This window comes from Geodermatophilus africanus (genome assembly GCF_900107105.1).
Lineage (GTDB): Bacteria > Actinomycetota > Actinomycetes > Mycobacteriales > Geodermatophilaceae > Geodermatophilus > Geodermatophilus africanus.
The window spans coordinates 171984-228830 of the sequence record NZ_FNOT01000001.1; the positions used below are offsets into that span (position 1 = coordinate 171984).

At 75.7% G+C, this 56847-nt stretch carries 51 protein-coding genes, 1 pseudogene and 2 riboswitches (2 of these 54 running past the window's edge); of the genes and pseudogenes, 25 read left to right on the forward strand and 27 right to left on the reverse strand.

What is annotated here, in order from left to right; genetic code table 11:
* On the reverse strand, positions 1-3492 hold the 5' portion of the coding sequence (locus BLW63_RS00740) for an ATP-binding protein (protein WP_091150445.1). Its footprint begins 2004 nt before the window's first position; only the first 3492 of its 5496 coding nucleotides appear in the window; the start codon lies at positions 3490-3492; the stop codon falls past the left edge of the window.
* A gap of 42 nt (positions 3493-3534) precedes the next feature.
* Positions 3535-4350, reverse strand: a complete 816-nt coding sequence (locus BLW63_RS00745) for a 3-oxoacyl-ACP reductase family protein (RefSeq protein ID WP_091150447.1) — start codon at positions 4348-4350, stop codon at positions 3535-3537.
* 289 nt (positions 4351-4639) lie between these two features.
* Here BLW63_RS00745 and BLW63_RS00750 point away from each other — a divergent pair, with 289 nt between their 5' ends.
* The gene (locus BLW63_RS00750) at positions 4640-5698 is read left to right on the forward strand and encodes an App1 family protein phosphatidate phosphatase (protein ID WP_091150449.1); all 1059 of its coding nucleotides are present in this window, start codon (positions 4640-4642) and stop codon (positions 5696-5698) included.
* Positions 5699-5708: 10 nt separating this feature from the next.
* Here the strand turns inward: BLW63_RS00750 and BLW63_RS00755 are convergent, their stop codons facing one another.
* Both BLW63_RS00755 and BLW63_RS00760 read right to left on the reverse strand, forming a co-directional pair.
* The gene (locus tag BLW63_RS00755) at positions 5709-6896 is read right to left on the reverse strand and encodes a cytochrome P450 (RefSeq protein ID WP_091150451.1); all 1188 of its coding nucleotides are present in this window, start codon (positions 6894-6896) and stop codon (positions 5709-5711) included.
* A complete protein-coding gene (locus BLW63_RS00760) occupies positions 6868-7416 on the reverse strand; it encodes a hypothetical protein (protein ID WP_091150453.1) in 549 nt (182 codons plus the stop codon). Before BLW63_RS00760 ends, BLW63_RS00755 begins: the two co-directional genes overlap by 29 nt.
* A 287-nt stretch (positions 7417-7703) precedes the next feature.
* On the opposite strand from BLW63_RS00760, the gene BLW63_RS00765 reads away from it, so the two are divergent.
* Positions 7704-8054 carry a WhiB family transcriptional regulator gene (locus BLW63_RS00765; protein ID WP_091150455.1) on the forward strand — a complete coding sequence of 117 codons (351 nt, stop codon included), beginning with the start codon at positions 7704-7706 and terminating at the stop codon, positions 8052-8054.
* Between the two features lie 63 nt (positions 8055-8117).
* On the opposite strand, the gene BLW63_RS00770 is transcribed toward BLW63_RS00765, so the two are convergent.
* From BLW63_RS00770 to BLW63_RS27685, 3 genes are all read right to left on the reverse strand, one after another.
* A complete protein-coding gene (locus BLW63_RS00770) occupies positions 8118-8405 on the reverse strand; it encodes an FAD-binding oxidoreductase (protein ID WP_244522265.1) in 288 nt (95 codons plus the stop codon).
* Between the two features lie 211 nt (positions 8406-8616).
* Complete coding sequence (locus tag BLW63_RS00775; RefSeq protein ID WP_091150459.1) at positions 8617-9165, reverse strand: acyl-CoA thioesterase; 549 nt, start codon at positions 9163-9165, stop codon at positions 8617-8619.
* 475 nt (positions 9166-9640) lie between these two features.
* A complete protein-coding gene (locus BLW63_RS27685; protein WP_244522266.1) occupies positions 9641-10111 on the reverse strand; it encodes an AEC family transporter in 471 nt (156 codons plus the stop codon).
* Positions 10112-10123: 12 nt separating this feature from the next.
* On the opposite strand from BLW63_RS27685, the gene BLW63_RS00785 reads away from it, so the two are divergent.
* The 5 genes from BLW63_RS00785 to BLW63_RS00805 all read left to right on the forward strand — a co-directional run bounded on the left by BLW63_RS00785 (position 10124) and on the right by BLW63_RS00805 (position 14514).
* Positions 10124-10570: a tripartite tricarboxylate transporter permease gene (locus BLW63_RS00785; protein WP_244522267.1), complete on the forward strand. Its 447-nt coding sequence runs from the start codon at positions 10124-10126 to the stop codon at positions 10568-10570.
* The gene (locus BLW63_RS00790; RefSeq protein ID WP_091150462.1) at positions 10567-10956 is read left to right on the forward strand and encodes a universal stress protein; all 390 of its coding nucleotides are present in this window, start codon (positions 10567-10569) and stop codon (positions 10954-10956) included. The genes BLW63_RS00785 and BLW63_RS00790 overlap by 4 nt, the downstream gene beginning before the upstream one ends.
* 104 nt (positions 10957-11060) lie before the next feature.
* Positions 11061-12302 (forward strand): FAD-dependent oxidoreductase, encoded by a 1242-nt coding sequence (locus BLW63_RS00795; protein WP_091150464.1) that lies wholly within the window; start codon positions 11061-11063, stop codon positions 12300-12302.
* A gap of 227 nt (positions 12303-12529) precedes the next feature.
* The gene (locus BLW63_RS00800; RefSeq protein ID WP_091150466.1) at positions 12530-13744 is read left to right on the forward strand and encodes a cytochrome P450 family protein; all 1215 of its coding nucleotides are present in this window, start codon (positions 12530-12532) and stop codon (positions 13742-13744) included.
* A 125-nt stretch (positions 13745-13869) separates the two neighbouring features.
* A complete protein-coding gene (locus BLW63_RS00805) occupies positions 13870-14514 on the forward strand; it encodes a dihydrofolate reductase family protein (RefSeq protein ID WP_091150468.1) in 645 nt (214 codons plus the stop codon).
* A 197-nt stretch (positions 14515-14711) separates the two neighbouring features.
* Here the strand turns inward: BLW63_RS00805 and BLW63_RS00810 are convergent, their stop codons facing one another.
* A complete protein-coding gene (locus tag BLW63_RS00810) occupies positions 14712-15290 on the reverse strand; it encodes a GNAT family N-acetyltransferase (RefSeq protein WP_170856574.1) in 579 nt (192 codons plus the stop codon).
* Between the two features lie 132 nt (positions 15291-15422).
* Here BLW63_RS00810 and BLW63_RS00815 point away from each other — a divergent pair, with 132 nt between their 5' ends.
* Complete coding sequence (locus BLW63_RS00815) at positions 15423-16418, forward strand: GNAT family N-acetyltransferase (RefSeq protein ID WP_091150470.1); 996 nt, start codon at positions 15423-15425, stop codon at positions 16416-16418.
* On the opposite strand, the gene BLW63_RS00820 is transcribed toward BLW63_RS00815, so the two are convergent.
* The 6 genes from BLW63_RS00820 to BLW63_RS00845 form a co-directional block, all read right to left on the reverse strand.
* Positions 16357-17238 carry an alpha/beta fold hydrolase gene (locus tag BLW63_RS00820; protein ID WP_091150472.1) on the reverse strand — a complete coding sequence of 294 codons (882 nt, stop codon included), beginning with the start codon at positions 17236-17238 and terminating at the stop codon, positions 16357-16359. The two genes, BLW63_RS00815 and BLW63_RS00820, sit on opposite strands and share 62 nt — an antisense overlap.
* Positions 17235-18473 (reverse strand): acyl-CoA dehydrogenase family protein, encoded by a 1239-nt coding sequence (locus BLW63_RS00825; protein WP_244522268.1) that lies wholly within the window; start codon positions 18471-18473, stop codon positions 17235-17237. Before BLW63_RS00825 ends, BLW63_RS00820 begins: the two co-directional genes overlap by 4 nt.
* A gap of 36 nt (positions 18474-18509) precedes the next feature.
* Entirely contained in the window at positions 18510-20204 is a 1695-nt protein-coding gene (locus BLW63_RS00830; protein WP_091150475.1) for a PHA/PHB synthase family protein, read from the reverse strand.
* 212 nt (positions 20205-20416) lie between these two features.
* Entirely contained in the window at positions 20417-23044 is a 2628-nt protein-coding gene (locus tag BLW63_RS00835) for a PEP/pyruvate-binding domain-containing protein (RefSeq protein ID WP_091150477.1), read from the reverse strand.
* 95 nt (positions 23045-23139) lie between these two features.
* Positions 23140-24279 (reverse strand): acyl-CoA dehydrogenase family protein, encoded by a 1140-nt coding sequence (locus BLW63_RS00840; RefSeq protein ID WP_091150479.1) that lies wholly within the window; start codon positions 24277-24279, stop codon positions 23140-23142.
* Positions 24280-24302: 23 nt separating this feature from the next.
* On the reverse strand, positions 24303-26006 hold the full coding sequence (locus tag BLW63_RS00845) for an AMP-binding protein (protein WP_091151139.1): 1704 nt from the start codon (positions 26004-26006) through the stop codon (positions 24303-24305).
* A gap of 163 nt (positions 26007-26169) precedes the next feature.
* Here BLW63_RS00845 and BLW63_RS00850 point away from each other — a divergent pair, with 163 nt between their 5' ends.
* The 3 genes from BLW63_RS00850 (at position 26170) to phaZ (ending at position 30082) form a co-directional block, all read left to right on the forward strand.
* Complete coding sequence (locus BLW63_RS00850) at positions 26170-27093, forward strand: alpha/beta fold hydrolase (RefSeq protein ID WP_170856575.1); 924 nt, start codon at positions 26170-26172, stop codon at positions 27091-27093.
* Positions 27094-27147: 54 nt separating this feature from the next.
* On the forward strand, positions 27148-28740 hold the full coding sequence (locus BLW63_RS00855; protein ID WP_091150483.1) for an acyl-CoA synthetase: 1593 nt from the start codon (positions 27148-27150) through the stop codon (positions 28738-28740).
* 100 nt (positions 28741-28840) lie between these two features.
* A complete protein-coding gene (gene phaZ / locus BLW63_RS00860; protein ID WP_091150485.1) occupies positions 28841-30082 on the forward strand; it encodes a polyhydroxyalkanoate depolymerase in 1242 nt (413 codons plus the stop codon).
* 28 nt (positions 30083-30110) lie between these two features.
* On the opposite strand, the gene BLW63_RS00865 is transcribed toward phaZ, so the two are convergent.
* From BLW63_RS00865 to BLW63_RS00890, 6 genes and pseudogenes are all read right to left on the reverse strand, one after another.
* Positions 30111-30488: a hypothetical protein gene (locus tag BLW63_RS00865; protein ID WP_091150487.1), complete on the reverse strand. Its 378-nt coding sequence runs from the start codon at positions 30486-30488 to the stop codon at positions 30111-30113.
* A 6-nt stretch (positions 30489-30494) separates the two neighbouring features.
* Positions 30495-31031 carry a hypothetical protein gene (locus tag BLW63_RS00870; protein ID WP_139263448.1) on the reverse strand — a complete coding sequence of 179 codons (537 nt, stop codon included), beginning with the start codon at positions 31029-31031 and terminating at the stop codon, positions 30495-30497.
* Positions 31032-31066: 35 nt separating this feature from the next.
* Positions 31067-31699 carry a class I SAM-dependent methyltransferase gene (locus BLW63_RS00875; RefSeq protein ID WP_091150491.1) on the reverse strand — a complete coding sequence of 211 codons (633 nt, stop codon included), beginning with the start codon at positions 31697-31699 and terminating at the stop codon, positions 31067-31069.
* A 40-nt stretch (positions 31700-31739) separates the two neighbouring features.
* Positions 31740-32651: a VldE C-terminal domain-containing protein gene (locus BLW63_RS00880; RefSeq protein WP_091150493.1), complete on the reverse strand. Its 912-nt coding sequence runs from the start codon at positions 32649-32651 to the stop codon at positions 31740-31742.
* Between the two features lie 276 nt (positions 32652-32927).
* Positions 32928-33078, reverse strand: a riboswitch (cyclic di-AMP (ydaO/yuaA leader).
* 140 nt (positions 33079-33218) lie between these two features.
* On the reverse strand, positions 33219-34373 hold the full coding sequence (locus BLW63_RS00885) for an MFS transporter (protein WP_091150496.1): 1155 nt from the start codon (positions 34371-34373) through the stop codon (positions 33219-33221).
* Positions 34374-34428: 55 nt separating this feature from the next.
* Positions 34429-34881, reverse strand: a pseudogene (locus BLW63_RS00890) (acetamidase/formamidase family protein); the annotation flags it as partial.
* A gap of 14 nt (positions 34882-34895) precedes the next feature.
* Between BLW63_RS00890 and BLW63_RS00895 the strand changes: the two are divergent.
* Together BLW63_RS00895 and BLW63_RS26550 are read left to right on the forward strand one after the other, a co-directional pair.
* Positions 34896-35684, forward strand: a complete 789-nt coding sequence (locus BLW63_RS00895) for an alpha/beta hydrolase family protein (RefSeq protein WP_244522304.1) — start codon at positions 34896-34898, stop codon at positions 35682-35684.
* Positions 35685-35913: 229 nt separating this feature from the next.
* Positions 35914-36066, forward strand: a complete 153-nt coding sequence (locus BLW63_RS26550; protein WP_170856576.1) for a hypothetical protein — start codon at positions 35914-35916, stop codon at positions 36064-36066.
* Between the two features lie 122 nt (positions 36067-36188).
* Here the strand turns inward: BLW63_RS26550 and BLW63_RS27690 are convergent, their stop codons facing one another.
* Positions 36189-37307 (reverse strand): LysM peptidoglycan-binding domain-containing protein, encoded by a 1119-nt coding sequence (locus BLW63_RS27690; protein WP_280140473.1) that lies wholly within the window; start codon positions 37305-37307, stop codon positions 36189-36191.
* A gap of 1 nt (position 37308) precedes the next feature.
* A riboswitch (cyclic di-AMP (ydaO/yuaA leader) is annotated at positions 37309-37436 on the reverse strand.
* Positions 37437-37674: 238 nt separating this feature from the next.
* Complete coding sequence (locus BLW63_RS00910; RefSeq protein ID WP_091150498.1) at positions 37675-38535, reverse strand: alpha/beta hydrolase; 861 nt, start codon at positions 38533-38535, stop codon at positions 37675-37677.
* Between the two features lie 90 nt (positions 38536-38625).
* Between BLW63_RS00910 and BLW63_RS00915 the strand changes: the two genes are divergently transcribed.
* The 3 genes from BLW63_RS00915 to BLW63_RS00920 all read left to right on the forward strand — a co-directional run bounded on the left by BLW63_RS00915 (position 38626) and on the right by BLW63_RS00920 (position 40392).
* Complete coding sequence (locus tag BLW63_RS00915) at positions 38626-39147, forward strand: DNA-directed RNA polymerase subunit alpha C-terminal domain-containing protein (RefSeq protein WP_091150500.1); 522 nt, start codon at positions 38626-38628, stop codon at positions 39145-39147.
* 32 nt (positions 39148-39179) lie between these two features.
* The gene (locus BLW63_RS26555) at positions 39180-39347 is read left to right on the forward strand and encodes a hypothetical protein (RefSeq protein ID WP_170856577.1); all 168 of its coding nucleotides are present in this window, start codon (positions 39180-39182) and stop codon (positions 39345-39347) included.
* Between the two features lie 79 nt (positions 39348-39426).
* Positions 39427-40392, forward strand: a complete 966-nt coding sequence (locus BLW63_RS00920) for an NADPH:quinone oxidoreductase family protein (protein ID WP_091150502.1) — start codon at positions 39427-39429, stop codon at positions 40390-40392.
* 111 nt (positions 40393-40503) lie between these two features.
* Here the strand turns inward: BLW63_RS00920 and BLW63_RS00925 are convergent, their stop codons facing one another.
* A complete protein-coding gene (locus BLW63_RS00925) occupies positions 40504-41673 on the reverse strand; it encodes a PucR family transcriptional regulator (RefSeq protein ID WP_244522269.1) in 1170 nt (389 codons plus the stop codon).
* Positions 41674-41815: 142 nt separating this feature from the next.
* Here BLW63_RS00925 and BLW63_RS00930 point away from each other — a divergent pair, with 142 nt between their 5' ends.
* The 3 genes from BLW63_RS00930 to BLW63_RS00940 are packed head-to-tail and all read left to right on the forward strand — an operon-like array spanning position 41816 to position 45071.
* The gene (locus BLW63_RS00930; RefSeq protein WP_091150505.1) at positions 41816-43312 is read left to right on the forward strand and encodes a flavin-containing monooxygenase; all 1497 of its coding nucleotides are present in this window, start codon (positions 41816-41818) and stop codon (positions 43310-43312) included.
* On the forward strand, positions 43309-44226 hold the full coding sequence (locus BLW63_RS00935; RefSeq protein ID WP_091150507.1) for an alpha/beta fold hydrolase: 918 nt from the start codon (positions 43309-43311) through the stop codon (positions 44224-44226). The genes BLW63_RS00930 and BLW63_RS00935 overlap by 4 nt, the downstream gene beginning before the upstream one ends.
* The gene (locus tag BLW63_RS00940; RefSeq protein WP_091150509.1) at positions 44223-45071 is read left to right on the forward strand and encodes an SDR family NAD(P)-dependent oxidoreductase; all 849 of its coding nucleotides are present in this window, start codon (positions 44223-44225) and stop codon (positions 45069-45071) included. Before BLW63_RS00935 ends, BLW63_RS00940 begins: the two co-directional genes overlap by 4 nt.
* A gap of 31 nt (positions 45072-45102) precedes the next feature.
* Here the strand turns inward: BLW63_RS00940 and BLW63_RS00945 are convergent, their stop codons facing one another.
* Entirely contained in the window at positions 45103-46293 is a 1191-nt protein-coding gene (locus BLW63_RS00945) for a site-2 protease family protein (RefSeq protein WP_091150511.1), read from the reverse strand.
* A gap of 131 nt (positions 46294-46424) precedes the next feature.
* On the opposite strand from BLW63_RS00945, the gene BLW63_RS00950 reads away from it, so the two are divergent.
* From BLW63_RS00950 to dhaM, 5 genes are all read left to right on the forward strand, one after another.
* Positions 46425-47204 (forward strand): sporulation protein, encoded by a 780-nt coding sequence (locus BLW63_RS00950; RefSeq protein WP_091150513.1) that lies wholly within the window; start codon positions 46425-46427, stop codon positions 47202-47204.
* Positions 47205-47478: 274 nt separating this feature from the next.
* Positions 47479-48096, forward strand: a complete 618-nt coding sequence (locus BLW63_RS00955; protein WP_091150516.1) for a copper chaperone PCu(A)C domain-containing protein — start codon at positions 47479-47481, stop codon at positions 48094-48096.
* Positions 48097-48254: 158 nt separating this feature from the next.
* Positions 48255-49256, forward strand: a complete 1002-nt coding sequence (dhaK, locus tag BLW63_RS00960) for a dihydroxyacetone kinase subunit DhaK (RefSeq protein ID WP_091150518.1) — start codon at positions 48255-48257, stop codon at positions 49254-49256.
* Positions 49253-49885 carry a dihydroxyacetone kinase subunit DhaL gene (gene dhaL, locus BLW63_RS00965; protein WP_091151141.1) on the forward strand — a complete coding sequence of 211 codons (633 nt, stop codon included), beginning with the start codon at positions 49253-49255 and terminating at the stop codon, positions 49883-49885. Before dhaK ends, dhaL begins: the two co-directional genes overlap by 4 nt.
* Positions 49886-49888: 3 nt before the next feature.
* Positions 49889-50299 (forward strand): dihydroxyacetone kinase phosphoryl donor subunit DhaM, encoded by a 411-nt coding sequence (gene dhaM, locus BLW63_RS00970; RefSeq protein WP_091150520.1) that lies wholly within the window; start codon positions 49889-49891, stop codon positions 50297-50299.
* 71 nt (positions 50300-50370) lie between these two features.
* On the opposite strand, the gene betT is transcribed toward dhaM, so the two are convergent.
* Complete coding sequence (betT, locus tag BLW63_RS00975; protein WP_091150522.1) at positions 50371-52452, reverse strand: choline BCCT transporter BetT; 2082 nt, start codon at positions 52450-52452, stop codon at positions 50371-50373.
* A 271-nt stretch (positions 52453-52723) separates the two neighbouring features.
* Between betT and BLW63_RS00980 the strand changes: the two genes are divergently transcribed.
* Complete coding sequence (locus tag BLW63_RS00980) at positions 52724-54256, forward strand: ATP-dependent DNA ligase (protein ID WP_091150524.1); 1533 nt, start codon at positions 52724-52726, stop codon at positions 54254-54256.
* Positions 54257-54266: 10 nt separating this feature from the next.
* Here the strand turns inward: BLW63_RS00980 and BLW63_RS00985 are convergent, their stop codons facing one another.
* Both BLW63_RS00985 and BLW63_RS00990 read right to left on the reverse strand, forming a co-directional pair.
* Positions 54267-55445: an FAD-dependent oxidoreductase gene (locus BLW63_RS00985; RefSeq protein ID WP_091150526.1), complete on the reverse strand. Its 1179-nt coding sequence runs from the start codon at positions 55443-55445 to the stop codon at positions 54267-54269.
* Between the two features lie 196 nt (positions 55446-55641).
* On the reverse strand, positions 55642-56847 hold the 3' portion of the coding sequence (locus BLW63_RS00990; RefSeq protein WP_091150528.1) for an MFS transporter. Its footprint extends 27 nt past the window's final position; only the last 1206 of its 1233 coding nucleotides appear in the window; the start codon falls outside the window, past its right edge; the stop codon is at positions 55642-55644.

Consider the following 56847-nt stretch of genomic DNA (forward strand, 5'->3'; position numbering starts at 1 on the left):
GTCCAGGCAGGATGTGAGCTGCCGCTCGATCGTCGGGAAGCCGACGACCTCGCCGTGCTCGTCGCGCACCGGGGTCAGGTCGCGGACCTCGGCCATGGCGATGAACCGCTCGTCGTTCGGGTTCTCCTTCGCCGTGATGTGCAGCAGGTAGGTGTCCTCGGGCGACGGCACGCGCTCGCCGTCGAACTCCTTGAGCCGCCAGATGTCGAGGCGCTGCGCGGTGAGCGGGTGCAGGCCGCGGATGACGCGCTCCTCCGCCAGGGCCGCCCGGTCCGGGGTCGGCCGGAAGGTGACCGTTTCGACCTCCCCCTCCGGCGTGCACACCGTGACGGTGACCCGGCGGCCCGTGCGCAGCGCCGGGATGCCCTCGAGCAGCCCGCGCAGCCGCTCGGAGACCTCGTCGTCGTCCGCGGGGCGGTCGGGCCAGTTCACGTAGAGGTCGACGACGACCTGCGTCGGGTCGGCGACGTCGGCCAGCGCGCCGGCCACCGAGGTCACCGCGTCCGACAGCCGCGCCTCGTCGGTCATCAGCGCCAGCAGGTGCAGCCGGTGGCCGTGCAGGTCGAACTCCGCCCTGACGCAGGTGTCCCCGTCGAGCAGCGTCGAGCGGACGTCCTCCAGGTCACGGCTGCGGTAGTAGCGGCGGGTGAGGACCTCGAGCACCGGGTCCGGGACGGCGGTCGGCCGGCCGGACCGCTGCGCCAGCAGCCGCACCAGCGGCTCGGGGCTGGCGACCAGCGCCTCCATGCGGCCCATGCTCTCCGCGGTGTCGCCGCGCGCACCGGCCTCGTCGAGCTCGTCGAGCAGCCGCGACGCCCGGTCGAGGACCTCCTGCCGGGCCGCGAGGAGCACTGGCTCCTCGAAGTGCCGGTACCGGACGGCGCGGGCCAGGTCGCCGACCGCGGGGTGGCGCAACTGGGTGGCGACGACCAGGTGGTCGAGGACCTCCCCCACCTCGGCCCGCGCCGGTCCGTCGGGCAGCCGGTCGGCCACCAGCCAGCGGTCCAGCAGGGCGGAGACGGCGGGCAACTGCTCGCCGACGCGCTGCTGGGCGAGGAAGACCCGGTGCACCGCCTCGGTCAGTGCGGCGCTCGGCTCGAGGTCCTCGACGCCGTAGTGGGCCAGCGCCCGCCGCAGCCGGGCGCGGAATGCCTCCGGCAGCGCCTCCCGCTCCACGTCGAGCGAGTGCAGGTAGGCGTGGAAGTACTCCCGCGGGCTGTGGACCTGGGTGTCCGCCTCCTCCTCCGCACTGGCCGGCCGGTTGCGGGAGAGGTCGGAGATGTCGGCGAAGGTGACCAGGACGTCGAGCTCGGCCCTCAGCAGTTCCGCGTCGTCGACGGGCAGCTCGTCGCGGGCCGCGGCGTACTCGGCGACCAGCTGCTTGGCGTGCGCGCCGCTGACGTCGTAGCCGGTGACCAGCGCCCGCAGCGAGGCCAGCCGGGCCAGTGCCCGGGCCCGCGGGTCGCCGTCCGACACCTCGTCCGCGCCCGGCAGGGCCACCCGCTCGCCCTGGGCCTCCTCGACGTCGCCGCCGACGCGGTCGAGGGCGAGCAGCGGGGCACCCGCGTCGACCTGGCTGTTGACCGCGGCCCGCACCTCGCGGACCCGGCCGGCGAACGGCGCCCGGACCGCCGTCTCCATCTTCATGCTCTCGAGGACGGCGACCGGCTGGCCGGCCTCGACCTCGTCGCCCGGCGCGACGCGGACGGCGACGACGACGGCCGGCGCGGGCGCGCGGACCACCCCGCCCACGTCCCGGCCCACCCGGTGCGTCTCGCCGTCCACCTCGACGAGGGAGGACCCGGGCGCCTCGGCGGCGACCACGGAGTACCGCCGTCCGCCGACGGTGAGGTGGCTCTCCAGGGGGCCGAGCCGGTCGACCTCGACGTCGACGACCCGGCCGTCGAGCCCGACGCGGTGCCGGTCGTGGTCCACGGTGGCGACCGTCAGCCGGTACACCTGCCCGCGCATGCCGAGCTCGATGGTGCGGCCGACCTCGTGCGGCGCGCGCGGCCGGCCGCCGCGGGCGGACGCCAGGAACGCCAGCCGCTCCTGCTCCACCTCGGCCTCGGCCAGGTCGAGCGCCACCTGCACCAGCGCCACCCACGCGTTGCCGGCCGGGCGGGCCGGGACCGTCTCGGCGCGGTCGAGCCACCCGGTGTCGGCCGTGCCTCCGACGACCTCCGGGCGGTCGAGGAGGTCGAGCAGGAAGGACTTGGTCGTCGTCCCGCCGGCGAGCACGACGGTGGTCTCCCGGAGGGCGCAGCGCAGCCGGGCGAGCGCCTCCGGCCGGTCCCGGCCCCAGGCGATGACCTTGGCGATCATCGAGTCGTACTGCGGGGGGACGGCGTCGCCGACGCTCAGCCCGGTGTCCACGCGGATGCCGGGGCCGCTCGCCATCCGCAGCAGCTCGACCCGGCCGGGCGCGGGCGCGAAGCCCTGCTCGGCGTCCTCGGCGGTGAGCCGCGCCTCGACGGCGTGCCCGGTGGCCGGGGGCGGGTCGCCCTCGAGCCGGCCGCCGGCGGCCACGTGGAGCTGCAGCTTCACCAGGTCCAGGCCGGTGGTCGCCTCGGTCACCGGGTGCTCGACCTGCAGCCGGGTGTTGACCTCGAGGAACGTGGTGAGCTGCTCCTCGGGCTGGTACAGGAACTCGACGGTGCCCGCGCCGACGTAGCCCGCCGCGCGGACCAGCGCGATGGCGGACTCGCGCAGCGCGGCGTCCTGCTCCGGGCTGAGCGCCGGCGAGCTGGACTCCTCGACGACCTTCTGGTTGCGGCGCTGCACCGAGCAGTCGCGCACCCCGGGGGCCCAGACGGTGCCGTGCTGGTCGGCGATGACCTGCACCTCGACGTGCCGGCCGCCCTCGACCAGCCGCTCCATGAACACGACCGGGTCGCCGAAGGTCCGCTGCGCCTCGGTCCGCGTGCGGTCCAGCGCCTCGTCGAGCTCGTCGGGCGAGCGGACGACGCGGATCCCGCGACCGCCGCCGCCGCTGCGGGCCTTGACGATCAGCGGGTAGCCGATGGTCTCGGCGTGCCGCCGGCCGTCGTCCGGCCCGTCGACCGGGCCGTGGCTCCACGGCGCGACCGGGACGCCGACCTTCTCGGCCAGCACCTTGGCCTCGATCTTCGCGCCGAGCAGCCGCATCGCCTCCGGCGACGGCCCGACGAAGGTCACCCCGAGGTCGGCGCACAGCTCGGCGAAGGCGGGGTCCTCGGCGACGAAGCCCCAGCCCACCCACGCCGCGTCTGCGCGGCTGGCCCGCAGGGCCCGGCCCAGCTCGGCGTGGTCGAGGTAAGGCGTGCCGGCGCCGGTGTCGGCCAGCAGCACCGCCTCGTCGGCGGCGCGCACGAAGGTCGCCCGCCGCTCGGCCTCGGTGTGCAGGGCGATGACGCGGGTGCGGGTGCCGTGCTCGGCGTCCAGCTCCCGCACCGCACGGATGAGCCGCATCGCGGGCTCTCCACGGTTGACGACGGCGATGCGGTCGAACACCCGGTTCCCCTCCTCGTTGAGTGACTGGCGCAGCGGCTGCGGCTACATGTCCATGCCGCCGTTGACCCCCCAGACCTGCCCGGTGATGTAGCCGGAGGCGTCGGCGGCGAGGAAGTGCACGACGCGGGCGACTTCCTCCGGCTCGCCGAGCCGGCCGATCGGGATCTTCGCCTTGAGGCCCTCGAGGACCTTGTCCGGCACCGTCCCGAGCATCTCGGTGGCGGTGTAGCCGGGGGTGACGGCGTTGACCGTGATGCCCAGGCCGTCGGTCTTGCCGGAGCGCTGCACCTGCATCGCGGCCTCGCGGGCCAGCGTCTTGGTCAGGCCCAGCAGCCCGGCCTTGGCCGAGGCGTAGTTGGACTGCCCGATGCCGCCCATCTCGCCGATGACGGACGAGATCATCACGATCCGGCCGCTGCCGCGCTCGAGCATGTGCTTGAGCGCGGCCTGCGACAGGTAGAAGGCCCCGGACAGGTTGACGTCGATGACCCGGCGCCAGTCGTCGTCGGTCATCTTCAGCACGGTGCGGTCGACGGTGATGCCCGCGTTGTTGACCAGGACGTCGAGCCGGCCGTGCTTCTCGATGACCTCGGCGATGGTGCGCCGGCAGTCGTCGGCGTTCGCGATGTCGCCCTTGTGCACGGAGAAGCCCTGGTCGGGGAAGTCGCCGCAGAACTGCTTGCGGAAGCGCTCGGCGGCCTCGTCGTTGCCGCTGTAGCCGGCGGCGACGTCGGCGCCCTGGGCGGCCATGCTGCGGCAGATGGCCGCGCCGATCCCCCGGGTCCCGCCGGTGACGAAGGCCACCCTGCCGGAGAGCTTGTCGCCGGTCCTGCTGGTCCGTTCCTGGGTCACTGTCACCGGCTCCTCCTGGGGTCGGGCGCGTGCGCCTCGTGTGCTGGGGCCGGGGTCGACGCCCCTGGTGAGGCGGTCGGCTCCGGCGGCGGTGTACCGGCAGCATGGTGCCGCGCGGGCGACACGGCAAGGGAGGGCACGACTCCTGCTGGCGACGGCGCGGCGCGCGGTCGCGGATGGGGTTGGGCGCGTCCGTCACGCTCCGTCACCGACGCGCGGGGGCGTCCCCGCGGCGCCGGACTGCGGCCCGGCGGCCGGGTCAGTACGGTCGGCGCAGGCCCGATCGGAGGTGTCCGTGCCCGACCCGTCCGCCGCTCCCGCGAGCTGGTCGCTGCGGGTGCTCGCGCTCGCCTACCGCACGAAGACCCGTCTCCTCCGGGTGCTCTCGGAGCGCGCCCGGGCCCGCGGCTGGACGACCGCCGCGCTGGGCTACCCCGGCTACGCCGCGGGGAGCCGGGCGCGGGTGCGCGGGCGGTTGCTGCTGGCGCCGGCCGGCACCGACCCCGGCGCCCGGTCGGACGTCCCCGGCTTCCGGCGGCTGCTGACCCTGGAGCAGCCGCACGGCGAGATCGACGTGACCGTCGGCGGCGTCCGGGTGCGGGCGCGGGCCGACGAGGCCGGCCTGGTCGACGTCGTCGTCCCCGCGCTGCTGCCGCCCGGGCGGACGGTGGCGCTGCTGCACCCGGAGGGCCGCCCGCCGACGCCCGCACCGCTGCACGTGGCCGCCCCCGACGCGACCGCCGGGGTGGTCTGCGACATCGACGACACCGTGTGGATCACCGGCATCCGGCACCCGCTCCGCGCCGCCTGGCGCACCTTCGCGGGCAACGGCTCGACCCGCCGTCCGGTGGCCGGCATGGCCGCGCTGCTGACCCGGCTTGCCGAGGAGCGGCCGCACGCGCCGGTCGTCTACGTGAGCAACGGGCCGTGGAACCTCGCCGGCCCGATCACGCACTTCCTCGAGCGGCACGGCTTCCCCGCCGGCGCCCTGCTGCTCACCGACTGGGGCATCAGCCCGCGCGCCTGGTTCCGCAGCGGCCGGGCGCACAAGCGGGGGGCGCTGGAGCGGCTGGCCGCCGACCTGCCCGGCGTGCGGTGGGTCCTGGTCGGGGACGACGGGGAGCACGACCCGGCGATCTACCGCGACTTCGCCCGGTCGCACCCGGACCGGGTCGCCGCGATCGCGCTGCGCACCGTCGCCCCGCTCGGCACGCAGCCGCCGGAGGCCGAGGAGCGGGTCGGCGCCGTCCCCGTCGTCCGGGCCGGCGACGGCCGGGCGCTCGCCGGGCTGCTCGGCCGCGCCGGCGTGCTCGCCGCCCGGCGGGCTCCGGCCGGCAGCGCGGCCCGCGCCTGACCGGGCCGCGTCAGGCGGGGCGGACCACCAGCGGCAGCCGCGAGGCGGCGACCATGGTCCACGGGTCGCGGTACTCGACCGGCTCGTCGGCGGCGACCGCGATGTCGCGGTACCGCTCGAGGAGGGTGCGCAGCGCGACCCGCGCCTCCAGCCGCGCCAGCGGCGCCCCGAGGCAGAAGTGCACGCCGTGCCCGAAGCCCAGGTGCGGGTTGGGGCGGCGGTGCAGGTCGAACCGGTGCGGCTCGGCGAACACCCGGCCGTCCCGGTTGGCCGCCGCCAGCCAGGGCAGCACGACCTGCCCGGCCGGGATGCGCACGCCGGCCACCGCGGCGTCGGCCGTGGTGATCCGGGCCAGCCGCGGGAACGGCGTCCGCAGTCGCAGCACCTCCTCGACCGCGGCCGGGAGCAGGTCGGGGTCGGCGCGGACGGCGGCCGTGGCGTCGGGTGCGTCGTCGAGGGCCAGGACGGCGTTGCCCAGGGTCGCGGTGGTCGTGACGTGGCCGGCCATCAACAGCAGCCCGACGAAGCCGACGATCTCCTCGTAGGCCAGCCGCTCGCCGTCCACCTCGGCCCGGACCAGCCGGCTGGTCAGGTCGTCGCCGGGGTGGCGGCTGCGAGACCGGATGTGGGCGAGCAGGTACTCGTTCATGACCCGGACGACGGGCGCGACGGCGTCGACCGCCCGCTCGCCGGCCGCCCGCAGGGTCTCGTCGGGGTCGACGTCCTGGCCGAGGAGGACGTCGGCCCAGCGCCGGAACAGCGGCCGGTCGACCGCCGGGACGCCGACCAGGTCGGCGATCACGATGACCGGCAGCGGGTGCGCCAGCGCGTCGACCAGGTCGAACCGCTCCCCCACCCCGTCCAGCAGTCCGGTGGTGAGCTCGGCGATCCGCGGCTCGAGGTCGGCCACGACGCGCGGCGTGAAGGCCTGGGCGACCAGCGAGCGCAGCGTCCGGTGCCGCGGCGGGTCCATCCGGAGGATGTTGCCGCGCTGGAACAGCGCGAGGTCGTCCTGGTCGGGCTGCAGCGCGCTGAGGTCGGAGGAGAACACGACCGGATCGGAGAGGACCGCGCTCGCCTCCGGGTGGCCGAGCACGTGCCAGCACTGCTGGTGCTCGTCGAAGTGGACCTGCCCCTGCTGCCGGTCGGCCTCCAGCCACGCGATGAGGTCATCGAACGTCGGTCGGGTGGTCGTCATGCGTGCTCACCCCCCTCGGGCTCGGCGGCCGCGCCCCCGGTCCGGCCGTCGTGGGGTCCTGGGTCCCGGCGACGGACCCGGCCGTCCCGGGTGCGGGGCGGGCGCCGCCGTCGGCCGGCAGCCGGAACGCCAGCACGGTCAGCAGGACCGCGGCGACCGACACCAGGCTGAGCGTCAGCGTCTGCAGGACCTCGTCGGCGGTCGACTCGAGCAGGTGCAGGGTCAGCTGGTGGTAGAGCTGGTGCGGGAGGGAGGCCACGAGGGCGGCCAGCCCGGTCGCGCGGGCGAGCCAGACCCCGCCGGTCAGCAGCGCGACCAGCGCCATCACCCCGAGGGCGAGGTTGCCCTGCCCCACGTCCCGGAGCAGGTGCTCGTTGTACGGGCCGTCGACGCTCACCCAGTGCCGGCCCGCTCCCGGGAAGTCCGCGTAGAAGGACGCCGGTGCCAGCGCCTGCCACCCGCCGACGCCCAGGCCGAAGAGCACGAACCAGCCGAGCAGGCCGGAGACCGCGCGTCGCACGGGAGCCTCCCTCCCGGGGTGCCGCCCGCGGCGACGGTCGTCCCGCAGGGGCCCGAGGACGCGATGGTCCTGCCGCCGCCGGGCGGCCACAAGGGACGACCGGCACTGGTGCGGGGGGACGACGCGCCGGGCGGCGAGGGCACCGACAGATGCCGCCAGAACCGGCGGCCGGTTTCGGCTGACTTCTGCCAGTGCGCCTGGAGGCCCGGTTCCGTAACGTCACAGAAAGCAACGAGGCCGTACCGGTCCGTCACCCGACCGCCTCCCCCTTCCCCGAGGAGCCCTCCGTGTCCACGCACTCTCGCCCGCACCTGTCGCTCGTCCCCGGCTGGGGCGACGTCCCGGCCCCCGTCCCGGCCCCCGTCCCGGTCCCCTCCCCGTGGACGGACCTGTCTCCCGCGGGCGACGCGTCGTGGCGGCTCGAGGCGCTGTGCGCCGAGACCGACCCGGAGGCGTTCTTCCCCGAAAAGGGCGGCTCGACCCGCGACGCCAAGCGGGTGTGCAGCGGCTGCACCGTGCGGGCCGAGTGCCTGGAGTTCGCGCTGGCCAACGACGAGCGCTTCGGCATCTGGGGCGGCCTGTCCGAGCGCGAGCGGCGCCGGCTGCGCCTGCAGCAGCGCACCCACCTCAGCGCCTGAGTAAGGACCTCCCTGCCCCCCACCACTCGCGAGCTCGCGGCGGGCCCCTGCAGGGAGGCCGCGTCAACCGGGGAGCACCTTGCCGGGGTTCATCAGCCCGGCCGGGTCGAGCAACTGCTTGACCCCGCGCATCAGCTCCAGCTCCAGCGGGCTCTTGTAGTCGGCGATGACGTCGCGCTGGGACCGCCCGCGCCCGTGCTCGGCGCTGATGCTGCCGTCGAAGGCGGCCGCGGAGTCGTGCACGACCCGGCTCAGCGCGGCGGCCCGCGCGCGGAAGGCCCCGTCGTCCCTCGGCTCGGGCTCGCTCAGGTTGTCGTGCAGGTTGCCGTCGCCGACGTGGCCGTAGGCCACGAACCTCCGCGGTGCTGCCGGGGCGGACGACGGCCGCCGCCGTCCCCGAGTACGCGCCGCGCCAGTCGGTGAGGAAGCCCGCCGGGTCGTCGACCAGCCCGGCGGGGCCGACAACGGCGCGGAGCCGGGCGGCGAGGTCCGCGGTCACCGGGTCACCTCCCGGGCCCGCACGCCGCCGCCCACGAGGACGGCGTCCCCTCCGCGGCCGCGGTCACTGCGCCGGACTCCCGTCGGGCGGGGTCTGCCGGATCTCCGTGGTGGCGCGGTCGATCTCCCGCCGCAGCCGGCTGCGGCGCTCGGCGGCGGCGTGCCGGCGTCGCTGCTCGGCCGTCCGCGGGTGCCAGGGCGGGACCGGCACCGGTCGGCCGTCGGCGCCGATGGCCACCATCGTGAAGTAGCTGCTGTTGGTGTGCCGGACCGTCTGGGAGACGAGGTCCTGCGTGGTGACCCGCACGCCGACCTCCATCGACGTGCGGCCGGTGCGGTTGACGCTCGCGTCGAAGGTCACCAGCTCGCCGACGTGGATCGGCTCGCGGAAGACGACCTGGTCCACCGAGAGGGTGACCGCGTAGCTGCGGGCCCAGCGGGTGGCGCAGGTGTAGGCGACCTGGTCGAGGTACTTGAGCAGGATGCCGCCGTGCACGTTGCCGGCGAAGTTGGACATGTCCGGCGTCATCAGGATCGTCATCGACAGCCGGTGCCGCTCGGCGTCGGCTGCTGCGGTCGCGGACGGTTGTCCCGTCCCGGTCGGCTCGGTCATCGGCTCCTCCTCAACGTCCCCTGGTCCCTCACCCGAGCACCACCGCCACCGCGACGAGCACCGGGACCGACAGCACGGTGCTCAGCAGGATGACGTCCCGGGCGAGCAGCGTGCCGCGGTCGTGGGTGGCGGCGTAGCCGAACACGTTCTGCGCGGTCGGCAGCGCGGAGGTGACCGCGCCCGCCAGCAGCGCCCCCGTCGAGGCCGGCGACCCAGCGGCCCAGGGCGTAGGCCAGCGCCGGTTGCCCCACCGTCTTGAGCGCCACAGCCAGCCACACCGGCCCGGCGCCCTCGCCGGACGCCGGCCGCGGCGCGCCGTGCAGGCTCATCCCGTAGGCGAGCAGGGCCGCGGGCACGGCCAGCCCGGCGGTGAGCTCGACCGGCTGCAGCACCAGCGCCGGCAGCTCCACCCCGGTCGCGGCGACCAGGACCCCCAGAGCACACCCGACGACGACGGGCGTGGCCAGCGGCCGGGTCAGCACCCGCCAGCGAGACCGTCCCTGCGCCTGCGACCCGGACAGCACCGCCCGCCCGACCGGGGCCATGACCAGCACCTGGAACAGCAGCACGGTGCGACGAACGAGGCGTCGTCCAGCACGTACACCGAGATCGGGACACCGAGGTTGCCCGCGTTGACGTACGAGGACGCCAGCCCACCGGCGGTCAGCTCGGTGGGGCGCAGCCGCCAGCGCCACCGCGCCAGCCCGGCGAAGAGCAGCGCGGCCAGCACCGCGCTGCCGGCGGTGGCCACCAGCGCGGGCGACAGCAGCACGCCGGGGTCGGCGTCGGCGAGGGTGAGCAGCAGCAGCGCCGGGGTCGCCACGACGTAGGACAGCCGCGACAGCACCGCCGCGGCGTCCCGACCCCAGGTGCCGGTGCGGGCGACCAGCCAGCCGACGGCGATGACCGCGGTGAGGGCGGCGAGGCCCCCCACCACCCCGTTCACGCGGCGATCGGCGTGGTCAACTCCATGCACATCGGCAACATCCTGTTGCTGATCATGAGCATCCCGCTGGTCGGGTTGTTCGTGAAGACCCTGCGGGTGCGGGCCACGATCCTCGCGCCCATCACCGTGCTCATCTCGCTGATCGGCGTCCACACGGTCAACTACGACGTCTCCGACATCGGGCTGGTCGTCGTCTTTGGGGCGGTGGGCTACCTGATGAAGAAGCTGGGCTTCGACCCGGGCCCGCTGGTGCTCGCCTTCGTCCCGGGCTCGCTGCTCGAGGACTCGCTGCGCCGCTCGCTGCTGCTGTTCGACGGCGACCCGACCGGCTTCCTCACCCGTCCCATCTCCGGGACGCTGCTCGTCCTGTTCCTCGTCGTGGTGCTGCTCCCGGTGATCCGGGCCGCCCTCGCCCGCCGGTGGAGCACCGACCGGCGCAACACCAAGGAGCTCGTGTGACCGTCCTCGTCGCCTACGTCCCGACCCCCGAGGGGGACGCCGCGTTCGTCGCGGCCGTCGAGGAGGCCGGCCGCCGCGGCGGGCGGCTGGTGCTGCTCAACACCCCGCGCGAGGGCGCCCCGGTCAGCGCGGCCATGGCCGACGAGGACGCGGTGCGCGCGCTGGTGGCCCGGGCGTCGGCCGCCGGTGTCGACGTCGAGGTGCACCAGGAGGCGCACGCCGGCGACGTGGCCGACGAGGTGGTGCGGGTCGCCGGCGCGGTCGACGCCTCGGTCATCGTGATCGGGCTGCGCAAGCGCTCCCCCGTCGGCAAGCTGCTCATGGGCAGCACCGCCCAGCGGATCCTGCTCGACGCCGACCGCCCGGTGCTCGCCGTCAAGCCCTGACCCACCCGCGGCACCACGGGTCGGCGCGCGCCGACCCGTGGTGCCGCGGCCGTCGCCGCGGGAGACTGGCGCCGGCACGGGGGCACCTGCGAGGGAGGCCGGCGATGGGCGAGCGCACGACGTGCCTGGTGGTGGGCGGGGGTCCCGCCGGCATGGTGCTGGGTCTGCTGCTGGCCCGGGCCGGCGTCGAGGTCACCGTGCTGGAGAAGCACCCCGACTTCCTGCGTGACTTCCGCGGCGACACCGTGCACCCCTCGACGCTGCAGCTGCTCGACGAGCTGGGCCTCGCCGAGGACTTCGCCCGGCTGCCGCACACGAAGGTCGAGCGGGTCGTCATCCCCACGGCCGACGGGGACACCGTGACCCTCGGGGACTTCCGCCGGCTGCGGGTCCCCTACCCCTACATCGCGATGACGCCGCAGTGGGACCTGCTGGACCTGCTCGCCGATGCCGGCCGCCGGGAGCCGACCTTCACGCTGCGGATGTCGACCGAGATGACCGACCTCCTGCGCGAGGGCGACCGGGTCGTCGGCGTGCGCTACCGGACGGCGGACGGCGCCACCGGCGAGATCCGCGCCGACCTGACCGTGGCCTGCGACGGCCGGCAGTCGCTCGCGCGGCGGCAGGCGGGGCTGCGGCCGCGCGAGTTCCCCGTCCCCATCGACGCCTGGTGGTTCCGGGTCCCCCGGCTGCCCAGCGACCACCCGGCCGCCCTGGCCCCGCACGCGGCCCCCGGCCGGTTCGCCGTGGTCATCCCGCGGGAGACGTTCCTCCAGGTCGCCTACATCGGCCGCAAGGGCACCGACCCGCAGCTGCGGGCCCGCGGCATCGAGGCGTTCCGCGCGGACGTCGCCGAACTCATCCCGGAGTTCCGCGACCGGGTGGACGCGCTGCGCTCGATGGACGACGTCAAGCACCTCGACGTGCGGGTCGACCGGCTGGTGCGGTGGCACGTCGACGGGCTGCTGTGCATCGGGGACGCCGCGCACGCGATGTCGCCGGTCGGCGGCGTCGGCATCAACCTCGCCGTCCAGGACGCCGTGGCCGCCGCGACGCTGCTCGCCGAGCCGCTGCGGAACGGGACCGTGGGCCCCGCCGACCTGGCCGCCGTGCGGGCCCGCCGGATCCTGCCGACCGTGGCCGTGCAGACCCTGCAGCGGGCACTGCACCGCGGCTTCGTCGGCCCGCTCGTCGAGGGACGGCGGGCCGGCCCGCCGAAGCCGCTGCTCGCGCTGGTGCGCCGGGTCCCGCAGCTCTCCGTCGTCCCGGCGTACCTGATCGGCCTGGGGCTGCGACCCGAGCACGCACCGGTGTTCGCCCGGCGCGCCGCGGCGCACGCGGGCTGACCTCGGGGATCCCCTCGAGGGTGCCCGTTGGTCAGGGCCACGCTGCCGCCGCGCGGGCGCCTGCTCGTGGCACGCCACGGGTGGGGCCGGCCGGGCACGGTCGGCATGCGGGGCACCGGTGGTGGTCGGGGACCGTGGTGGGGGGCCGACGCGGGCGTCGAGGGTCGTCGCGCGACCCAGGACCTAGGTACCTGGTGCCTGCCCGGCGGCGTCGGAAGCCTCGGGCCGTGGACCTCGCTGCCCCCGTCGTCCCGCTCGACGCGGCCTTCTTCGCCGACCCGCACGCCCTCTACGCCCGGCTCCGCGTCGAGGAGCCGGTCGCCCGGGCGGTGACCCCGCTCGGCATGCCGGTCTGGCTGGTCACCCGGTACGACGACGTCCGGGAGGCGCTGGCCGACCCGCGGCTGGCCAAGGACTCCGAGGGCTTCGCCCGGGTGCTGGCGAGCAAGCCGCTGCCGCCGGAGGCCCAGTCGGTGTTCGCCCAGGAGCTCAACCGGCACCTGCTGAGCACCGACCCGCCCGACCACACCCGGCTGCGCAAGCTGGTCAGCCGGGCCTTCACGGTGCGGGCCATCGCCGCCCTGCGGCCCCGCATCGAGGCGATCGCCGGCCGGCTCGCCGACCGGATGGCCGCCGGTCCCGCGGAGGTGGACCTGATCGACGCCTTTGCCTTCCCGCTGCCGATGGGCGTGATCTGCGAGCTGCTCGGCGTGCCCGACGCCGAGCGGACGTCGTTCCGCCGCTGGTCGAACACGCTGCTGTCCTCCGAGGGCGCGGTCGACGAGCGCACCGCCGCCGGCATGTCGATGGCCGTGTACCTGACCGACCTGGTGGCGCAGAAGCGGGCGCACCCGGCGGACGACGTGCTGTCGGGGATCGTCGCCGCCTCCGAGGACGCCGACCGGCTGTCGGCCGACGAGACCGTGTCGATGGCCTTCCTGCTGCTGGTCGCCGGGCACGAGACGACGGTGAACCTCATCGGTAACGGGGTGCTGGCGCTGCTGCGCCGTCCCGACCGGCTGGCCGAGCTGCGCGCCGACCCCGGCCTGGTGCCGGCCGCGGTCGAGGAGTTCCTGCGCTTCGACGGCCCGGTCAACCTGGCCACGTACCGGCACACCACCGCGCCGGTCGAGATCGGCGGCGCTCCCATCCCCGCCGGTGAGGTGGTGCTCGTGTCGCTGGCGTCGGCGAACCGCGACCCCGCGCAATTCGCGGACCCCGACGAGCTGGACCTGCACCGCGAGGCCGGCCACCTCGCCTTCGGGCACGGCATCCACCACTGCCTCGGCGCGCCCCTGGCCCGCCTGGAGGGCGAGGTCGCGTTCCGCACCCTGCTCGGTCGCTTCCCCGACCTGGCCCTCGCCGTCGACCCCGCCGAGCTGACCTGGCGGCAGAGCATCCTGATGCGTGGCCTGACCCGCCTGCCCGTGCGTCTCCGCTGAACCGACACCTGCTGCCACCGGGCGCCTCAGGTCCCAGGAGAGCTGGGTGCCGTCGCAGCGATGAGCCCGCCGGCGCTCCCAGGTCTACCTCCCGAACGGGACCACCGACCCATCGGGAGCAGGGCATGGGCCTCATCCACATCGAGCTGTTCGCGACCCTCGACCTCGTCGGGCAGGCGCCCGGCGGCCCCGACGAGGACCCGGAGGGGTTCCCGTTCGGCGGCTGGCAGGCCCCTCTGCTGGACGAGGTGGCCGGGGCGCAGGTCGCGGCCGCGTACGAGGGCACGGACGCCCTCCTGCTCGGCCGGCGGACGTACGACATCTTCGCCGCCTACTGGCCGTACCAGGAGGGTGGCGAGGACGACGAGATCGCCACGCTGTTCAACCGCGTCCCGAAGTACGTGGCCTCCCGCGGCAGGCCGGACCTCTCGTGGGCCGGGTCCACGCAGCTCGGCCCGGACCTGGCCGGCGCGGTGCGCGAGATCCGGGACCGGCACGAGCACGTGAAGGTCGTCGGGAGCCTGGACCTGGTGCAGACCCTCCTGCGCGAGAAGATCTTCGACCGTCTCGACCTCTGGGTGCACCCGGTCGTGCTCGGCGTCGGGAAGAAGGTGTTCGACGGTGGCGCGGTGCCCACGAACGTCACACTCCTCGAACCGCCGGTGGCCGGTCCGAAGGGCACCGTGTACCTGCGCTACGGCCTGGCCGAAGGCACGCCCCGGACGGGGGACATGACCGCACCTGACCGCGGTGTCGGGCGCGACGACTGACCGACCGGCCTCACGGGGGCTCCTTCCGGAGCAGCCCGAGCCCTCCGATCCAGTCGACGACGCCTCGTCCTGCACCCTGCGAGTCTGTCGAGCCGTGCGGGACCGAGGCGAGCCCCCAGTACGCGAACCCGTGTCCCTGACGGGACGCTCGGGGCCACGGTTCAGCTCCCCGTCGAGTGGGCCGACGGACGACGGGCTCAGGGGAGGGCGCGGCGCATCAGGACCCGAGGGAACCCGCCTGCGACGGCGTCGGTGTCCGCGGCCTTGGTGAACCCGGCCTGCTCGAACAGGTGGCGCGTGCCGACGAAGGCCATGGTCGGGTCGACCCGCTGGCCCGCATTGTCGGCCGGGTACCCCTCGACGGCGGGGGCACCGTTGGCTGCGGCGTAGTCCACCGCCCCGCGGAGGAGCGCGTGCGCGATCCCCCTGCCGCGATGACCCGGGCGCACGCGGATGCACCACACGGACCACACGGGCAGGTCGTCGACGTGCGGAATCTTCCTGGAGCGCTCGAAGGGCAACTGCGCCCGCGGCGCGACCGCGGCCCAGCCGACCACCTCGCCTCCGTCGTACGCGAGCACTCCCGGGGCGATGGGGCGGCCGGTCAGTTCGCGGACGTACTCGCGGCGTGCCGGTCCGACGAGTTCCCGGTTGGTCCTCGAGTCGAGCCGGTGGCTGAGGCACCAGCAGACGCTGGAGGTCGGGTTTCTGGGACCGAGCATCACCGCGACGTCGTCGAACCGGGCCCTCGTGGCCGCCTCGATCTCGATGCCCACCCGGGCACGCTAGCGCCGCGGCGGCACCGGGGTCGTCGGGTTCATCGCGACGTTCCCGCGGGAACGTCGCGGCGACGTCCGGCCCGGCCGGGACGACCGGAATCGCGTTGCGCCCCCCGGTAGGACGGGGAGGTGCAGATCGTGCAGACCGGCCCGGACGACGCCCGCTTCCCCGCCTGGTGCGAGGTGTGGGCGGCGACCCAGCGCGCCGACCGCCCGGACGAGGCCCCGCGGCCGGCGCGCGACCACGTCGCCCTCGGACGCCGGCTGGCCACGCCGGGCGGCTCGGTGACCGGCACCCACCGGGCCGCGGTCGCCGACGGCGGGGTCGTGGGCGCACTCCGGCTGCTGCTGCCCGTGCGCGACAACACGACCGTCGCGTACGTCGACCTCGCGGTGCACCCGGCCGCCCGCCGTCAGGGGGTCGGCAGCGCCCTGCTGGCGGAGGCCGGCCGGCTCGCCGCGGCGGCCGGCCGGACGGCGATGGTCGCGGACGTCGACGAGCCGGTGCCGCAGACCCCCGGCCGTGCGTTCGCCCTGCACCACGGCTGGACCTGCGACCTGCGGGAGAGCCGCCGCGACCTGGTCCTCCCGGTGGACGAGGCTCGGCTGGCGGTCCTCGAGGAGGAGGCCCGCGCCGCCGGCCCGGACTACGCGGTGCTCACCTGGCGGGACCGGACGCCGGACGACCTGGTCGAGGACCGCGCCCTGCTCGGCCGCCGGATGTCGACCGACGCCCCCAGCGGCGACGTGCCGGTCGAGGAGGAGCACTGGGACGCCGCCCGGGTGCGCGAGGAGGAGGCCGCGCACGTCGCCCGGGGCCGGACGGTGCTCACCGGCGGCGCGGTGCGGGAGGGCCGCCTGGTCGCCCACACCGAGCTGCACGTACCGCTGGAGCAGCCCGAGCGGGCGCAGCAGGGCGCCATGCTGGTGCTGCGCGAGCACCGCGGGCACCGCCTCGGCGCCCGCGTGAAGGTCGCGGTGCTGCGGGAGCTGGCCGCGACGCTGCCGCAGGTGCGGCGGATCAGCACCTACAACGCGGAGTCCAACCGGCCGATGGTCGCGGTCAACGAGGCACTGGGGTTCCGCCGCGCGGGCGGTCTGTCGGCCTGGACGCGCCGGCTCTGACGGCCGTCGGGACCGGCTCGCCGTCGAGGAACCCGGTGATCAGGCCGGCGATCTCCGCCGGGCGCTCGAGGATGAACAGGTGTCCCCCGCCGCGGACGACGTGCAGCCTCGCGTCGGGGATGCGCCAGGCCAGGATCCGACCGTTGACCAGCGGGATGATCGGGTCGTCGTCCCCGGCCAGGACCAGCGTCGGCTGCCGCAGGGCGTGCAGCCACGGCAGGCTGGTCCACCCGGTGATCGCGTAGAGCTGGCCGGCGTACCCGGCCAGCGACGGGGGCCGCACCCGGCCGATGACCGTGTGCAGCAGCCGGCGCGGGTCGGTGCGCGCCATGCCGCCGTAGATCCGCCCGGCGATCTGCAGGTAGTGCTCGGGGTCGCGGTAGCGGCGCGGGGTCGTCAGCGCCAGCAGCGCGGACGGCGCCCCGGGCATGCCGCCCAGCCCGGGGGCGGTGGCCGCGAGCACCAGGCAGCGCACCCGGTCCGGTGCCTGGCGGGCCAGCTGCTGGGCGACCACGCCGCCGAGCGAGATGCCGAAGACGTCGACCTGGTCGAGGCCGAGCGCGTCGAGCAGGCCGGTCACCGTGCGCACCACGCCGGGCATGCGGCGCGGGCTGCGGTAGGGCGTCGAGCCGCCGATGCCGGGCGCGTCGAAGCTGATGACCTGCCGGCCGCGGGCGGCCAGCTCCTGCTCGAACGGCTCGGCCAGCTCCAGGCTGGCCCCCAGGCCGGTGATGAGCAGCAGCGGCCGCCCGGTGCCGCGGACCGACGTCCGCAGCCGGACCTCCCCCACCTGGATGGTGCGGACCTGCGCCGGCGTCACACGAACGCCGAGGCGCCGGTGATGTCCCGGCCGACGATGAGCGTCTGGATGGTCTCGGTGCCCTCGAAGGTGTGGATGGACTCGATGTCGGCCATGTGCCGGATGACGTGGAAGTCCAGCAGGATCCCGTTGCCGCCGAGCAGGTCGCGGGCCTCGGCGAGCACCGCGCGGGCGGTGCTGGTGTTGTGCGCCTTGGCCAGCCCGGCCAGCGTCGGCTCGACCCGGCCGGCCAGGGCCAGGTCGGCCAGCCGCCGGCAGTACAGCTGCATCGAGGTGACCTTGGCGAGCATCCCGACCAGCCGCTCCTGGATGAGCTGGAACTCCACCAGCGGCTTGCCGAACTGCTTGCGGCGCCCGGCGTAGGTCAGCGCCGCCTCGTACCCGGCGACGGCGTGCCCGAGGGCCATCCAGGCGCAGGAGCCGCGGGTGGTGGCCAGCACCGCGCCGGTGTCCTTGAAGCTCCGGGAGCCGGGCAGGTGGTTCTCGGCCGGGACGCGCACGTCCTCGAGGTCGATCTCGGCCTGCCACACCGCACGCAGCGACCCCTTGCCCTCGATCCGCCGCGCCCGGTAGCCCGGCGTCCCCTTCTCGACGAGGAAGCCCTTGACCTGCCCGTCGTCGGTGTCACGGGCCCACACCACGACGACGTCGGCGATGGTGCCGTTGCCGATCCACTTCTTCGACCCGTCGAGCACATAGGAGTCGCCGTCCTTCCGGGCGGTCGTCTCCAGCGCGATGGAGTCCGACCCGTGGTCGGGCTCGGTGAGCGCGAAGGCGCCCAGCTCCTCGCAGCGCGCCATCGGCGGCAGCCACCGCTGCTTCTGCTCCTCCGAGCCGAGCATGGCGATCGACTTCATCGCCAGCCCCGCCTGGACACCGAGGAAGGTGCCCAGGCTGCCGTCGCCGCGGTTGAGCTCCATGTGCACCAGGCCGGCGGAGAGCGCGTCCATCGGCGGGCAGCCGTAGCCCTCGATGCCGTCGCCCACCAGGCCGGCCGCACCGAGCTTCCCGGCCAGCTCCCGGGGGAACTCGGCGCGCTCCCAGTAGCCGTTGATCACCGGCAGCACCTCGTCCTCGACGAAGGCGCGGGTGCGCAGCAGGTGGTCCATCTGCTCGGGCGAGAGCTCCTCGCGCAGCTGGAAGTAGTCGGTGGAGAGCGCCCTGCCGATGCCCTCTGCGAGTGGGTTACCGATGCCCTCTGCGAGTGGGTTGCCGATGCCCTCTGCCAACGTCACGTCAGTCGCCTCCCGTCGGGTGTGCCGGTCCGCGGGTCACTTGTCCCGCACGTAGCTGCCCGGGGCGTCCTCGCGGACCCGGAACCGGGCGCTGCCCAGCTGCTCGGGGGCCGGCTTGTCCGGCCCGGAGCGCTCCCCGAGCCACGCGGAGTAGTCCGGCCACCAGGAACCCTTCTCGGTGCGGGCGGTGTCGCTCCACTCCTCGACCGCGGCCGAGTTGTCGTCGGTGACCCGGTAGCTGGACTTCGGGTTGCCCGGCGGGTTGACCAGCGCCGCGATGTGCCCGTTGGTGGAGAGCACGAAGCGCATCTTGCCGCCGAGCAGCTGGCTGCTGCGGTAGCACGACTGCCACGGGCAGATGTGGTCGGCGGACCCGGCCAGCACGTAGGAGTCGACGGTGACCTGGCTGAGGTCCACCTCGGTGCCGAGCACGGTCACGCTGCCGGGCCGGGTCAGCTTGTTGCCCACGGCCATGTCGACGAAGTCGGCGTGCAGCCGGGCGGTCATCCGGGTGGTGTCGGAGTTCCAGGACAGGATGTCGAACTTCGGCGGCCGCTTGCCCTGCAGGTAGTTGTTGACCCAGTAGTTCCAGATCAGGTCGTTGGGCCGCAGCCAGGCGAACACCTCGGCGAGCTTGCGGCCGTCGAGGTAGCCGGCGCGCCGCGAGGCCTCGACGGCCTGCGCGGCGGTGTCCGGGTCCATCGTCGCGCCGAGCAGGCCGGCCCGCGTCTGGTCCAGCACGGTGACCAGCAGGCTCAGGCTGGCCAGCCGGTCCTGCCGCCCCTTCGCGGCCAGGACGGCGGCGGTCATGCTGGCCAGGATGCCGCCCGAGCACGTGCCCATCAGGTGGGTGGCGTCCTGACCGCTGATCTCCTCGACCGCGTCGAGCGCGTCGAGGATGGCCGTGGCGTACGTGTCGAAGCCCCAGTCGCGGTGGCGGGCGTCGGGGTTGCGCCAGGACACCATGAAGACCTGCTGACCCTGGCCGACGAGGTGCTCGACCAGACTGCGTCCGGGCGCGAGGTCGAGCACGTAGAACTTGTTGATCGTCGGCGGCACGATCAGCACCGGTACCGACCGGACCGTCTCCGTCGTCGGCCGGTACTGGATCAGCTCGAAGACCGGCGTGCGCAGCACCACCGAGCCGGGCGTGACGGCGAGGTCCGAGCCCACCTCGTAGGCGTCCGGGTCGACCATCGTCGGCACCCGCGGCGAGCTGGCCAGGTCGCGCACCAGGTTCCGCGGCCCCCGCACGAGGTTGGCGCCGGCGGTGTCGATGAGGGCCTTCCACGCCACCGGGCTGATCAGCGGGTTGTTGCTGGGTGCGAGCGCGTCGACGAGGTTGGTGCCGGCGAAGCGCACCCGCTCGGCGTCCTTCCACTCCAGCGGCACGTCGTGCAGCAGGCCCAGCGCGGTCTCGCCGGTGACCAGGTAGGCCTGGACCAGCCGCCGCAGCAGCGGGTTCTCCGTCCACGCCGGGTCCGCGAAGCGCCGGTCCCGCTTGGACGGGGCCACGTCGCAGGTGCCGATAGCGATCTGCGCCAGCTGACCGGCCAGCGAGCGGGCGCGGCCGGCCACCTTGTCCGGGCGGCGGGCCAGCCCGCCGATGAACTTCAGCCCGGGCCTCCCCGGGGACAGCCGCCGCAGCGTCCCCTGCGCGGCCTGGGTCAGCAGCAGGTCGAGCGGCCCGGCCGCCCCCGCCACCTCGCGCGTGTCGTCCTGCGATGCCATCTCGGCTCCCCTCCTGCGGCGACTCTGCCCCCCGACACTGCCACCGGTCAGCCGAGGTCACAAAGCGGGACCCCACCCGGGGTGGGGATCACACCAGCCCGAGGGCGTGCACCGCCTCGGCGACCTCGAGGAAGCCCGCCACGTTGGCCCCCTGCACGAGGTCGCCCGGCGAGCCGGACCGGTGTCCCCCAGGTACCCGGGTCCGCCCGACGTCAGTCGGGCGCCGCCCCGGCGGTGACCACGCCGCGCGTCCCGTCCACGGTGACCTCCTGGCCGGTCGCCAAGCGGCTGGTCGCACCGGGGACGCCGACCACCGCCGGGATGCCGTACTCGCGGGCGACGACGGCCCCGTGGGAGTTGGCCCCGCCCATCTCCATGACCAGCCCGCCCGCGGTGAGGAACAGCGGCGTCCACCCGGGGTCGGTGGACGGCGCGACGAGCACCTCGCCGGGCTCCAGGTGCGCGCCGGTCGGCTCCAGCACCACGCGCGCCCGGCCGGTCATCGTCCCCGCCGACGCCGCGGTGCCCACGAGGGCACCCTCCGCCACCGCCGGGCCGGCCGACACCGCCTCCGGCTCGGTGCCGTCGCTCAGCAGGACCCGCGGCACGTGCCGCCGCGCCATCTCCCGCTCGTGGGACCTCCGCCGCTCGGTGACCACGTCGCGCAGCGGCCGGCCGTCGTCCAGCGCGTCCCGCACCTCGGCGAGCGACAGGAAGAACACGTCGTCCGCCCGGGCGAGCACCCCGTCCGAGGCGAGGTCCGCACCGATCGACGTCAGCAGCGTGCGCACCCGGTCCAGCACCAGCACCAGGTCGTACTTCGGCAGCTCGCGCAGGCCGGCCAGCTGCCGGGTCCGGTCGAGGGCCAACCCGACGACCGCGCCGCGCGCCCGCCCCCGCAGCCGGGCACGGGCGGTCAGCGTCGCCACCACGTCCTCGGCCTCCGCCACAGACCGGGCGAACACCACGTCCGGCGCGCGGTCGGGGTCGTCGAGCCGCAGGTAGTTGCCGAGCACGCCGAGCAGGTGGGCCGGGTCCTCCGCCCAGCGGGGCACGCCGACGTCGATCTCGGCCACGGCCCGGATCCCGTAGCGGGCCAGGAAGACCCGCAGCCCCCGCTGCAGGACGGCGGGCAGCGCGCCCGACCGGTATCGCTCGGCGAGATCCGCCGGCGTCCCGCCGCGCACGGCCGCCGCGCTCGGCTCGTCCGCGCGCACCGCGGTCGCCAGCCGCCACAGCCCGAGGTCCATCTCCGTCGTGACGTTGTGCGGCAGCCCGCGCAGCACCGTCCCGAGCTCCCCGGGCCGCGCGGCGTCCCCCAACAGCTTCCCGGCCAGTCCCCACGCCGCGAACCCGGCGGCGGCCGGCGGCAGCACCCGGGGCGCGACCGCGGGCATCGCATCCCCGAGCAGGCCGAGGACGGCGTCGTACCGCTCGGCCGCGGGTGCCTCGTCCCCCGGCAGGCGCCGGGCCCGCAGCCGCGCGCCGACACGGTCCACCCGGCGGCGGGCGGCCGCCGGCCGGACCAGCGCCTGCACCACCTGCAGCGGGACGCCGTACCGCGCCGCCACCCGGGCCAGCCGCCGCACCACCGGCAGCCACGACCGGTGCACGAGCGAGAGCCGCGGGTCGTCGAACAGCTCCCGCAGGACCACGGCCGACCGCGCCTCCATGACGTCGAGCAGCCGCGGGAAGATCGCCCGCCCGGCCGTGCTGCGCACGATGGTCGTGACGTCGAAGAACAGCCGCCCCGCGGCGGCGCGCACGCGTGGTGAGCCCGCCACCGGATCGGCCGGCGGGAGACCGGCGAGCCGCTGGACCGACCCCCCGACCACCTGGAACACCGAGATCCCCATCGGGGTCAGCGGCCGGGTCAGGCCTTGGGCGAGGCTGGCGCAGAACCAGACCCGCAGGCCGCCGTCCCCCGCGCCGCCCTGCGGGACCGGGAACAGCGTCGTCACTGGGCGGGCCTGGGTGAGCCACAGCGTGCCCGCCGCGTCGATCGCCCACTCGGTGTCCTGCGGCCGCCCGTAGTGCTCCTGCACCCGCGCGCCGAGCCGGACCAGCTCCCGCAGCTGCCCGTCGGTCAGGCACGCCTCCCGGCCCCCGCCCGGCCGCCGCTCCAGCACGGCGCCGGTGGTGCTGTCCAGCACGACGTGGTCCGGGTCGACCGAGCCGCTGACCACCGCCTCGCCGAGGCCGGGCGCGGCGTCGACGACCGTCTCGGTCCGCCGTCCGGTCACCGGGTTGGCCGTGAACATGACGCCGGCCACCGCGGCGTCGACCATCCGCTGCACCACGACGGCCAGCCGGGTCGTCGCGGAGTCGACGCCGTTGCGCGCCCGGTACACGACGGCGCGGTCGGTCCACAGCGAGGCCCAGCACCGGTGCACCGCGTCGAGGACGGCGTCGGTCCCGACGACGTCCAGGTAGGTGTCCTGCTGTCCGGCGAAGCTGGCGAAGGGCAGGTCCTCGGCCGTGGCCGAGGACCGGACGGCCACCGGTACCGACTCCCCCAGCTCCGCGTACGCCGCCGCGACCGCCTCGGCCACGCTCGCGGGCACGGGGGCGGCCAGGATCCGCTCCCGTGCCGTCCGGGCGAGGTCGGCCGCGGGGTCGTCGAGCAGGTCGGCGAGCCCGGCGGCCTCCGCCAGTTCGGCGTAGGCGTCCGTGGTCACGCAGAAGCCGTCGGGGACCGGGAAGCCGGCGCCGATCAGCTCGCCGAGGTTTGCGGCCTTGCCGCCGGCCAGGGCCAGGTCGCCCGCGTCGAGGTCCCCGAGCGGGACGACGACCGGGTGCCGGCCGGTGCGCGGCCGCGTCGACTGCGGTGCGGTGTCCATGGCGAGGGCCTCCCTGCGGGGTCAGCCGCGGACCTCCACCGTCGACCTCCGTGCCGCCGGTGTCCACGCCCTCGGGAGCGCGGCTGCCCGAGCGGTCAGCGGGCGAGCTGGCGGCTGATCACCAGGCGCTGGATCTGGTTGGTCCCCTCGAAGATCTGCATGACCTTGGCCTCACGCATGTACCGCTCGACCGGGAAGTCGCGGGTGTAGCCGTACCCGCCGAGGACCTGCACGGCGTCGGTGGTGACCCGCATCGCCGCGTCGGTGGCGACCAACTTGGCCACGGACGCCTGCCGGCTGTAGGGGCGGCCGGCGTCACGGCGCCGGGCGGCGTCGAGGTAGGTGGCCCGGGCGGTGTCGACGGCGGCGGCCATGTCGGCGAGCAGGAAGCCCAGCCCCTGGTGGTCGATGATCTTCCGGCCGAAGGTGCTGCGCTCGTGCGCGTAGTCGACCGCCGTGTCCAGCGCCGCCTGCGCCAGCCCGGTGGCGACCGCCGCGATCCCGAGCCGCCCGGAGTCCAGCGCGGAGAACGCGATCGGCAGCCCCTGCCCCTCGGCGCCGATGAGCCGGTCGCCCTCGAGCAGCGCGCCGTCCCAGTTGGCCATCGTGGTCGGGATCGCGTGCAGGCCCATCTTCTCCTCGGGCCGGCCGAAGGAGAGCCCCTCGACCTCACCCGGCGCCAGGAAGCAGGAGATGCCGCGGGCGCCCTCGCCGGTGCGGGCGAACAGCGCGTAGAAGTCGGCCTTCCCGCCGTGGGTGATCCAGGCCTTGGTGCCGGTCACCCGGTAGCCGCCCTCGGTGCGCTCCGCCCGGCAGGCCAGTGCCGCGGCATCGGAGCCGGCCTGCGGCTCGGACAGCGAGTAGCCGCCGATCAGCTCCCCGGCCAGCATCGCCGGCAGCCAGCGTGCCCGCTGCTCGTCGGTGCCGAACGTGGCCAGCGGGTGGCAGGACAGTCCGTGCACCGACACCGCCACGGCCACCGCCGCCCAGCGCGCGCCGAACTCCTCCAGCACCTGCAGGTACACCTCGTAGGGCTGCCCTCCCCCGCCGAGCTCCTCCGGGTAGGGCAGGCCGAGCAGCCCCAGCTCGCCGAGGGTCGCGAACAGCCCCTCGGGGTAGCTCTCGGCCCGCTCGTGCTCGTCCACCCGGGGAGCCAGCTCCTTGTCCGCCACCTCGCGGACCAGGGCGAGAAGGTCCTCGGCCTCCTCGCTCGGCAGCAGGCGGTCCACGGTCACAGCAGGTCCCTCCCGGGGTCGGTTCAGCTCCTGAGCTCGGGGAACTGGTCGTCCCGCCACTCCACACCCGAGTGTGCACCGGCGGCGGCGAGCTCCTCCTCGCGGGCGCGCAGCTCCACCCGCCGGATCTTGCCCGAGATGGTCTTGGGCAGCTCCGCGAACTCGACCCGCCGCACCCGCTGGTAGGGGTTGAGCCGCTCGCGGGCGTACCGCAGCACCGACAGCGCCGTCTCCTCGGTCGGCTCGTGCCCGGGCGCCAGCGCGATGTAGGCCTTGGGCACGGCCAGCCGCACGGCGTCGGGCGCGGGGACGACGGCGGCCTCGGCGACCGCGGGGTGCTCGATGAGCACCGACTCCAGCTCGAACGGGCTGATCTTGTAGTCGCTGGCCTTGAAGACGTCGTCGGTGCGCCCGACGTAGGTGATGTAGTCGTCGGCGTCGACCGTGGCGACGTCCCCGGTGTGGTAGTAGCCGCCGGCCTTGGCCTCGGCGTCACGCTCCGGGTCGCCCTGGTAGCCGGTCATCAGGGTGAGCGGGTGCTCCGACAGGTCCAGGCAGATCTCCCCCTCCCCCGGGCCCTCGACCCGGCGGCCGGTCACAGGGTCGACCAGCACCACCGGCACCCCGGGCAGCGGGCGGCCCATCGAACCCGGCCTGACCTCCGACCCGGGGGTGTTGCCGACCTGCGCGGTCGTCTCGGTCTGGCCGTAGCCGTCGCGGACGGTCAGGCCCCAGGCGCGGCGGACCTGCTCGATCACCTCGGGGTTGAGCGGCTCACCGGCCGCGATGACCTCCCGCAGCGCGCCGGGCCCGCCGGAGAGGTCGGCGTTGACGAGCATCCGCCAGACCGTCGGCGGCGCGCAGAAGGTGGTGACGCCGTGCTCGCGGACGAGCCCCAGCAGGACGGCAGGGTCGAAGCGCCGGTAGTCGTGCACCAGCACGGTGGCCTCGGCGATCCACGGCGCGAAGAAGCACGACCAGGCGTGCTTGGCCCAGCCGGGCGAGGAGATGTTGAGGTGCACGTCGCCGGGCTGCAGGCCCAGCCAGTACACCGTCGACAGGTGCCCGACCGGGTAGGAGACCTGCGTGTGCTCCACCAGCTTGGGCCGCGACGTCGTCCCCGAGGTGAAGTACAGCAGCAGCGGGTCGCCGGGCGCGGTCCCCGGGTGCTCGACCGGCGCGGACTCGACCCCGGCGGCCGCCCGCAGGTCGGCCCAGCCCTCGGCCGGCCCGACGCTGGTCCGCGTGTAGTCGCCGGGGACCTCGTCGAACTTCCCGACGTCGGCGGCGTTGCAGACGACGTGGCGCGCCCCGCCGCGGGTGATCCGGTCGATCAGGTCGGCGGGGCCGACCGCCGTGGTGGTCGGCATGACCACCGCCCCCAGCTTCAGCACCGCCAGCATCGACTCCCACAGCTCGACCTGGTTGCCGAGCATGAGCAGCACCGGGTCGCCCCTGCGCACGCCGCGGCCGGCGAGCCAGCCGGCCAGCTGGTCGGAGCGCCGGGCCATCTCGTCGAAGCTGCGCCGCGTCGTCGTCCCGTCCGCGGCGACCAGGACGAGGGCGGGCCGGTCGTTGCCCCGGGCGATGGCGTCGAACCAGTCGACCGCCCAGTTGAACCGCTCCCCCAGCTCCGGCCAGCCGAACTCCGCGACGGCCACCTCGTGCCGGCCGCGCAGCGCCAGCAACCGGTCGCGGGCGGCCCGGTAGGCCTCAGTGACGTCCATCGGCGTGTCCTCCCTGTGCGTGGTAAAGCGCCGGTCGGCGTCGTCCATGGTGGCGCAGGTCACCACCGGCGACCGGAGGGGTCGGTGCCCGGGGGCGCTCGCCCGGGTCCGGCCGGACGGTCGCGGGGGATGCCGGCCGGAGCTGCTGCGTATCGTCCCCCGGGTGTCCCCGGACGGCGAAGGCGCAGCGTGCACCGCCTGGCCCCCCGTGTACTCGACGGTGCAGGCGGGGCCGGCGACGGTGCGGGTCGCGGTCGCCGGTGGGGGTCCGCCGCTGCTGCTGCTCAGCGGCATCGGCGCCAACATCGAGATGTGGGAGCCCGCCGCCCGCCACCTGACCGGGCGGCGGCTGGTGATGCTCGACGTCCCGGGCACGGGGTGCTCCCCGGCGCTGCGGGTGGGGCTGCGGATGCGCGGCTACGCCCAGCTGGTCACGCGGGTGCTCGACGCGCTGGGGCTCGACCGGGTCGACGTCCTGGGCTACTCGTGGGGCGGCGCGCTGGCCCAGCAGCTGGCCCACCAGGCGCCGGACCGGGTCCGGGCGCTGGTGCTCGCCGCGACCACGCCCGGCGTGGGCGGCCAGCCGCCGTCGCCGTGGGTGGTCGCGCTCATGAGCTCGCCGGCGCGCTACTACTCGCGCACCTACCTCCGGCTGACCGCGCCGGTGCTGTTCGGCAGCAGCCCCGGCGCGGCCGCCGACTCGCCGCACGACGAGGCGCGGCTGCACCGGCCGCCCGGCCTGGTGGGCTACACGCAGCAGCTCTACGCGGTCTCGGGCTGGTCGAGCCGGCGGTGGCTGCGCCAGGTCGACGCCCCGACCCTCGTCATCGGCGCGCGGCGGGACCCGCTCGCGCCGCCGCGCAACGCGCACATCATGGCGGCCGCCCTGCCGCACGCCCGGCTGGAGATGGTCGACGGCGGCCACCTCTTCCTCCTCGAGGACCCCGCGCCGAGCTGCACGCTGGTCGAGGACTTCCTGCGCGAGCAGGACGCCGGGACGGCGCCGGTGCCCGCCGGGCCGCAGCTCGGCGGATCCGGTCGCCCCGCTGACCCGCGTGCCTTCCCCGCTGATCGGACGCCGCACTAGCTTGTGGCCCGGCCCACCAGCCCTCCCCCGACCAGCGCCGCTCCCGGAGGTCCCGTGTTCGACGACGCCCTGACCACGACGATCGCCCGGGCCCGCCGGCACGCCCTCGGCGACCTGCTGCGCCGCTCCGCGGGGCGGGTGCCGGGCAGGACGGCCCTGCGCCACCACGACCGGTCCTACACCTACGCCGAGCTCGACGCGGTCGTGGACCGCACCGCGAACGCCCTGACCGCGCGCGGCGTGGCCCATGGCGACCGGGTCGCGCTGCTCTCCCACAACGACGACGGCTACGTGGTGCTGACCTTCGCCCTGGCGCGGCTCGGCGCGATCGCGGTGCCGGTGAACTTCATGCTGCAGGCCGGGGAGGTCGCCTACATCCTCGAGCACTCCGGGGCGGCCGGCGTCGTCGCCGAGGCCGCGCTGCTGCCGGTGGCGCAGGAGGCGATCGAGCAGGCCGGGCGCGCCGGCGCGGTCCGGGTCCGCGGCGTCCTCGGCGGCGGGGGCGGCCCCCTGCCAGCGGGCTGGGAGGCGGTCGAGACCTGGACGGCGCACGACGACGCCTCCGCACCGCAGGTGGACGTCGCCGACGACGACGTCCTCCAGCTGATGTACACCAGCGGCACCGAGTCGCGGCCCAAGGGCACGATGATGACCAGCCGCAGCCTCGTCACCCAGTACGTCAGCTGCATCGTCGACGGCCGCTACTCCCCGGACGACGTCGCGCTGCACGCGCTGCCGCTGTTCCACGTCGCGGCGCAGCACGTCTTCCTGATGCCGGCCCTCTACCTCGGCGGCACCAACGTCGTGCTGGACGGCCCGGACCCGGCCACCGTGCTGGAGACGATCGAGCGGGAGCGGATCACCAGCCTGTTCTGCCCACCGACGGTGTGGATCGGCCTGCTGCGCTCCCCCGACTTCGACCGGCGCGACCTGTCCTCGCTGACCAAGGGCTACTACGGCGCGTCGATCATGCCGGTCGCCACGGTCGAGGAGCTCAGCCGGCGGCTGCCGGGGATGGCGCTGTTCAACTTCTACGGGCAGACCGAGATGTCCGCCCTCGCCCTGGTGCTCGCCCCGGAGGACCAGCTGCGCAAGCCCGGCTCGGCCGGCACCCCGGCGCTCAACAGCGAGACCCGCCTGGTCGACGACCTCGGCCGGCCGGTGGGGCCCGGCGTCGAGGGGGAGATCGTGCACCGCAGCCCGCACGCCACCGTCGGCTACTGGAACGACCCGGAGAAGACCGCCGAGGCGTTCCGCGACGGCTGGTTCCACAGCGGCGACCTCGGCGTCATGGACGAGGACGGTTACATCACGGTCGTCGACCGCAAGAAGGACGTCATCAAGACCGGCGGCGAGAACGTGGCCAGCCGCGAGGTCGAGGAGGTCCTCTACCAGCACCCCGCCGTCGCCGAGGTCGCCGTCTTCGGCATCCCCCACCCGCGGTGGATCGAGGCCGTCGCCGCCGTCGTCGTCCCCCGGGAGGGCCAGCCGGTCGACCCGGAGGCGCTCGTCGCCTTCTGCCGGGAGCGGCTGGCCGGCTACAAGACCCCCCGATACGTGACCGTCGCCGAGGCCCTGCCCAAGAACGCCAGCGGGAAGATTCTCAAGCGCGAGCTGCGGACGACCTACGCGGACCTGGCGGGCTGATCGGGCCCGCGCGTCCAGGCGGGTCCGCTCGGGGGCGGTGGGCTAGCGTCGTCGCGGTGTGGCAGGGGCCACACGCGAACGGCCCGGGAGGCGGACACCTGTGCTCTACACCGCGTACGAGTGGCAGCGGCGGCTGACCGCGCCCGCCCAGCGGACGTCGGCGCTCACCGCGCGGGCGCTGGAGGCGCTGCCGGCACCGCTGGCCGGGCTGCCCGGCCCCCGCCGGCTGCGGGCGGCCTGCCGGCTCGTCGCCGACGCCCGCCCCACGCACGTCCGGCCCGACTGGGACATCGACGCGGTGGACGTCGACGGGCGGCGCGCCGAGGTGGTCGCGGAGCCGGTGCTGTCGACGCCGTTCGCCGACGTCGTGCACTTCACCAAGCCCGACATCGCCGGCCAGCCGCAGGTGCTGGTCGTGGGCCCGATCTCCGGCCACTTCGCCACCCTGCTGCGGCCGACGGTCCGCACCCTGCTGGCCGACCACGACGTCTTCGTCGTCGACTGGCACAACGCCCGCGACGTGCCGGTGGCGGCCGGCCGGTTCGGGCTCGACGAGTACGTCGACCACGTCCTGCAGGCAGTGCGGCACCTGGGCCGGGACACGCACGTCCTGGCCGTGTGCCAGCCGGCCCCGCTGGTGCTCGCGGCCGTCGCGCTGATGGCCGCCGACGGCGACCCCGCCCAGCCGCGCAGCCTCACGCTGATCGCCGGCCCGATCGACACCCGGGTCAACCCCAACCGGGTCAACGCCGGCGCCGGTCGCGTCCCGCTGTCGCGGTACGAGCGGCTGCTGACCACGACCGTCCCGGCCCGGTACCCCGGCGCCGGACGGCGGGTCTACCCGGGCGTCGCCCAGCTCGCGGCGTTCGTGTCGATGAACCCGCGGCGGCACCTGGGCGCGCACCTGGGCATGTACCGGGCGATGGTCGCCGGCGACGAGGCGACCGCGGCCGCCACCCGCGCCTTCTACGACGAGTACAACGCGGTGATGGACGTGCCCGCGGAGTTCTACCTGGAGACGCTGCAGCGCGTCTTCGTGGACCACGACCTGCCCCGCGGCGTCCTGACCTGGCGGGACCGGCGGGTGGACCCCTCGCTCATCGAGGAGACCGCCCTGCTCACCGTCGAGGGCGCCCAGGACGACCTGTGCTCACCCGGGCAGACGGAGGCCGCGCACGCGCTGTGCACCGGGCTCCCGCCCGAGCGGCGGCGCTCCCACCTGCAGCAGGGGGTGGGCCACTACGGCGTCTTCGCCGGCTCCCGCTGGGAGGCCGAGATCTACCCGGTGGTCCGCGCGTTCATCGCCGAGCACGACGACGCGCGGACGGTGGCGCCCTTCTGAGGACCCGCGGGGCGGCAGCCCGGGCGGCTCAGCGGCGATGCCAGCGGACGGCCCCGGCCGCGGCCGTGCCCAGCACCGCGAGCGAGGTCACGGCGCTGCGCCGCGCCACGTCCCCGCCGCGCCGGGCCACCAGCACGGCGGCCGCGTCGAGCGCCGTCAGCAGCAGCGTCACCTCGGTGGTGCGCCGGGGCTGCGGCACGGGGACGACCAGCAGGGCCGCGCCCATCGCGATGTTGCGCGCCGCGGCCAGCCGCACCAGCAGCGGGAGCAGCACGTCCTCGCGCGTCCCGGTCTCCGACGCGCCGAGCAGCCGCGGCAGGGCGCGCGGGGCGAACAGCGCTGCGGTCCCGATCCAGATCGACAGCGTCCCGACGGTCGTGCGGGTGACGTCCCACTCCCTGGCCATGGCGGGCTACTGCCCCCGCGACGCGGACGTCAACCGGCGACCGGCCGCGAGCACCAGCACGACGGCGAGGAACGGCAGCGTGACGACGCTGGCCACCAGGTCGCTCACGGTGGCCACGGTGAAGGCCCCGGCGCCCGGCGAGCCGAGCGGCCCGAGCACGCCGTCGGGGCCGAGGGCGGCCACCGACGCCGGCACCGTGAGCAGGGCGGACACCGCGCCCCCGAGCACCACGCCGAGGGCGACCGCACCGGGCGACGTCCGGACGGCCCGCCAGGCCAGGCCGGCCCCGCGCCGCAGCGCCCCGGCCGGGGTGAGCCCGCCGCCTGCGGGGAGGGCGGCGACCGCGCCCGTGACCCACAGCTGGGCGAGCAGTCCGGTCGCGAACCCGACGACGTCGACCAGCACGGCGGTGGAGACGTCCGGGTCGTCCCGGACGAGGAGCTGCCGGACGACGTCGGGCACCGTGTTGACCAGCGTGGCGGCGAGCGCGGCCAGGTAGGCGGGGCGCCAGTGCCGGCGCAGCACCGCCAGGGCCGCCCGCACCGTGCCCACGGTTGCGGACGGCGCGGGCCGCGAGCTCACGGCCGGGTCGCGACGAGCGCCGTCCAGCAGCCGGCGAGCCGGGTGTCCTGCGCGGTCACGGTCAGCCCCGCCGCCCGGCACGCGGCGGCGAGGCCCTCCGGTGTGGGGCGGTCGCCGTCGGCCGGGTGGCGGGAGACGGCCCGCAGCGGGTGGCTGTCGACGATGCGGGCGGTCATCTCGCAGGAGTAGAGGCGCCCGCCGGGCCGCAGCACCCGCGCCGACTCCCGGACGACGTCGCGCCAGGAGTCGGCGTGGTGCAGGACGTGGTAGCCGAAGACCGCGTCGTACGAGCCGTCCGGCGCGGTCAGCGCGGTCGCGTCGCCGCGCTGGACGTCGGCCCGGGCGCCCAGGTCGCGCACCGCCTCCCGGCACGCCGCGACGCTGGCGTCGTACTGCTCGACGCCGTCGGCGTGCGCGGCGCCGAAGACCTCGAGCGCCAGGCGCAGGCCGGTGCCGCGGCGGCCGGTGCCCAGCTCGAGCACGCGCCCGCCGGGCACCGGCCCGCCCAGCCGGAGCAGGACCGGCGCCTCGACGCGACGCTGGACCAGCGCCCGGACACGCGAGTCGACCCAGAGCCGGTTGGCGTCGACGAGGGTCGGCGGGACGGGACGGGAGGAGTCGTTCCCCATCGTGCCGTCCTGCCCCGTCGGCCCGGCGGGCAACCGCAGGTCAGCCGCGGTAGTTCACGTGCGGGTGGTCCATGTGGTTCGCCGTCGCGCTGCCGCGGTCGGCCATCGCCTTCCACGCGCCGTTCGGCGAGGACAGCATCCGCTGCTGCCAGATGACGTAGTCGACGCCGAGCTCGTCCCAGTGGGTGATGTGGTACTCGACGATCGCGTCGCCCAGGGCGGCGTCGGAGCCGACCATGTAGTCCAGCGCGAGGCCCGACGGGTGGCCGCCCGGGTCGGCCGCGCTCGGGCGGGTGCCGCCCAGGGTGATCGAGTCGGCGCCGGGCACGTTGCTGACGACGGCGTTCGCGGCGGCCTGCACCACCGCGGCGACGGGACCGGCGGAGTTGGTGATCCGCGCGACGGTGCCGGCGGCGGCGGCCGCGGCCCGGGGGGCCGCCGCGGCGGCCGCGGCCCGGGGGGCCGCCGCGGCGGGCGCGGCCTCGCCGGCCTGCGCCGGGGCTGCGGGGGCGGCGGCCTGCGCGGCCGCGGCCTCGGCGGCCGCCCTCGCGGCGGCCTCCGCCTCGGCCTTCGCCTTCGCCTTCGCGGCGGCCTCGGCCTCGGCCCGCTGCCGGTCGAGCACCGCCTGGTCGGCGGCGGCCTGGGCCTGCTGCGCGGCGGTCTCGGCGGCCTCGCGGCTGCTGCGGGTGGCGGCGAGGTCCTGCAGCGGTTGCAGGTCGCCGGCGGCGTCGACCGGGGCGGTCCCGGCGGTCAGGCCGAGCTCCTGGGCGACGCTCACCGTCTCCGCCGGCGCGGCCTCGGCCTGCGCGGCCGGCTCGGTGCCGACGACGACGCCGACCAGGACGGCGCCGGCGGTGGCCATCCCCAGGTAGAGGCCGGGGCGGCGGCCGGCGGCGGGCGGACGGCGCCGGGAGCGGGCGAGACGGCCGGTGGTCGTGGTGCGGGTGTCCATGGGGAGGAGCGACTCCTGGGTGCGGGCGCAGCGGCGCGACGGGCGCGCACGGCTGCGGGGGCTGCGGGCGGCGGGCTGTGGCCGTGCGGCGGACGCCGGGTGGGCACACCGGGGAGGCGGCGAGGTGCCGCTCGAGCGCGAGTGCTCGGGTGCGGTGGGCCTGCGTCGGCGGGTCTGCTGCGGACGGCCGCGGGCTCTCAGGTGCGGGAGCGCTCCCGGCACCGGGGCCGGCGGGGTGGTGCAGCAGGGCAGGGGCACGCCATCCGGCGGCTCTCCGTTTCTTCCGACGGCCGCCTACCGGGTTAGCTGACGGGTTCGGGCGGGAAGCAGCCCTACCTGCCCCGGACGTGCGTCCAGGAGCGGGATTCACCCCAGTACTGCGGTGGGTCCCCGGCTCGCCCGGGGGGCGACTCGGCGGCGTCCGCTCGGGTCCCCTTCGGGGACTGAACGACCGACCGGACGCTCCGACCGTAGCTTCGTCATCGAACTGTGACAATCCGCGGTCCCGGATTCGTCAGGTGACGCGTGTCGCCCACGCCCGGATCGGCGGCCGGAGGGTGTAGGGGCTCACCTCCGGGCGAGAACGGCCAGCGCGATCGCCGCGAGGGCGAGCGGGACGGCGAGCAGCAGCAGTCCGACCGGCGGACCGCCGGCGTCGGCCATCCGCCCGCCGAGGAGGGGGGCGAGCAGACCGGCACACCCCCACGCGGTGAACACCCGGCCGTAGACCGCCGGGAAGGCGCGCGCCCCGACGCGGTCGGCGGTCGCGGCCGGGACCAGCGCGCAGGTCGCGCCGTAGGCCAGTCCCACGACGAGCAGGCCGGTCAGGACGACGGCGGGCGTGGACGCCACGGCCAGCCCGACGACCCCGACGGCGGTGGCCGCGAGCGCGGCGGCCAGGGCGGGGAGCCGTCCGACGCGGTCCGACCACCACCCGGCGCCCAGCCGGCCGACCAGGTTGCCCGCGGCGAGCAGGGAGACGGCCGCTCCCGCGGCTGCCGGACCCGCGCCCCTGGCGGCGGCCAGGGGCGCGGCGGCGGCGAAGACGACCAGCCCGGGCGCGGCACCCCCGGCGAAGAGGACCCACAGGGCCGCCACCGTCGTCCTGGGCACCGGCTCCTCGGCGCGGTCCCGGCGCCGCTGCTCCCCCGCCCCGCCGGGGGCGAGGGCGGCGGCGAGACCCACCAGGCCGGCGACGAGCCCGGCCAGCACGGCCAGGGACGTGCGCCAGCCGACCGCCGGCAGGACGTGCGGGGCCACCAGGCCGAGCCCCACCGGCCCGGCCGCGTAGGCGCCGACCACCAGGCCGCTGGCCGTGCCGCGGTGCGCAGCGGGGACCCGGGCGGCGAGGGCGACCGCGACGCCGTAGGCCAGCCCGTTGGCCGCGCCGAACAGCAGCCCGATGCCCACCCACGGCGTCCCGGGATCCTCTCCCGCGGCCGTCAGCCCCAGCCCCGCCCCGGCGGCGAGGCCGGCCCCGACGAGCAGCCGGCGCGGTCCCACCCGCGCCAGCAGACGCCCCACGCCGAGCAGGACCACGGTGAACACGACCAGGGCGAAGGCGAACACCGCCGGGCCGCTCCCCCGCGGAGCGCCGACGTCGGCCACCACGTCGGGCGCCACGAGGCTCCAGGCGAAGAGCGTCCCGACCGCGAGGTCGGCGACCACGCCGGCGGCGACCAGGCGGACGGTCCCCGGCCGGCCGCCGGGCGGCCGGGTCACGGTGCCGGGGTGCGGGAGGACCGGCGTCCGCCCGCACCGGGCCGTGGGCCCTCGGTCAGGAGGTGACGCAGACCTGCCCGCGGTCCCTGCGCTGCGGGCCCTGGCCGCCGGGCCGGATGTCCTCGTCGAAGATCTCCGTCGGCAGGAGGACCGAGCAGCAGGCGTTGGGGATGTCGACCACGCCGCCGATGCGGCCCTCGATCGGCGAGGTGCCCAGGATCAGGTAGGCCTGCTCGCCGGTGTAGCCCCACTTCTCGAGGTAGCGGATCGCGTTCAGGCAGGCGTTGCGGTAGGCCAGCGTCGCGTCCATGTAGGCGTTCGTGTCGTCGCGGTGGTCGACCGAGACGCCGATGAACGTGAGGAACTCGGAGTAGCGCGGCTCCACCCGTCCCGGCATGAAGATGGGGTTGGTGGTGACCCCGTAGGTCTCCATGCCGCCCTTGATGAGGTCGACGTGGAAGTCGATGAAGCCGCCCATCTCGATGGCACCGCAGAAGTTGATCTCGCCGTCCCCCTGGCTGCCTGTCGAGCTCGCCGAGCACCACCGCTCCCCCCTTCGACGGCCCGCACTTCCCCCGGATCACCTTCTCCGACCAGGTCGAGGCCCAGCACCGCCTGCTCACCCGGCAGTGGGGGATCGAGTCGATCGAGCTGGTGCTCGGTTCCTCCATGGGGGCCGCCCAGACCTACCAGTGGGCGGTCAGCCACCCGGAGATGGTGAGGCGGGCCGCCCCGATAGTCGGCTCCAGCCGCACCAGCGAGCACAACCAGGTCTTCCTGACCAGCCTGCGGGCCACGCTGACGCTCGACCCGGCGTTCCGGGGTGGCGAGTACTCCCCCGACGCGCGCCCCACCGCCGGCATGCGGGCCTTCGCCCGGATCTACGCCGGGTGGGGCCTGTCCCAGGCGTTCTACTGGGAGCGCGAGTACCGGACCATGGGCTACTCCTCGCTCGAGGACTTCCTGGTCGGGTTCTGGGAGGGCTTCTGGCTCGACCGGGACCGGGACCGGGACAACCTGCTGGCGATGCTCTGGACCTGGGAGCACGGGGACGTCGGCCGGACGCCGGGCTTCGACGGGGACACCGGTGCGGCGCTGCGCTCGATCCGCTGCCCGGTCGTGGCCATGCCCGCCCGGACCGACCTCTACTTCCCGCCCGAGGACGAGCAGTGGGCCTCGCAATTCATCGAGCGGGGCGAGGTCCGGGTCATCGACACGACCTGGGGGCACTTCGGCGGGCTCGGCCTGAACCCCGCCGACAACGCCGTCGTCGACCGGACGCTGAGGGAACTGCTCGACCGTCCCGCCTGACCGCTTCGCCACCCGGTCCGCACCCGCGGCCCGGTCGACGGCGGGGAGCTGGCGGCGGAGCTCACCCAGGTCCTGCCCCGGGGCTCCGCCGCAGACAGCATGAGGGGAACGGAACAGGTCCGCAACAGATGTCCAGGACGTCTGGCCCCGGGCCCCACCTGCTCGTCGCCGAGTGGCACCCGGCCGCCGGTGCGCGGTTCCGCGCGGTGCGGCGGGGCACCCCTCTCCCATGACCGAGATGGACCCGCGGGACCCGAGCACCCTGTACGCGGAGGGCCCGGTCGCCCCTGAGCCGCCCGAGGACGACCTGCCCGACGCCTCGCCGCTGCGCGACTCCGGTGGCACCGGCCCGGGTCCCGACGACCTCGACCAGATGCTCTGAGAAAGGACCCCGTCCTCCCCACCCCCCGCAAGCTCGGGGCGGTGCCCGGGACGGGGCCATGGCGCGACGGCGGCCCCCACCCGAGGGGACGGGTGGGGGCCGCCGTCGTGCAGACCGGGGACTCAGCCGACGTAGTTCACGTGCGGGTGGTCCATGTGGTTCGCCGTCGCGCTGCCGCGGTCGGCCATGGCCTTCCACACGCCGTCCGGCGCGTTCAGGATCCGCTGCTGCCAGATGATGTAGTCCACGCCGAGCTCGTCCCAGTGGGCGATGTGGTACTCGACGATCGCGTCGCCCAGGGCGGCGTCGGAGCCGACCATGTAGTCCAGCGCCAGGCCCGACGGGTGGCCGTTCGGGTCGGCGGCGCTGGCGCGGGTGCCGCCGATGGTGATCGAGTCGGCGCCGGGCACCGCGCTGACCACCCGGTCCGCCGCGGCCTGGACCTGCGGGGCGACAGCGCCCGCGCTGTTGCTGATGCTCGCGGTGGCCGCGGGCGCGGCCGGTGCGGCGGCGGCGGCGGCGACCGGGGCGGCGGCCACGGCGTTGCCGACCGACCCGGCGGCCGGAGCGGCCGGCGCCGCGTCGGCCGGCGCGGCGCCGGCGGTGCGCAGGACCTGACCCGGGTAGATCCGGTCGGGGTCGGTGCCGATGGCGTCGGCGTTGCGCTGGTAGAGGTCGCGCCAGCCCTGACCGTGGTCGGCGGCGATCCGCGCGATCGTGTCGCCTCGCTCGACCGTGTAGCGGTCCGTCCATGCGGCGTGGCGACCGGAGGTGCCGCCGTCGTCCGGGCTGGTCGCCGGGGCGGCGCTCGGCGCTGCCCCCGGCGCCTCGGCGGCGGGGGCCGCCCCCGGCGCCTCGGCGGCGGCCGCCGTGGTGCCGTCGGTCAGGTGCTTCCCGCAGGTCGGCCAGGCGCCGACGCCCTGGCCGGTGAGGACCTTCTCTGCGATCTCGACCTGCTGGGCGGGCGTCGCCAGGTCCGCCCGGGGCGCGAGCGCGGTGCCCCCGTAGGCGGCCCAGGTCGACTGGCTGAACTGGAGCCCGCCGTAGTAGCCGTTCCCGGTGTTGATGCTCCAGTCGCCGCCGGACTCGCACTCGGCCACGCCGGTCCAGTCGTGGGTGGTGGCGGCCTGGGCCGGGGAGCTCAGGACGCCGAAGCCGACGACGGTGGCGCCGGCGGCGACGGGGGCCCGGGCGATGACCTTCTTGGTGCGGACGTAGCGGGGTGCGCGGTGCTTGGCCATGGTGATCTCCGATCACCGCCGGCGAGGTGAGCTGTCGGGTTCGGGCGATCGGTGCCCGGCCGCGGTTCGCGGCTTCACCCCGAGACGGGCCCGCCCGAGTCGTCGACTCAGGTGCGGCGCGCCGTGGTCGTGGGTCCCCCACCCCTGCCCTGGGAACGGGATGGCGTCCGGTGGGCAGGGTTTGGCGGACCGGCGCCGCGCTCTCCTTCGCTGAGCGCACACAAAACGCTACGTGCAGTCATGTGCAATGTCGCCGTGACGCCGGTCACATCCATGGTCCGGAGCGGCGCGTCGCAGGTCGGAACGGCGTTTCGCGGCGGTGTAGCCGTCGTCACGTCCCGGCCGCCCGCCGGAGGCCGCCGAGCGATCAGGACGGCGTGCGGTGGGCGTCGAGCCAGGTGAGGACGTGGGTCAGGACGGCGTCCTTCTCGGGCTCGTTGTGCGGCTCGTGGAACAGCCCGTCGTAGACCCGCACGGTGAGGTCGGGCGAGCCGGCGTGCGCCCGGACGACCTCGCTGGCGGCCGGCGGCACCAGCCGGTCGGCGGTGCCGTGCAGCACGAGCAGCGGCAGGCGGAGCCCGGACAGCCGCCGCGGCATGGCCAGCGCGGTGGTCATGAGCTCGGCGCCGGTGCGGGCGACCATCCTCCCCGGGTGGTTGAGCGGGTCGGCGCGGTAGTCGCGCACCACCTCCGGGTCCCGGCTGACCGCCTCGGCGTCGAGCCGCAGGACGCCGAGGTCGGGCAGGAGGCGGGACAGCAGCGGCGCCACGGCCCGCTGGACGGGGTTCGCGGCGCTGGTGTCCAGCGCGGGGGCCGAGATCACCGCGCCGGCGACCCGGGCCTCCGGCGTCCCGGTCAGGTACTGGAGCGCGATCAGCCCACCCAGGCTGTGCCCGTAGACGAACAGCGGGACCCCCGGGTGCTCGTCGCCGGCGAATCGCACCAGCTCCGCGACGCCGTCGACGGCGGCGGCCATGCTGCCGATGTTGCCGCGCCTGCCCGGCGACCGGCCGTGGCCGGGGTGGTCGACGGCGTGGGCGGCGTAACCCGCGGCGGCCAGCCGCTGGGCGACGTGCCGGTACCGGCCGCCGTGCTCGTGCGCGCCGTGCACCAGGACGACGGCGCCGACCGGGTCCTCGACGGTCCAGGCCTGCCGGTACAGCCCGGAGGCCAGCGCGCCCTCGGAGTGCGTGGGGGTCGGGGTCCCGCCGGGACGGGCAGCGGTCATCGGGGGAGCCTCCTCCGGGAACGGACTGGTGCGCATCCTGCAGGAGCCCTGGTCCGGTGCGGCCGGGCGGTCGGTCCTAGGTTGGACACCATGCCGACCACGTCACCGGGGACCCCGCCCGGGCGGACCGTCAGCGACCTCGGCCTGCCCGCGCGGGCGGTCACGGCGCTGACCCGGGCCGGGATCACCACGACCGAACAGCTCGCCGGCCTCACCCGGGCCGACCTCGTGGCGATCAACGGGCTGGGGCCGGGCACCATCGCCGCCATCCGCGCCGTCGTCCCCGAGCCGCCCGGCCGCATCCCAGCGGCCGGGCGCGCGGAGCAGCTGCCCGTCCCCGAGCCGGACGACGAGGAGTCCCCGACCGCGCCGGCGATCCCCTCGTTCGAGTCGCTGCGCAGCACCCGCCGCCGGACGACGGTGGACCTGATCGTGCCCGCGACGCCGCCCCCGGCCGACCCGACGCCGACCGCGCCGCCACCGCCGGACTACGCCGACCTCTACCGCCTCGGCGTGCGGGTGGGCACGGCCGTGATCACCCTGCCGGTGCGGCTGGCGCTGCGCGTCGTCCGGGAGCCGGCCCGCCGGCTGCGGCACCTGGTCCGCAGGTAGGGCGGGCCGCCGGGCGGGGTACCCCACCGGCCATGGACACCGAGAGCACCCCTGACGGCCCGCAGCAGATCGCTCCCCCGCCGCCCGACGACCCGCGCGTGCCCCGCCTCGAGGACGCCGAGCCGACGCGCAGCAGGGAGCTCGGCGGCGCCGCCCCGGCCGTCGGACCCGAGACGCCGGAGCTGCCGGAGACCGACTGAGGCGGCCACCCGCGGCGCGCCGCCGGTCCCGCTCTCTGCCAAGCTCGCCGCCTCAGTCCCCCACCGTGCAGGAGGCACCGTGCGCGCCGCCCAGATCGCCACCCTCGACGGCCCCTCGGCCATCTCGGTCGTCGACGTCCCCGAGCCCGACGCGGACGGCGGGGTGCTGGTCGACGTGCACGTCGCGGGGGTCACCTTCCCCGAGGTGCTGCTCAGCCGGGGCCAGTACCAGGTCAAGCCCGAGCTGCCGTTCGTCCCCGGCAGCGAGGTCGCCGGGACCGTGCGCAGCGCCCCCGAGGGCAGCGGCCTGCAGCCCGGCCAGCGGGTGGCCGCCTTCCCCGGCTTCGGCGGCTTCGCCGAGGTGGCCGCGGCCGACCCCGGCTTCGTCTTCCCCCTGCCCGACGGCGTGACCTTCGAGCAGGGCGCGGCGCTGCCGATGAACTACCTGACCATGCTCTTCGCGCTGCGCCGCCGCGGCCGGCTGCAGGAGGGCGAGACCGTGCTGGTGCACGGCGCCGCCGGCGGCCTCGGGACGGCGGGGATCCAGCTGGCCAAGGCGTACGGCGCGCGCGTGCTCGCCGTGGTGTCGAGCGAGGCCAAGGGCGAGACCGCGCGGGCCGCCGGCGCCGACGAGGTCGTGCTCGCCGACGGCTTCCGCGACCGGGTCAGGGAGCTCACCGACGGCCGGGGCGTCGACCTGGTCGCCGACCCGGTCGGCGGCGACCGCTTCACCGACTCGCTGCGCAGCCTCGCGCGGGAGGGCCGGCTGCTGGTCCTCGGCTTCACCGGCGGGGAGATCCCCACGGTGAAGGTCAACCGGCTGCTGCTCAACAACGTGTCGGTCGTCGGCGTCGGCTGGGGCGCGTTCTGGTTGGGCGAGCCCGGCTACGTGCAGGAGCAGTGGACCGAGCTGCTGCCGCTGCTCGAGCGCGGCGCCCTGGAACCCGTCATCGGCTCGGTGCACGACCTCGCCGACGCCGCGGCCGCGGTCACCGAGCTCGACGAGCGCCGGGCCAGCGGCAAGGTGCTGCTGCGCGTCCGCTGACGGAGGCCCACCCTTCCCCCACGCCTCGTGAAAGGACCCCGTCCTCCCCACCCCTCGCAAGCTCGGGGCGGTGCCCCGGACGGGGCCAGCGGGCCCCTGAAGGGTGGCCGATCAGCCGACTCTCGGCCCGCGCCAGCGCAGCACCTCCAGCGCCGCGGCGACGCCGACCACGTTGTCCGCCAGCGGGCGCGGCAGCAGCTCGTCGGCGCGGGCCAGCCGGCGCAGCACCGTGTTGCGGTGGGTGTAGAGCCGTTCGGCGGTGCGCGAGGTGCTGCCCAGCTCGCGGACGTAGGTCAGCACCGCGTGCCGGGTGTCGGCGTCGGCGTCCAGCAGGTCCCCCAGGGTGTCGGCGAGGAAGTCGTCGGCCTGCGTCGGCTCGGCCGTGAGCAGGGCGACCAGCTGCACGTCCTCGTAGCGGGCCACCTGCTGCGGGGAGGTCAACCGGGCGACCATGCGCTGGGTGGTGGCGGCGTCCAGGTGGCTGCGGCGGAACCCGTCGACGTCCCGGCCGGGCCGGCCCACCGCCACCCGGACGTCGGGGTGCGCGGCGAGCTCGCCGGCCAGCTGTCCCGCGTGCGGCGCGCTCGCCACCGGCAGCCACAGCCACAGCGCCGCGGCACTGGCCACGACGGTCAGCCGGTGCGCGGCCCCGCCGGCCCGGACGACGGCCTCCGCCGCGGCCTCCAGCTGCTCGAAGGCCACCCCTGCCCCGCTCCACACGATCGCGGCGGTGTGCGGGCCGGCCAGGCCGTAGCCGAGCTGGGCCTCGGCGCGGGCGCGGCCGATGGGCGCGCCCTCGAGCAGCAGCGTGACCGCGGCGCGGCGCTCGGCGTGCGCGCCGCGGGTGAGCTCGTCGCGCTCGGCCCGCATCCGCTCCGAGGTGGCCGCGACGGTGTCCTCGATGAAGGTGGCGATGGACAGCGCGGAGACGTCGAGCAGCTCCCGCAGCTCGGCGGGGTCGGAGGTCAGCTCGAAGCAGATCTGCATCCACCGCCGCCAGGCCACGCCCTGCGCGGCGCGGTAGGCGTCCAGGGCCGACTCGTCCAGGCCCCGCCGGACCAGGTCGCGGGCCGCCTCCAGCGACTCCGGGCCGGTGTTGGCCGGGACCCGGCGTCCCGGGTGCTGCACGTTGGCCGCCGCCCAGTGCAGCAGGTTGGCCAGGTTGGCCCGCCGGGTCACGGCGGCGAGCACCGGGTCCTCGGCGACCGGCCGCATCCGCGGCCCGCCCAGGGCGGCCGCGTGCAGCGTCTCGACCCACGCGTCGTGGGGGTCGAGCGCCACCTCGGCGCCACGCCGGAAGAGCTCCCGCCCCCGTGGTGACAGCTCCGGCCAGCGAACCTCTGCAGCACCGCGCACCACCGGGCGAGCATCCTGGTGCACTGTGCAATGGCGCAAGGCCGCGACGGCACGGAGAGTCGGACGGGTGACCACTCCGCAGCCGCCGGTCGAGCACCTCGACGTCCTCGTCGTCGGGGCCGGGATCTCCGGCATCGGGGCCGGGCGGTACCTGAGGACCGAGCTGCCGGCGAAGAGCTTCGCGATCCTGGAGGCCCGCACGGCCTCCGGCGGCACCTGGGACCTCTTCCGCTACCCCGGCATCCGCTCGGACTCCGACCTGCACACCTTCGGCTACGACTTCAAGCCGTGGCGGGACGAGCAGTCGATCGCCGACGCGCCGCGGATCCTCGCCTACCTGCGCGAGACGATCACCGAGAACGGCCTGGACGCCGCCATCCGGTACTCCCACCGGGTGCTGGCGGCCTCGTGGTCGACCGCCGACGCCCGCTGGACCGTCCACGTGGAGCGCACCGACACCGGCGAGCGGCTGCAGCTGTCGGCGAACTGGCTGTTCTGCGCCGGTGGCTACTACCGCTACGACGAGGGCCACACCCCGGTGTTCGCCGGCCGGGAGCGCTTCCGCGGCCCGATCGTGCACCCGCAGGCCTGGCCCGAGGACCTCGACCACGCCGGCAAGCGGGTGCTCGTGATCGGCAGCGGCGCCACAGCGGTCACCCTGGTGCCGGCCCTGGCCGAGACCGCCGCGCACGTGACGATGCTGCAGCGGACGCCGTCCTACGTCCTGCCCGTCCCGCGCCACGACGCGCTCGCCAACCGGCTGCGGGCGCTGCTCGGCGAGGACCGCGCCTACGCCCTGACCCGGCGCAAGAACATCGCCCGCGGCATCGGCATCTGGCGGTTCTGCCAGAAGTACCCCAGGGCGGCCCGCAGGCTGATCCGCTGGGTCAACACCAAGCAGCTGCCCGAGGGCTTCGACGTCGACACCCACTTCAACCCGCCCTACGACCCGTGGGACCAGCGGCTGTGCGCCGTCCCCGACGGCGACCTGTTCCGCGCCATCCGCAGGGGTACGGCCGACGTCGTCACCGACCGGATCGAGACCTTCACCGAGGACGGCGTGCTGCTGGCGTCCGGCCGCGAGCTCGAGGCCGACGTCATCGTCACCGCCACGGGGCTGAACGTGCAGGCCATCGGCGGCATCTCGCTGACCGTCGACGGCGAGCCGGTGCACCTGCCCGACACGGTCACCTACAAGGGGATGATGCTCTCCGGTGTCCCCAACTTCGTGATCGCCATCGGCTACACGAACTCCTCCTGGACGCTGAAGATCGGCCTGCTCTGCGAGCATTTCTGCCGGCTGCTGGCGCACATGGACGCGCATGGGTACGACGTCGCGCGCCCCGAGCCGAGCGACCCGGACATGCCGACCCGACCCTTCCTCGATTTCGCGGCCGGCTACATCCAGCGCGCGGTCGACCGGTTGCCCCGCCAGGGCGACCGGATGCCGTGGCTGACGTCGACGAGCTACGCGGCCGACGTCAAGCTGCTGCGCGCCGACAGCGTCACCGACCCCGAGCTGCACCTGTCCCGCTCCGCCGACCGCGCGGCGGTGACGGCATGACGGCGACCGCGGAGGACACCGACCGGTTCGTCGACCTGCCCGCCGGCCCGCGGCTGTGCTGCCGGGTCGACGGCCCGGACGACGGGACGCCGCTGCTGCTGATCGCCGGCCTGGGCCTGGACCTCACCTCCTGGCCGCAGCGGATGGTCGGGGGCTTCGCCGAGCGCGGCTTCCGGGTCGTCCGCTTTGACAACCGCGACGCCGGCCGGTCCTCGCGGATCGCCGCGCCGCCGCCCGGGCGGGTGCGCCAGCTGCTGGCCCGACCGCGGCCGGACGCCTACGACCTCACCGACATGGCCGCCGACACCGTGGGCCTGCTCGACGCCCTGGGTGTCGAGCGGGTCCACCTGCTGGGCATGTCGATGGGCGGGATGATCGCCCAGGCCGTCGCCGCGCGGCACCCGGCGCGGGTGCTCAGCCTGACGTCGGTCTTCTCCACGACCGGGGACCGGCGGGTCGGCCAGCCGGCCCGCTCGACGCTGCTGCGGCTGGCGAAGGCCCCGGCGCGCACCGTCGAGGAGTCCGTGGAGCGGCACCTGGCGATGCTCGGGCACCTCGGCTCGGCGACCTTCCCGCCCGACGAGGAGGTCGAGCGGGCCTGGGCGACCGCGGTGTGGGACCGCGGCGGCGGCGCCCGCTCCGGTGCACCGGTGGGCCGGCAGATCGGCGCCATCCAGGCCTCCGGCGACCGGACGCCGGACCTGGCCCGGATCACCGCACCGACGCTGGTGGTCCACGGCGACCGCGACCTGATGGTGCACCCGACCGGCGGGCGGGCCACCGCCGCCGCGATCCCCGGCGCCCGGCACGTCGAGGTCGCCGGCATGGCGCACCACCTGGCCCCCGGCGTCGTCGACCGCCTCGTCGAGCTCACCACCGACCTGGCCCGGACCACCTCAGGAGAGACCCGATGAGCAGCGTGCGCGGCAAGGTCGCCGTCGTGACCGGCGCCGGTTCCGGCATCGGCCGGCAGCTGGCCCTCGAACTGGCGAAGCGCGGCGCGCGGCTGGCGCTGTCCGACGTCGACGAGCCGGGCCTGGGCGAGTCCGCCGACCGGGCCCGGGCGCTGGGGGCGGAGGTGCGCACCGCCCGGGTCGACGTCAGCGACCGCGCCGCCGTCGAGGCGTACGCGGCCGCGGTGGCGGAGCACTTCGGCGTCGTCCACCAGGTCTACAACAACGCTGGTGTCGCCGGCGGGAGCACCGTGCTCGACAGCACCTGGGCCGACTACGACCGGGTGCTGTCGATCAATCTGTTCGGCGTCGTCCACGGCACCAAGGCGTTCCTGCCGCACCTCGTCGCCTCCGGCGACGGCCACGTCGTCAACGTCTCCAGTCTCAACGGGATCATGGGCCAGGGCGGCATGACGGCGTACTGCACCAGCAAGTTCGGCGTCCGCGGCTTCACCGAGAGCCTGCGGGCGGAGCTGCTGGCCGCGGGGCACCCGGTGCAGGTCAGCGTGGTCCACCCCGGCGGGGTGCGGACCAACATCGCCACGGCGGCGTTGGAGCACGCGAAGGCCCAGGGCCAGCAGGTCACCGCGGCCGACGAGGCCCGCCACCGTCGGTACAACGAGCAGCTGCTGCGGATGCCCCCGGAGCAGGCCGCGCGGATCGTCCTCGACGGGGTGGAGGCCGGCCGGCCCCGCATCCTGGTGGGCAACGACGCCAAGGCCGTCGACCTGCTGGTCCGGCTGGTGCCGCGGCTGTACCCGGTGCTGGTCGCCCGCGCGGAGCGCCGCTTCTCCGGCGGCGCCTGACATGCTCCCGGACGGCGGCGGGTCCCGACGGTCACGGCCGGCCGGGGTCCGGCACGCGGGCGACGTCGGCCCCGCCCCCCGCCGACGGGTACCGGTCGAAGGCGGCGAGGTCGGCCAGCTGGAGGGTCCGGGCGACGTCGCTCGGTGACACGACGCCGACGACCCGGCCGCCGTCCAGGACGACCGCGCGGCCGTCGCTGCACCCCTCCATGCGCGGCAGCAGCTCGGTCAGCGGCTCGCCGGGCCGGGCGACCGGGATCTCCGGCGGCGGGCAGGCGATATCCCGGAGCCGCGTCGTGGTCCGGGCCGCGGGCGGGACGGAGCGCAGCCGGTTGAGCGTCACGAGGCCGACGAGTGCGCCGTCGCGGTCGACGAGCGGATAGGTGCTGAAACGCCGCACCAGGGCCACCTCGTGCAGGAAGCGCTCGACGCTCAGGTCGGGGTCGGCGACCAGTGCGGGGCTGCTCATGACCGCGTCGACGGCCAGGCCGCCCAGTCGGCCGGAGACCTGGGCGTGCTGCTCCTCGGCCGTCGCGGCGTTGACGAGGAACAGCCCGACGAGCGCGAGCCAGAGCCCGCCGAACCCCCGGCCGGTGACCAGTTGCAGGAAGCCCAGGGCGATGAGGGCGAAGCCGAAGAACCGGCCCGCCCGCGCCGCGGTCACCGCCGAGGACCACGCGTCGCCGCGGAGCCGCCACAGGAGCGCGCGCAGCAGCCGCCCACCGTCGAGCGGGGCGGCCGGGACCAGGTTGAAGACGGCGAGCACCACGTTGATGCCGGCGAGGTACTCCAGGACGGCCACCGGCAGCCCGTCGGCCCCCGCGACCCGCGCCAGCATCGCCGCTGCGCCGAAGAGCACCCCGAGCACCAGGCTGGTGAGGGGGCCGACGCCGGCGATGCGGAACTCCGCCCCCGGCGTCCGGGCTCCTCCCCTCAGCCGGGCCACGCCCCCCAGCAGCCACAGGGTGATGCCCTCGACCTCGACCCCGTTGCGGCGGGCCACGAGGGCGTGGGCCAGCTCGTGCGCCAACAGTGAGGCGAGGAAGGCGAGGGCGGCCGCCAACGCGGCGACGACGTACGCGGCAGCGCCGCGGCCGGGCAGCACCAGGGGGAACCGGCCGAACGCCAGTCCCCCGGCGATGATCAGGACGATCACGAGGACACTGGCGTTCACGCCGACGCGGATGCCGGCGATCCGGCCCAGGCCGAAGGTCTCCCTCACGTTCTCCTCCTCGGTGACGATGCCGCTGGGAGGTCCATGCGGACTCCAGTGGCCCCACCATCAGCGGTGACACCGGACGAGCCCGGTGACAGGCTCCCGCCCACTCATCTCTACGAACCAGGAGGACCCTGATGGCCTTCCGCGGCATGATGGCGCGCCTGGGCTCCGGCGGCGCCCGCGTCGAGACCGTCCTCGACCGGCCGGAGACGACCCCGGGCGGTGCCGTCACCGGCACCGTGCACGTCGTCGGTGGCAACGTGGCCCAGGACGTCACGGAGGTGCGCGTCGCGCTGCAGGCCACCGTGGAGGTCGAGAGCGGTGACTCCTCGTGGCGTGAGGAGGCCACGTTCGGCACCGCCGCGGTCGCCGGCGCGGGGCGGCTCGAGCCGGGCCAGCGGTCCCAGGTCCCGTTCAGCCTGCCGGTGCCGTGGCAGTGCCCGATCACCGCGATCGACGGGTGGCACCTGCGCGGGATGCGCGTCGGCCTGCGCACCCGGGTCGATCTCCCGGGCTCGGTCGACCCCGGCGACCTCGACCCGGTGACCGTGCTGCCGCTGCCCGTGCAACGCACGGTGCTGCACGCGCTCGACGGCCTGGGCTTCGCCTTCCGCGGCGCCGACGTGGAGAAGGGCCGCATCCGCGGCAGCGAGCTGCCCTTCTACCAGGAGGTCGAGTTCGCCCCGCCGTCCGGACTGCGCGGCCGGGTCAACGAACTCGAGGTCACCTTCCTCGCCGACCCGCAGGGCGTGGACGTCGTTCTGGAGGTCGACCGGCGCGGCGGGCTGCTCAGCGAGGGGCGGGACGTCGGCGGCCGGCTCCGGCTGGGCCACGCCGACACCGACGTCCGCGCCGTGGCCGCGCAGCTCGACGCCGCCGTCCGCCAGCTCGGTGCGCGCCGCGGCTGGTTCTGAACCGGGCGGGCTCGCAGAGGTCGGCCTGCGGCGGGCCACGCCGTGGTGCTCACCGGGCCGGTGGGCCGGGACGACCACACCCCGGTCGCGCCTGCGCCGTCCTCCGCTACGGCAGGGGGCACCTGCGCCACCCGCCGCCTCCTCGTGAGCTGCAGCCACGAGATGACGATCCGGTCACACAACGGGCCGGAGTCGAGGGCGCCCCGGTGAGCCCGGGCAGGAGAGGGGGCGAGCGGGCCGAGACGGGCCCGACCGGTCGAGAGGAGACCTCTTCGTGCGTGCATTCAGACGCCGGCCGCTGGCCGAATCCACGTCGGCCGCCGTCCTGGCACTGGCCGGCACCGCCCTGCTGCTGTCCGGCTGCGGTGACACCGAACCGGCCCCGACGCTGTCCGACGATCCCGCCGAGGTCGATGGGGGTGCCGTCGGCCCGGACGTGCGGCTCACCGACGACGTGGGGCTGCAGCAGGTGCAGCTCGAGTGGCCGCCGGACGGGGTGTACGGGCCCGGTGAGGACGCGCGGCTGTTCATGGCGGTCACCAACACCGGCGGCGACCCGGTGACGCTGACCGACATCAGCGGGCCCGACTTCGGCGGGGTCCGGGCCGGGACCGCGGAGGGCCAGGGGCTGCCGCTCACCGTGGACGCGGAGGACACCCTCTACGTCGGCGCCGAGGGCCCGCCCGAGGTCACCCTGCTCGACCTCGGCCGCGAACTGCGCTCGTCGCAGTCCATCCCGGTCACCTTCACCTTCGCCGAGGCCGGCAAGGTGACCGTCGACGTGCCGGTATCGGCGGAGGGACAGACGCCGGCACCGCCGTTCGACTTCCCGGACGACGACCCCGACCAGGACCCGACCGAGGACGGCACGGGGAGCCCCGCCACGAGTTGAGTCCCCGGCGGCCGCGGCGCGGCGGGCCGACCTGCGGCGACCCATTGGCCCCGCCCGACCGGCCCCGGGCCCGGCCGCGCTTGTGCCGGTCGGTGCGCCCTCCTAGCCTCCAGCCCCGTGACCCCCGTCACCGTGCAGGCCGAGGCCAGGAGGCTGCGATGAAGAAGCTCATCAACGACCCCGCGGACGTCGTCGCCGAGGCGTTGCGTGGCGTGGCCGCGGCGCACCCCGAGCTGCGGGTCGACCACGAGAACCGCGTCGTCCTCCGCGGCGACGCCCCCGTGCAGGGCAAGGTCGGCCTGGTCTCCGGCGGCGGCTCGGGGCACGAGCCGATGCACGCCGGGTTCGTGGGGATGGGGATGCTGGACGCGGCCTGCGCCGGGGAGGTGTTCACCTCGCCGGTCCCCGACCAGGTGGTGGCGGCCACCCGCGGCGTCGACGGCGGCGCCGGGGTCCTGCACATCGTGAAGAACTACACCGGCGACGTCATGAACTTCGAGATGGCGGCGGAGCTGGTGGCCGCCGAGTCCGACACCGAGGTCGTCGCGGTGGTCACCGACGACGACGTGGCCGTCCAGGACAGCCTCTACACCGCCGGACGGCGCGGCGTGGGCGTGACCGTCCTCGTCGAGAAGCTCGCCGGTGCCGCGGCCGAGGAGGGCCGGCCGCTGGCCGAGGTCGCCGACATCGCGAAGCGGGTCAACGGCAACGGCCGCAGCATGGGCATGGCGCTCACCTCCGGCACCGTCCCCGCCGCCGGCCGGCCGACCTTCGACCTGCCGGACGACGAGATGGAGATCGGCATCGGCATCCACGGGGAGCCCGGCCGTCGCCGCGTCCCGCTGGCGCCCGCGCGGGAGGTCGCCGAGATGCTGCTCGAGCCCGTCCTCACCGACCTCGACATGACCGGCGGCGACGGGGTGATCGCCTTCGTCAACGGCATGGGCGGCACGCCGCTGCTCGAGCTCTACCTGATGTACGCCGAGGTGGTCGCGGTGCTGGAGAAGGCCGGCGTCGGTGTGGCCCGCAACCTCGTCGGCTCGTACATGACCAGCCTCGACATGGCCGGCTGCTCGGTGACCCTGCTCAAGGCCGACGACGAGCTGCTGCGGCTGTGGGACGCCCCCGTGCGCACCCCGTCCCTGCGCTGGGGCGCATGAGCGCCGTCGACGCCGCCGCGCTCACCGCCTGGGTCCGGGAGTTCGCCCGGCTGGCGCACGAGCAGCGCGACGCGCTCACCCGGCTCGACGCGGCCATCGGCGACGCCGACCACGGCGCCAACCTCGACCGCGGCCTCACCGCGGTCGTCGCCGCCCTCGAGGCCCAGCCCGCCGACGACCCCGCCGCCGTGCTCAAGACGGTCGCGACGACCCTGATCAAGACGGTCGGCGGCGCGAGCGGCCCGCTGTACGGCACGTTCTTCCTCCGCGCCGCGGGCGCCCTCGACGGGGACGACGGCCGCGCGCTGGCCACCGCGGTGCGCGCCGGCTACGACGGCGTCGTCGCGCGGGGCAAGGCCGAGCGCGGGGACAAGACGATGCTCGACGCGCTCGGCCCGGCTTGCGACGCGCTCGACGAGGCCGTGGCGGCCGGCGAGTCGCTGGACGACGCCCTGCGCGCCGCGGCGGCAGCGGCCGCGGCCGGACGCGACGCCACCGAGCCGCTGGTCGCCCGCAAGGGCCGGGCCAGCTACCTCGGCGAGCGCAGCGCCGGCCACGTGGACCCCGGCGCGGCCTCGGCGACGCTGCTGGTCGAGGCCGCCGCCACCGCGCTGGCCGGCAGGGGCTGACCGGTGCCGGTCGGGCTGGTGGTGGTGTCGCACAGCCGCGCCCTCGCCGACGCCGCGGTCGAGCTCGCGCGCGGCATGCTGCCCGGCCGGGACCTCGCCGTCGGGGTGGCGGCCGGGGACGTCGACGGCGGCCTGGGCACCGACGCGACGGCGATCGCGGACGCGGTCACCGCGGCCGACAGCGGGGACGGCGTCGTCGTCCTCATGGACCTCGGCAGCGCCGTCCTCTCCGCGGAGACCGCCCTGGAGCTGCTCGACGACGACCTGCGGGAGCGGGTCGTCCTCTCGCCCGCGCCGCTGGTCGAGGGCCTCGTCGGCGCCGCGGTCACCGCGGCCTCGGGCGCCGGCCGGGCGCGGGTCGCCGCCGAGGCGCTACGCGGCCTGGCGCCCAAGCAGGCCCACCTGTCCGGCTGAAAGAGGACCCCCTTGCCCCCCGCCCCTCGCTAGCTCGCGGCGGGACCCTGCAAGGGGGCCGGAGTCCTTCTTCAATCCCGGATCGGCCGCTCGGCGCTCGACCGGCGGGGAGCGGGGATGGGCTCCTGGAGACGGAGGACCTCCAGGTGCCGCTCGTACTGGTCGAGGACGTCGTCGATGAGTTGCGTGTGGGTGTAGCCCAGGACGTCGTAGCCCGGCGCTGCCTCCCCCACCTGGACCTCCAGCCGCGAGTACGTGTCCTCGTCCGCCCGCACCGGACGCCCGTGGCCGGGGATCCGTACCGACCGCAGCCGGAGCCGGTAGCAGAACGGGTGATCGCCACCGGGGTCCACGGTGAGTTCGGCATCCCCCTCGACCAGGTCGTCGGCCGACCGCCGCACCTGCGCGTCGATGCCCTGGCCGCGCAGCTCCCCGGCGACCTCCCGGAGCACCGGCACCGCCACCGCCCCGAGGTAGTCCTCGGCGGAGTCCTCACCGGAGTACGCCATGGCCCGCCTCCGCCGCTCCCGCCGGCCGGACGGCCGGCGCCCGTCCACAGCCGCGCTGGGCACCCGGCCCGACCGGCCAGGGCGGACCGGCCGGTGGGCGGCCGCCCGGAGGGACTCCAGCCGCAGCGACCGGTGGAGGCCGACCATGACCAGCACCATCACGAACGCGAACGGCAGCCCCATGATGATCGTGGCGTTCTGCAGCGCGGGGACACCGCCCACGATGAGCATCGCGGCGGTGAGCAGCCCGGTCGCGACCGCCCAGAAGATGCGCAGGCCCGGGCCGGCGTCGTCCTTGGGCCGGCGCAGGTGGGCGGACAGGTTGGCCATCACCAGGGCGCCGGAGTCCGCCGAGGTGACGTAGAAGAGCAGGCCGACGAAGGTCGCGACCGCGCCGACGAACGGGAAGGCCGGGTAGTCCATGAGGAGGGTGTAGAAGCCCCGTTCCGGGGTGTTCATGGCCAGCTCCCCGAAGGCCGCGTCCCCGCCGCGCACCCGGTCGATGGCACTGTTGCCGAAGATGGAGATCCACATGACGATGTAGCTGAACGGGATGATCATCGTCCCGGCCACGAACTGGCGGATGGTCCGGCCGCGGGAGATGCGGGCGAGGAACAGGCCGACGAAGGCCGCCCACGCGGTCCACCAGGCCCAGAAGAACAACGTCCAGGCGTTCAGCCACTCGACCGGGCGGTCGAAGGCAAAGGTCTGCATCGTCAGGCTCGGGAAGCTGCTGACGAAGTCCCCGATGTTGAGGACCAGCCCGTTGAGCAGGAAGGTCGTCCTCCCCGCGAGGAGGACGAAGACGGCCAGGCCGATGGCCAGCAGGACGTTCAACTGCGAGAGCCGCTTGATCCCCCGGTCGACCCCGCTCACCGCCGACACCGTCGCGGCCGCGACGGCGAGGACGATGAGCCCGATCTGCGCCGCACGCCCCTCGGGGATGCCGAAGAGCACCTCCAGGCCGAAGTTGAGCTGGACGACGCCGATGCCCAGCGACGTGGCCACCCCGAAGATCGTCCCCAGGATCGCGGCCAGGTCGACGCCGTGCCCCAGGGCGCCGTGGATCCGCTTGCCGAAGACGGGGTAGAGCGCCGAGCGGATGGCCAAGGGCAGGTTCCGCCGGTAGGCGGCGTAGGCCAGCGCCATCCCCATCAGCGCGTACATCCCCCACCCGGTGATGCCGTAGTGGAAGAGCGTCCACACCGTCGCCTCGCGCGCCGCTGCCACGGTCTCGCCCTCGCCGACCGGCGGGGCGAGGTACTGCGTCACCGGCTCGGCGACCGCGAAGAACATCAGGTCGGTGCCGATGCCGGCGGCGAAGAGCATGGCGGCCCAGGCGAAGGTGCTGTACTGGGGCGTCGAGCGCTCGGGCCCCAGCTTGATCCTGCCGTAGCGGGAGATGCCGAGGAACAGCACGAAGACCAGGACGGCGGTCGCGAACAGGATGTAGAACCAGCCGAACCACTCCGACGTCCAGCCCACCAGCGCGCCGATGGCGTCCGCGGCCGCGGCGGGGGCGATCATCGCCCAGACAGCGATCAGCACGACACCGGTCGCTGCGCCGTAGAAGACCGGGCCCTTGAGCCGGGCGGGCGGCTCGGGGTGGGTGGAGGCCTCCGGGGAGGCCGCTCGTTCACTCATCAAGGAACTCCAGGGCAGGTCGTGCTGCGGGACGGACGGAGCGGCGGACGGCGGCCTGACGTCGAGGACGTCACCTGCTCGTCACCGAGGACTGGACGGCATCTTCTCCCGACGAACGGCAGTCGGGCCAACAGAGGACGTCCGGGCCCACCGTCCGGCGCCCACTCCGGAGCGGTCGAGGCCCGGACCGGCCACTGCCCGGGACGGCCGGGGCGCCACCGCGTCCGGCGATCCGCCGCGGACGGTCGGCCCCGGCTGCCACCATGTCGCCGTGCTGTTCGCCGACGTCGTCGCCGCCTCCGCCGCGGTCGCGGCCACCCGCTCGCGCACGGCGAAGGCCGCGGCCATCGCCGGCCTGCTGCGCCGGGCGGACGGCGACGAGGTGCGGGCGGCGACGGCGTGGCTGGCCGGCGAACCCCTGCAGGGCCGGACCGGCGTCGGCTGGCGCACCCTCACCCGGCTCGCTCACCACCCGGCCGGGCAGCCGCGGCTCACCGTCGCCGACGTCGACCGCGCCCTGACCGAGCTGGCCGGCACCACCGGCCCCGGGTCGGCGGCCCGGAGGGAGGCGGTCCTCGAGCAGCTGTTCACCGGCGCCACCGCCGACGAGCAGCGCTTCCTCGTCCGGCTGCTCACCGGCGAGCTGCGGCAGGGCGCGCTGGAGGGCGTGGTCCTCGACGCGATCGCCGCCGCGGCCGACGTCCCTGCGCCGGCCGTCCGCCGCGCCTTCATGCTCTCGGGCAGGCTGCCGGAGACCGCCGCGACCGCCCTCGCCGGCGGTACGGGGGCGCTGGGGGCCGTGCACCTGCGGGTCGGCCGGCCGGTGCGGCCGATGTTGGCCAGCCCCGGCTCCTCGCTCGACGCCGCGCTCGCCGACCTCGGCGCGGACGTCACGGTCGAGACCAAGTTGGACGGCGCGCGCATCCAGGTGCACCGCGACGGCGACGTCGTCCGCGTCTGGACCCGCACCCTGCGCGAGGTGACCGACGGCGTACCCGAGCTGGTCGCGCAGGTCCGGTCGCTGCCGTGCCGCGCCGCCGTCCTCGACGGCGAGACCCTCGCGCTGGACGACGACGGCCGGCCGCGCGCCTTCCAGGACACGATGAGCCGCTTCGGCAGTGACGAGCCGGACCCCGCCGTCGTCCTCAGCCCGTTCTTCTTCGACCTGCTGCACCTCGACGGCCGCGACCTGCTCGACGAGCCGCTGGCGGTCCGCCTCGACGCGCTGGCGGAGCTGCTGGCCGGCGAGGCGCACGCCGCGCTGCGGATGCCCGGCGTCCGCGGGCCCACCGCCGAGCAGGCGGCCGAGGTGCTCGACGGCGCGCTGGCCGCCGGGCACGAGGGCGTGGTGGTCAAGGCGCTCGACGCGCCCTACGCCGCCGGCCGGCGCGGGCGGGCGTGGCAGAAGGTCAAGCCGGTGCACACCCTGGACCTCGTGGTACTCGGCGCGGAGTGGGGGTACGGCCGGCGGTCCGGGAAGCTGTCGAACATCCACCTCGGCGCCCGCGACCCCGACGGCGGGGAGCCGGTGATGGTCGGCAAGACCTTCAAGGGGATGACCGACGAGCTGCTCGACTGGCAGACGCAGACCTTCCCGGAGCTGGCCCGTGAGCAGCACGAGTGGGGGGTGCTGCTGAAACCGGAGCTGGTCGTCGAGATCGCCCTGGACGGCACCCAGCGCAGTCCCCGCTACCCCGGCGGCCTCGCGCTGCGGTTCGCCCGCGTGCTGCGCTACCGGCCGGACAAGTCGCCGGCCGAGGCCGACACGCTCGACGCCGTGCGCGCGCTGCTCGCCGGCGGCTGAGTGCAGCAGCTCAGGCGGGGACGGCGGGGGCGTCCCAGTCGACGGAGTGCGCCCGCACCCAGGCGTTCGGGTCCCGGCGGCGCAGCACGAACGGCATGAGCAGGTCGCGGGCGACCCGGCCGACGGCGGGGGGCGACTTCGCGCTGCTGGTGCGGAAACCCTGCGCGACCACCCGCTCCGCCCGCGCGCGGCGCAGTCCCTCGAACGCCTGCAGCGCCGCGGGGAGCGGCAGGTCGCGCAGGCAGCGGGCCAGGACGACGGCGTCCTCGACGGCGAGCGAGGAGCCCTGGCCGGCCGCGGGCGAGGTGGCGTGCGCGGCGTCCCCGATCAGCACCACGCGCCCCGCGGACCACCGGCGCACGGTCGGGACGTCGTACGTCGTCCAGCCGCGCAGCGGGCCCGGCGTGGCCTCGACCAGCCCGAGGACCGGCGACCGGTCACCGCGGTGCAGCTCGGAGAGCAGAGCGCGCCACGCCGCGTCCGAGGTGCCCGCCACCTCGCCGGCCGCCGGTTCGCGGGTCCGCGGCGGGTTGGCGAACCACCAGGTCCCCCCGGACGGCGCCACGAGGTACCCGGCGAACGACCGACGGCCGAACACCATCGTCAGCCGGCCCACCTCGGCACCGGGCGGGACGTGCTCGGAGTACCCCGCGGTGTTGAGCACCGGGACGAAGCGGGGCGCCGCGGCACCGGGGTCGAGCAGCGCCCGGACGGTGGAGCGGACGCCGTCTGCACCGACCAGGAGGTCGGCGTCCTCGGCTGTGCCGTCGGCGAAGACGGCCGTCACCGCGGCGGCGGTGGAACGGACGTCGGCCAGCCGGGAGCCGTAGCGCACCTCCACGCCGCGGCGCAGCGCCTCCGCGTGCAGCGCCCGGTAGAGGTCCGAGCGCCGCATCGACAGGCCGACGCTCCCGCCGGGGCCCGACGTGGGGAGGGCGCCGAGCACCTTGCCCGTCCAGCTGCGGAACTCGATGACCGGCGTCTCGAAGCCCACGTCGGCGACCGCCCGCTCGGCGCCGATCGCCCGCAGCGCGTCGAGCCCGTTGACCTGCAGGCCCAGCCACGCGCCGACGTCGCCCGCCGGGCCGGCGTGCGCCTCGTGGACGGTGGCCTCGATGCCGGCCCGCTGCAGGGCCATCGCCGCGACGGGCCCGGCCACCCCGCCCCCGACGACGATCGCTCGGGTCATCCCGGCCCCCTCCCCCGCGTCGTCCGGTCCCGCGAGGGCATCTCCCCACAGGCCGGCGCCGGATGCCACCCCTGCGCGCCCGGCGGGGCGCGATCGACCACCGTTCCCGGACGCTCTCCCGCTGCCCACCATGCGGGCAGGGGCGGAGCATCCCGGCAGACACACCCGCTCCGGCTCCCGTGCCGCTCGCCGTCCGCTACCGCCCGGACGGGCCCCCGACCGACGCCGATCCGCTCGACGGCGTCCGGGCCCGGCTCGCGGGGGGCCGGACGCCGGCCCGCGCCGGCCAGCTCCCCAGCGCCACGACCGTCCCCAGGACGGCGACCGCGCCCAGCAACGCCACGCACGCCGGCCACCCGGCCGACGCGAACAGCGGCGCCGGGGCGATCGCGCCGACACCCCCGCCGGCGTAGTAGCAGGTCAGGTACAGCCCGACCGCGCTCGAGCGGGCCGCGCCCCCACTGGCCGCGGCCTGCGCGGTGGCGCACGCCTGAGCGGCGAACACACCGGTGCACGCCCCGGCGAGTCCGGCGACGACGGCCGCGGTGGACGGCGCGAGGGTGAGCGCCAGTCCGGCCAGCACGAGCCCCGTGGCGAGGACGAGCACCGCCCGGCGGCCTGCCCGCGACACCAGCCGGCCGGTCAGCGGCGTGACGACCACGGCGACGAGGAACACCGCGAACACCGCCCCGACCTGCGCGGTGCCCAGCCCGAACGGCGGCCCGGACAGGTGCAGCCCGGCGTAGGTGAAGGCCCCGACCTGCACGAACAACACCGCGGCGCCCAGGGCGCAGGTGGCCAGCAGCCGCCCGTCGCGCAGGTGGCCGCCGATGCCGCGCAGGCCGCCGAGCACACCGGGCGTCGGCGCGAACCGCCGCTCCCGCGGCAGCCACACCGCCACACCGCCGAGCACGACCAGCAGCACCAGTGCCAGCGCCGCGAACGACGCCCGCCAGCCGGACGCATCCGCGACCGCGCCGGAGAGGAACCGGCCGAGGAAGCCGCCGAACGCCGTCCCCGAGACGTAGAGGCCGTTCACGGCGGCCGACCGGGAGGCGGGCACCTCCTCGGCCACGTAGGCGACCGCGACCGCGAACACGAACGGGACGGCCAGGCCCTGCGCCGCCCGCGCGGCCAGCAGCACGGCGAAGCCGGGAGCGAGCGCGCAGGCCGCCGTCGCCGCGGCCAGCACGGCGATCGCCGTGAGCATCACGCGCTTGCGGCCGAGCCGGTCCGACACCGCCCCGGCGAACGGCGCGGCGACCGCGACCCCCACCGCCGTGGCACTCACCGTCCACGCGGCGGCGGTCGCGGCGACGCCCAGCTCGGCGGCGAGCGACGGCAGCAGCGGCTGGGTCGCGTAGATCGTCAGCAGCGCCGACAGACCCAGCAGGAAGACCGC

Coding starts and splice junctions, on each gene's coding strand:
- BLW63_RS00950 (WP_091150513.1), top strand. CDS start 46,425: ATGGCCTTCCGCGGCATGATGGCGCGCCTGGGCTCCGGCGGCGCCCGC.
- BLW63_RS00845 (WP_091151139.1), bottom strand. CDS start 26,006: ATGGACGTCACTGAGGCCTACCGGGCCGCCCGCGACCGGTTGCTGGCG.
- BLW63_RS00875 (WP_091150491.1), bottom strand. CDS start 31,699: ATGGGGAACGACTCCTCCCGTCCCGTCCCGCCGACCCTCGTCGACGCC.
- BLW63_RS00915 (WP_091150500.1), top strand. CDS start 38,626: ATGCCGACCACGTCACCGGGGACCCCGCCCGGGCGGACCGTCAGCGAC.
- BLW63_RS00755 (WP_091150451.1), bottom strand. CDS start 6,896: ATGACGACCACCCGACCGACGTTCGATGACCTCATCGCGTGGCTGGAG.
- BLW63_RS00865 (WP_091150487.1), bottom strand. CDS start 30,488: ATGGCCAGGGAGTGGGACGTCACCCGCACGACCGTCGGGACGCTGTCG.
- dhaK (WP_091150518.1), top strand. CDS start 48,255: ATGAAGAAGCTCATCAACGACCCCGCGGACGTCGTCGCCGAGGCGTTG.
- BLW63_RS00830 (WP_091150475.1), bottom strand. CDS start 20,204: ATGGCATCGCAGGACGACACGCGCGAGGTGGCGGGGGCGGCCGGGCCG.
- BLW63_RS00880 (WP_091150493.1), bottom strand. CDS start 32,651: ATGGACACCCGCACCACGACCACCGGCCGTCTCGCCCGCTCCCGGCGC.
- BLW63_RS00835 (WP_091150477.1), bottom strand. CDS start 23,044: ATGGACACCGCACCGCAGTCGACGCGGCCGCGCACCGGCCGGCACCCG.
- dhaL (WP_091151141.1), top strand. CDS start 49,253: ATGAGCGCCGTCGACGCCGCCGCGCTCACCGCCTGGGTCCGGGAGTTC.
- BLW63_RS26550 (WP_170856576.1), top strand. CDS start 35,914: ATGACCGAGATGGACCCGCGGGACCCGAGCACCCTGTACGCGGAGGGC.
- BLW63_RS00940 (WP_091150509.1), top strand. CDS start 44,223: ATGAGCAGCGTGCGCGGCAAGGTCGCCGTCGTGACCGGCGCCGGTTCC.
- BLW63_RS26555 (WP_170856577.1), top strand. CDS start 39,180: ATGGACACCGAGAGCACCCCTGACGGCCCGCAGCAGATCGCTCCCCCG.
- betT (WP_091150522.1), bottom strand. CDS start 52,452: ATGAGTGAACGAGCGGCCTCCCCGGAGGCCTCCACCCACCCCGAGCCG.
- BLW63_RS00910 (WP_091150498.1), bottom strand. CDS start 38,535: ATGACCGCTGCCCGTCCCGGCGGGACCCCGACCCCCACGCACTCCGAG.
- BLW63_RS00775 (WP_091150459.1), bottom strand. CDS start 9,165: ATGACCGAGCCGACCGGGACGGGACAACCGTCCGCGACCGCAGCAGCC.
- BLW63_RS00795 (WP_091150464.1), top strand. CDS start 11,061: ATGGGCGAGCGCACGACGTGCCTGGTGGTGGGCGGGGGTCCCGCCGGC.
- BLW63_RS00805 (WP_091150468.1), top strand. CDS start 13,870: ATGGGCCTCATCCACATCGAGCTGTTCGCGACCCTCGACCTCGTCGGG.
- BLW63_RS00985 (WP_091150526.1), bottom strand. CDS start 55,445: ATGACCCGAGCGATCGTCGTCGGGGGCGGGGTGGCCGGGCCCGTCGCG.
- BLW63_RS27690 (WP_280140473.1), bottom strand. CDS start 37,307: ATGGCCAAGCACCGCGCACCCCGCTACGTCCGCACCAAGAAGGTCATC.
- BLW63_RS00935 (WP_091150507.1), top strand. CDS start 43,309: ATGACGGCGACCGCGGAGGACACCGACCGGTTCGTCGACCTGCCCGCC.